The organism is Sporomusa acidovorans, assembly GCF_900101845.1.
GTDB lineage: Bacteria > Bacillota > Negativicutes > Sporomusales > Sporomusaceae > Sporomusa > Sporomusa acidovorans.
The window spans coordinates 57,442-114,746 of sequence record NZ_FNAM01000002.1 but is presented as its reverse complement, the minus strand read 5'-3'; the positions used below and the strand labels follow the sequence as shown (position 1 = coordinate 114,746).

General features: G+C 49.9%; 59 protein-coding genes (2 of these 59 only partly in view). 56 read left to right on the top strand and 3 right to left on the bottom strand.

Annotated features, from left to right (window positions below; translation table 11 throughout):
• The 5 genes from BLR65_RS02800 to BLR65_RS02780 all read left to right on the top strand — a co-directional run.
• On the top strand, positions 1–462 hold the 3' portion of the coding sequence (locus BLR65_RS02800; protein ID WP_093792266.1) for a TrmO family methyltransferase domain-containing protein. Its footprint begins 306 nt before the window's first position; only the last 462 of its 768 coding nucleotides appear in the window; the start codon falls outside the window, past its left edge; it ends in the stop codon at positions 460–462.
• A gap of 95 nt (positions 463–557) precedes the next feature.
• On the top strand, positions 558–1,403 hold the full coding sequence (gene modD / locus BLR65_RS02795) for a ModD protein (RefSeq protein WP_093792264.1): 846 nt from the start codon (positions 558–560) through the stop codon (positions 1,401–1,403).
• 124 nt (positions 1,404–1,527) lie between these two features.
• Positions 1,528–2,250 carry an energy transducer TonB gene (locus BLR65_RS02790; protein ID WP_093792262.1) on the top strand — a complete coding sequence of 241 codons (723 nt, stop codon included), beginning with the start codon at positions 1,528–1,530 and terminating at the stop codon, positions 2,248–2,250.
• Between the two features lie 21 nt (positions 2,251–2,271).
• A complete protein-coding gene (locus tag BLR65_RS02785) occupies positions 2,272–2,865 on the top strand; it encodes a MotA/TolQ/ExbB proton channel family protein (protein ID WP_143122478.1) in 594 nt (197 codons plus the stop codon).
• Positions 2,866–2,870: 5 nt separating this feature from the next.
• Positions 2,871–3,296, top strand: a complete 426-nt coding sequence (locus BLR65_RS02780; RefSeq protein WP_093792258.1) for an ExbD/TolR family protein — start codon at positions 2,871–2,873, stop codon at positions 3,294–3,296.
• A 70-nt stretch (positions 3,297–3,366) separates the two neighbouring features.
• Here BLR65_RS02780 and rnhA read toward each other — a convergent pair whose 3' ends face one another.
• Entirely contained in the window at positions 3,367–4,089 is a 723-nt protein-coding gene (gene rnhA / locus BLR65_RS02775; protein ID WP_093792256.1) for a ribonuclease HI, read from the bottom strand.
• A 404-nt stretch (positions 4,090–4,493) separates the two neighbouring features.
• On the opposite strand from rnhA, the gene BLR65_RS02770 reads away from it, so the two are divergent.
• The 17 genes from BLR65_RS02770 to BLR65_RS02690 all read left to right on the top strand — a co-directional run bounded on the left by BLR65_RS02770 (position 4,494) and on the right by BLR65_RS02690 (position 19,860).
• The gene (locus BLR65_RS02770; protein ID WP_169716810.1) at positions 4,494–5,414 is read left to right on the top strand and encodes a BadF/BadG/BcrA/BcrD ATPase family protein; all 921 of its coding nucleotides are present in this window, start codon (positions 4,494–4,496) and stop codon (positions 5,412–5,414) included.
• Between the two features lie 29 nt (positions 5,415–5,443).
• Positions 5,444–6,358 (top strand): N-acetylmuramic acid 6-phosphate etherase, encoded by a 915-nt coding sequence (gene murQ / locus BLR65_RS02765; protein WP_093792501.1) that lies wholly within the window; start codon positions 5,444–5,446, stop codon positions 6,356–6,358.
• The gene (locus BLR65_RS02760) at positions 6,355–6,660 is read left to right on the top strand and encodes a PTS sugar transporter subunit IIB (protein WP_093792252.1); all 306 of its coding nucleotides are present in this window, start codon (positions 6,355–6,357) and stop codon (positions 6,658–6,660) included. The genes murQ and BLR65_RS02760 overlap by 4 nt, the downstream gene beginning before the upstream one ends.
• A gap of 13 nt (positions 6,661–6,673) precedes the next feature.
• Positions 6,674–7,942, top strand: a complete 1,269-nt coding sequence (locus BLR65_RS02755) for a PTS sugar transporter subunit IIC (protein WP_093792250.1) — start codon at positions 6,674–6,676, stop codon at positions 7,940–7,942.
• Complete coding sequence (locus tag BLR65_RS02750) at positions 7,939–8,280, top strand: PTS lactose/cellobiose transporter subunit IIA (RefSeq protein WP_093792248.1); 342 nt, start codon at positions 7,939–7,941, stop codon at positions 8,278–8,280. Before BLR65_RS02755 ends, BLR65_RS02750 begins: the two co-directional genes overlap by 4 nt.
• A complete protein-coding gene (locus BLR65_RS02745) occupies positions 8,268–9,581 on the top strand; it encodes a 6-phospho-beta-glucosidase (RefSeq protein ID WP_093792246.1) in 1,314 nt (437 codons plus the stop codon). Before BLR65_RS02750 ends, BLR65_RS02745 begins: the two co-directional genes overlap by 13 nt.
• Positions 9,550–10,356, top strand: a complete 807-nt coding sequence (locus BLR65_RS02740; protein ID WP_093792244.1) for a carbohydrate deacetylase — start codon at positions 9,550–9,552, stop codon at positions 10,354–10,356. The genes BLR65_RS02745 and BLR65_RS02740 overlap by 32 nt, the downstream gene beginning before the upstream one ends.
• Positions 10,357–10,358: 2 nt before the next feature.
• Complete coding sequence (anmK, locus tag BLR65_RS02735) at positions 10,359–11,522, top strand: anhydro-N-acetylmuramic acid kinase AnmK (protein WP_093792242.1); 1,164 nt, start codon at positions 10,359–10,361, stop codon at positions 11,520–11,522.
• 10 nt (positions 11,523–11,532) lie between these two features.
• A complete protein-coding gene (locus BLR65_RS02730; protein ID WP_093792240.1) occupies positions 11,533–11,799 on the top strand; it encodes an HPr family phosphocarrier protein in 267 nt (88 codons plus the stop codon).
• Positions 11,800–11,831: 32 nt separating this feature from the next.
• Complete coding sequence (locus BLR65_RS02725; RefSeq protein ID WP_245692336.1) at positions 11,832–13,076, top strand: exo-beta-N-acetylmuramidase NamZ family protein; 1,245 nt, start codon at positions 11,832–11,834, stop codon at positions 13,074–13,076.
• A 61-nt stretch (positions 13,077–13,137) separates the two neighbouring features.
• Positions 13,138–13,830, top strand: a complete 693-nt coding sequence (locus tag BLR65_RS02720; RefSeq protein WP_093792238.1) for a Crp/Fnr family transcriptional regulator — start codon at positions 13,138–13,140, stop codon at positions 13,828–13,830.
• Positions 13,831–13,986: 156 nt separating this feature from the next.
• A complete protein-coding gene (gene asrA, locus BLR65_RS02715) occupies positions 13,987–15,009 on the top strand; it encodes an anaerobic sulfite reductase subunit AsrA (protein WP_093792236.1) in 1,023 nt (340 codons plus the stop codon).
• Positions 14,996–15,790 carry an anaerobic sulfite reductase subunit AsrB gene (gene asrB, locus BLR65_RS02710; RefSeq protein WP_093792234.1) on the top strand — a complete coding sequence of 265 codons (795 nt, stop codon included), beginning with the start codon at positions 14,996–14,998 and terminating at the stop codon, positions 15,788–15,790. Before asrA ends, asrB begins: the two co-directional genes overlap by 14 nt.
• A gap of 17 nt (positions 15,791–15,807) precedes the next feature.
• Positions 15,808–16,770 (top strand): sulfite reductase subunit C, encoded by a 963-nt coding sequence (gene asrC / locus BLR65_RS02705; protein ID WP_093792232.1) that lies wholly within the window; start codon positions 15,808–15,810, stop codon positions 16,768–16,770.
• Positions 16,757–17,311, top strand: coding sequence for an HD domain-containing protein (locus BLR65_RS02700; RefSeq protein ID WP_245692334.1), 555 nt, complete (start codon positions 16,757–16,759; stop codon positions 17,309–17,311). Before asrC ends, BLR65_RS02700 begins: the two co-directional genes overlap by 14 nt.
• A gap of 184 nt (positions 17,312–17,495) precedes the next feature.
• Complete coding sequence (locus BLR65_RS02695) at positions 17,496–19,166, top strand: ATP-binding protein (RefSeq protein ID WP_245692332.1); 1,671 nt, start codon at positions 17,496–17,498, stop codon at positions 19,164–19,166.
• Between the two features lies 1 nt (position 19,167).
• Positions 19,168–19,860 carry a response regulator transcription factor gene (locus BLR65_RS02690; protein WP_093792228.1) on the top strand — a complete coding sequence of 231 codons (693 nt, stop codon included), beginning with the start codon at positions 19,168–19,170 and terminating at the stop codon, positions 19,858–19,860.
• 153 nt (positions 19,861–20,013) lie between these two features.
• Here BLR65_RS02690 and BLR65_RS31295 read toward each other — a convergent pair whose 3' ends face one another.
• Complete coding sequence (locus tag BLR65_RS31295) at positions 20,014–20,148, bottom strand: hypothetical protein (RefSeq protein WP_281241479.1); 135 nt, start codon at positions 20,146–20,148, stop codon at positions 20,014–20,016.
• Positions 20,149–21,166: 1,018 nt separating this feature from the next.
• On the opposite strand from BLR65_RS31295, the gene BLR65_RS02680 reads away from it, so the two are divergent.
• From BLR65_RS02680 to BLR65_RS02645, 8 genes are all read left to right on the top strand, one after another.
• On the top strand, positions 21,167–23,386 hold the full coding sequence (locus BLR65_RS02680) for a molybdopterin-dependent oxidoreductase (protein WP_093792224.1): 2,220 nt from the start codon (positions 21,167–21,169) through the stop codon (positions 23,384–23,386).
• A gap of 18 nt (positions 23,387–23,404) precedes the next feature.
• Entirely contained in the window at positions 23,405–23,740 is a 336-nt protein-coding gene (locus tag BLR65_RS02675) for a 4Fe-4S dicluster domain-containing protein (RefSeq protein ID WP_093792222.1), read from the top strand.
• Positions 23,741–23,999: 259 nt separating this feature from the next.
• Positions 24,000–26,063: a sigma-54-dependent Fis family transcriptional regulator gene (locus BLR65_RS30355; protein WP_144036420.1), complete on the top strand. Its 2,064-nt coding sequence runs from the start codon at positions 24,000–24,002 to the stop codon at positions 26,061–26,063.
• 233 nt (positions 26,064–26,296) lie between these two features.
• Entirely contained in the window at positions 26,297–27,502 is a 1,206-nt protein-coding gene (locus BLR65_RS02665) for a methyl-accepting chemotaxis protein (protein WP_093792220.1), read from the top strand.
• A 263-nt stretch (positions 27,503–27,765) separates the two neighbouring features.
• Positions 27,766–28,320, top strand: a complete 555-nt coding sequence (locus BLR65_RS02660) for a 4Fe-4S dicluster domain-containing protein (RefSeq protein WP_093792218.1) — start codon at positions 27,766–27,768, stop codon at positions 28,318–28,320.
• Positions 28,310–29,107: a 4Fe-4S binding protein gene (locus BLR65_RS02655; RefSeq protein WP_169716811.1), complete on the top strand. Its 798-nt coding sequence runs from the start codon at positions 28,310–28,312 to the stop codon at positions 29,105–29,107. Before BLR65_RS02660 ends, BLR65_RS02655 begins: the two co-directional genes overlap by 11 nt.
• On the top strand, positions 29,079–29,612 hold the full coding sequence (locus tag BLR65_RS02650) for a cytochrome c3 family protein (RefSeq protein ID WP_169716812.1): 534 nt from the start codon (positions 29,079–29,081) through the stop codon (positions 29,610–29,612). The genes BLR65_RS02655 and BLR65_RS02650 overlap by 29 nt, the downstream gene beginning before the upstream one ends.
• 30 nt (positions 29,613–29,642) lie before the next feature.
• Positions 29,643–31,904, top strand: a complete 2,262-nt coding sequence (locus BLR65_RS02645) for a molybdopterin-dependent oxidoreductase (protein ID WP_093792212.1) — start codon at positions 29,643–29,645, stop codon at positions 31,902–31,904.
• Here BLR65_RS02645 and BLR65_RS02640 read toward each other — a convergent pair.
• Entirely contained in the window at positions 31,901–32,152 is a 252-nt protein-coding gene (locus tag BLR65_RS02640) for a chaperone NapD (RefSeq protein ID WP_093792210.1), read from the bottom strand. The two genes, BLR65_RS02645 and BLR65_RS02640, sit on opposite strands and share 4 nt — an antisense overlap.
• 632 nt (positions 32,153–32,784) lie before the next feature.
• Between BLR65_RS02640 and BLR65_RS02635 the strand changes: the two genes are divergently transcribed.
• The 26 genes from BLR65_RS02635 to nirJ2 form a co-directional block, all read left to right on the top strand.
• Positions 32,785–33,285, top strand: a complete 501-nt coding sequence (locus BLR65_RS02635) for a DUF4418 family protein (RefSeq protein ID WP_169716813.1) — start codon at positions 32,785–32,787, stop codon at positions 33,283–33,285.
• 164 nt (positions 33,286–33,449) lie between these two features.
• Positions 33,450–34,094: a cobalamin B12-binding domain-containing protein gene (locus BLR65_RS02630; protein ID WP_093792206.1), complete on the top strand. Its 645-nt coding sequence runs from the start codon at positions 33,450–33,452 to the stop codon at positions 34,092–34,094.
• Positions 34,091–35,128 carry a uroporphyrinogen decarboxylase family protein gene (locus BLR65_RS02625; RefSeq protein WP_093792204.1) on the top strand — a complete coding sequence of 346 codons (1,038 nt, stop codon included), beginning with the start codon at positions 34,091–34,093 and terminating at the stop codon, positions 35,126–35,128. Before BLR65_RS02630 ends, BLR65_RS02625 begins: the two co-directional genes overlap by 4 nt.
• Before the next feature lie 94 nt (positions 35,129–35,222).
• Entirely contained in the window at positions 35,223–36,521 is a 1,299-nt protein-coding gene (locus BLR65_RS02620) for an ATP-binding protein (protein WP_093792202.1), read from the top strand.
• 12 nt (positions 36,522–36,533) lie between these two features.
• The gene (locus BLR65_RS02615) at positions 36,534–37,922 is read left to right on the top strand and encodes a sigma-54-dependent transcriptional regulator (RefSeq protein WP_093792200.1); all 1,389 of its coding nucleotides are present in this window, start codon (positions 36,534–36,536) and stop codon (positions 37,920–37,922) included.
• Between the two features lie 244 nt (positions 37,923–38,166).
• Complete coding sequence (locus BLR65_RS02610; RefSeq protein WP_143122477.1) at positions 38,167–38,652, top strand: QcrA and Rieske domain-containing protein; 486 nt, start codon at positions 38,167–38,169, stop codon at positions 38,650–38,652.
• 2 nt (positions 38,653–38,654) lie between these two features.
• The gene (locus BLR65_RS02605) at positions 38,655–39,323 is read left to right on the top strand and encodes a cytochrome b N-terminal domain-containing protein (RefSeq protein WP_093792196.1); all 669 of its coding nucleotides are present in this window, start codon (positions 38,655–38,657) and stop codon (positions 39,321–39,323) included.
• A 19-nt stretch (positions 39,324–39,342) separates the two neighbouring features.
• On the top strand, positions 39,343–40,056 hold the full coding sequence (locus tag BLR65_RS02600) for a c-type cytochrome (RefSeq protein ID WP_093792194.1): 714 nt from the start codon (positions 39,343–39,345) through the stop codon (positions 40,054–40,056).
• Between the two features lie 166 nt (positions 40,057–40,222).
• Entirely contained in the window at positions 40,223–41,857 is a 1,635-nt protein-coding gene (nosZ, locus tag BLR65_RS02595; protein ID WP_093792193.1) for a clade III lactonase-type nitrous-oxide reductase, read from the top strand.
• 74 nt (positions 41,858–41,931) lie between these two features.
• A complete protein-coding gene (locus tag BLR65_RS02590; protein WP_169716814.1) occupies positions 41,932–42,594 on the top strand; it encodes a cytochrome b N-terminal domain-containing protein in 663 nt (220 codons plus the stop codon).
• 15 nt (positions 42,595–42,609) lie between these two features.
• Positions 42,610–43,182: a cytochrome b family protein gene (locus BLR65_RS02585; RefSeq protein WP_093792189.1), complete on the top strand. Its 573-nt coding sequence runs from the start codon at positions 42,610–42,612 to the stop codon at positions 43,180–43,182.
• A gap of 71 nt (positions 43,183–43,253) precedes the next feature.
• The gene (locus tag BLR65_RS02580) at positions 43,254–44,465 is read left to right on the top strand and encodes an ABC transporter permease (protein WP_093792187.1); all 1,212 of its coding nucleotides are present in this window, start codon (positions 43,254–43,256) and stop codon (positions 44,463–44,465) included.
• A 3-nt stretch (positions 44,466–44,468) separates the two neighbouring features.
• Positions 44,469–45,161, top strand: a complete 693-nt coding sequence (locus BLR65_RS02575) for an ABC transporter ATP-binding protein (protein WP_093792185.1) — start codon at positions 44,469–44,471, stop codon at positions 45,159–45,161.
• A complete protein-coding gene (locus BLR65_RS02570; RefSeq protein ID WP_143122476.1) occupies positions 45,158–45,580 on the top strand; it encodes a hypothetical protein in 423 nt (140 codons plus the stop codon). The genes BLR65_RS02575 and BLR65_RS02570 overlap by 4 nt, the downstream gene beginning before the upstream one ends.
• Positions 45,581–45,604: 24 nt before the next feature.
• The gene (locus tag BLR65_RS02565; RefSeq protein ID WP_093792181.1) at positions 45,605–46,771 is read left to right on the top strand and encodes a WD40/YVTN/BNR-like repeat-containing protein; all 1,167 of its coding nucleotides are present in this window, start codon (positions 45,605–45,607) and stop codon (positions 46,769–46,771) included.
• A gap of 28 nt (positions 46,772–46,799) precedes the next feature.
• Positions 46,800–47,933, top strand: coding sequence for an ABC transporter permease (locus BLR65_RS02560; protein WP_093792179.1), 1,134 nt, complete (start codon positions 46,800–46,802; stop codon positions 47,931–47,933).
• Positions 47,934–48,001: 68 nt separating this feature from the next.
• Positions 48,002–48,712, top strand: a complete 711-nt coding sequence (locus tag BLR65_RS02555; protein WP_093792177.1) for an ABC transporter ATP-binding protein — start codon at positions 48,002–48,004, stop codon at positions 48,710–48,712.
• A 20-nt stretch (positions 48,713–48,732) separates the two neighbouring features.
• On the top strand, positions 48,733–49,890 hold the full coding sequence (locus tag BLR65_RS02550; RefSeq protein ID WP_169716815.1) for an FtsX-like permease family protein: 1,158 nt from the start codon (positions 48,733–48,735) through the stop codon (positions 49,888–49,890).
• A gap of 17 nt (positions 49,891–49,907) precedes the next feature.
• Positions 49,908–51,119 carry an ABC transporter permease gene (locus tag BLR65_RS02545; RefSeq protein ID WP_093792173.1) on the top strand — a complete coding sequence of 404 codons (1,212 nt, stop codon included), beginning with the start codon at positions 49,908–49,910 and terminating at the stop codon, positions 51,117–51,119.
• Between the two features lie 502 nt (positions 51,120–51,621).
• The gene (locus tag BLR65_RS29420; protein WP_176772669.1) at positions 51,622–51,762 is read left to right on the top strand and encodes a hypothetical protein; all 141 of its coding nucleotides are present in this window, start codon (positions 51,622–51,624) and stop codon (positions 51,760–51,762) included.
• A 2-nt stretch (positions 51,763–51,764) separates the two neighbouring features.
• Positions 51,765–52,388, top strand: a complete 624-nt coding sequence (locus tag BLR65_RS02540) for an ABC transporter ATP-binding protein (RefSeq protein WP_169716816.1) — start codon at positions 51,765–51,767, stop codon at positions 52,386–52,388.
• Positions 52,360–53,037 carry a heme exporter protein CcmB gene (locus BLR65_RS02535; RefSeq protein ID WP_093792169.1) on the top strand — a complete coding sequence of 226 codons (678 nt, stop codon included), beginning with the start codon at positions 52,360–52,362 and terminating at the stop codon, positions 53,035–53,037. Before BLR65_RS02540 ends, BLR65_RS02535 begins: the two co-directional genes overlap by 29 nt.
• Before the next feature lie 14 nt (positions 53,038–53,051).
• Positions 53,052–53,732, top strand: a complete 681-nt coding sequence (locus tag BLR65_RS02530) for a cytochrome c biogenesis protein (protein ID WP_245692330.1) — start codon at positions 53,052–53,054, stop codon at positions 53,730–53,732.
• A complete protein-coding gene (locus BLR65_RS02525) occupies positions 53,729–54,103 on the top strand; it encodes a cytochrome c maturation protein CcmE domain-containing protein (protein WP_093792167.1) in 375 nt (124 codons plus the stop codon). Before BLR65_RS02530 ends, BLR65_RS02525 begins: the two co-directional genes overlap by 4 nt.
• On the top strand, positions 54,064–56,271 hold the full coding sequence (ccsA, locus tag BLR65_RS02520) for a cytochrome c biogenesis protein CcsA (protein ID WP_143122475.1): 2,208 nt from the start codon (positions 54,064–54,066) through the stop codon (positions 56,269–56,271). Before BLR65_RS02525 ends, ccsA begins: the two co-directional genes overlap by 40 nt.
• An 85-nt stretch (positions 56,272–56,356) precedes the next feature.
• Positions 56,357–57,305: the 5' portion of a putative heme d1 biosynthesis radical SAM protein NirJ2 gene (nirJ2, locus tag BLR65_RS02515; protein WP_093792163.1), read on the top strand. 35 nt of this gene lie beyond the right edge of the window; the window shows 949 of its 984 coding nt (coding positions 1–949); the start codon lies at positions 56,357–56,359; its stop codon lies off the right edge, out of view.

The window sequence follows — 57,305 nt, the reverse complement described above, 5'->3', positions numbered from 1 at the left end:
GGCCTGGATGCGGCACAAGGTACACCGGTGCTGGATATAAAACCGTATTTCGAAGCCGATATCGTTTTTTCACCGAAAACACCGCATATGCGGCTTCATTCGCGGCAGGAAGTATTCTACAAACAGGCATTGCGTCATCATGGCGAGGCGTGCCCCGGTCTGGAACTGGGAGTGAAGATGGCTGTATTGGCAGAGGAACGCCTGGGACAGCTTCAGGCTCCTGACGTAACCCTCATGCTACAAGGAGATGCCTGTCTGGCCGATGTTTTGCAAGGATTGACCCGAGCGCGGTTGGCTAACCCCACCCGGTTTACTTACAACGGCAAGGCGGAACAAACGGAAGTCACCTGGACAAAAAACGGCAGTATTATGCAATTTACTGTACGCCCAGGCTTAACCCCAGCGGACATAAAGGAGAAGAACGCGGAAAAATTATTTATCATAACAACATTCTCTGCATGATACTTACAAAAAATATAGAAAGAAACAGCGGAATGCCAGGGAATCATCAGCATTAGCGACGAATTACCATAAAATTTAAATAGGATGGTGTGCGAATGATTTATATAACAGATGAAATGTTGGACCGCTTAATCAAAGAAGATGTACCCTATATCGATTTAACGAGTACAGTAATGGGGATCGACGGGAAAAAGGGAATCATTGAATTCCGGGTAAGAGAGGCGGGCGTGGTTGCCTGTACGGAAGAAGCAGCAAAGATATTACAAAAATTAGATATTAGTGTCCGGCAATGCATTCCTTCGGGCACGTCTGTCAGTGAAGGCACGGTAATTTTATCAGGGGAAGGCATGTCGCAGGCTTTGCATATGGCCTGGAAAGTTTGTCTGAATATACTTGAATACTGCTGTGGCATTGCTACTCATGCCAAGAAACTGGTTGATAGTGCGAATAAGATAGATGCTAATGTGGCCGTAGTGGCAACACGCAAATCTTTTCCCGGAACGAAAGAATTAATTAGTAAGGCTGCTTTAGCCGGTGGTGTGTTGCCGCATAGATTAGGCTTATCAGAAACGATCCTGGTTTTCAAGCAGCATATGTGTTTTTTGGGCGGGATAGATTCGCTTGTAAACAGGCTGCCTGATCTGAAAAGAAAGTGTCACGAGAAAAAAATTATCGTTGAGGTTGACAGTATTGAGGAAGCCAGGAAAATGGCTGAAGCAGGCGTCGACGGGATTCAGTTTGACAAAACCCCCTGTAGTGATCTTGCTAAATACGTAAAGATAATCAAACAAATCAATAGTAATATAACGCTAATTGCCGCCGGCGGAATTACTATTAATAATATCGAGCAGTATGCAGGAACAGGGGTAGATGTGATTGCCACTTCGAGCCTTTTTCACGGCAAGCCGCTTGATATTGGTGCAAAAATGAGCAGGTGTTAGCCGAATTGGGCCAGATGTTCAATCTACCGGGATTTGGTTTTGTGGGCGCTTAAGCGTTGCAATACCGATTAGCAGGCTGGTATAAAGAGAATTGCCGACAATATTTATTTTCGCGGAGGCTGCAATGAAGTTTGCTAACAAAATAACCTATACCAAGGCAACCGGCATATCCTTGCTTCTTCATGGTACATTGATGATCTGTCTGCTTATTTGGAGACCCTTTGCACCGGTTGACAAACCAACGGAAATCGCTGCTGTGGAAGTGGATATCGTTCCTGCCGGTATAGTGGACAGGGGGGATGCGGCGCCTATGCCGGCAGGTCCGGACAGTCCGGTGACGCAGGTTCATGTTGGCAGGCCGCACGTCAGCTCGGCGCAAACTGTTACCCAGCAATTGCTGCCGCCAGCCATGCCGGGGGAAGTGAATGAAACCTCGGTGGCTAAGGAAGTTGCCAGAGGGGTTGCTATTCCGGCAGCCGATACGGTTCCGGCTGCCGGGATGGCGGGTGAAGTGGAAGCCACGGCGGCAGCAGTCGGCGAGGTCAGTGGGGCGAATGGCGGAACGGGCACACAGACAGACGCAAGTTGTCAATACAGTCCTAAACCTATTTATCCTAAGGCGGCCAAAAAGGCCGGCTGGGAAGGAACCGTTTTGGTACGTGTCCTTATCGACACCGACGGTTTGGTAGCTGCGGCCGCGGTACGGGAGGGCAGCGGCTGCGACATTCTGGATGAAGCAGCCATGGTTTCGGCGAAAAAATGGCGGTTTACGCCCGCCCAAAAAGGCGGGGTTGCGGTAACCAGCTTTTATGACATAAGAGTCCGGTTTCGTCTTGTTGATGCGTAATGGAAAGAGAGTTGATAGAGTTTGTACGAACTGTTAAAAGGCGGCTGGATTATGTTTCCCCTGGGTATTTGTTCGATAGTAGCGATAACTGTTATTATTGAACGATTCTTTTTCTTTCGGCGTATCCAGGCGACGGCATTAGCTGAGAAAGTCTTGAAGATGGTTGAAGGGCAACACATGGACGAAGCGCAAGCGATTGCCGGACAATCTTCTTTGCCGCTTATTAAAGTGTTAGCAGCTGGAATAAATAACCGCCTCCATCCGGCAAAAGCGATGGAGGCGGCGGGAATCACCGAGATGTCTGCTATGCGGCGTGGTCTGCCGGTGTTGGACACCATTGTTACCTTATCACCACTGCTCGGGCTGCTGGGAACCATTATCGGCATGATTAATTCCTTCCAAATCATGGCCGTATCCGGGATAGGGCAGCCACACGCCGTTACCGGCGGGGTGGCGGAAGCATTGATTGCTACCGCCACCGGCATTACCGTAGCGGTCATTGCCTTGATTCCCTATAATTACTTTCTCGCCCGGATTGAGCGGGAAACGGAAAAGATCGAACACTATGCCACCCGGCTGGAAATTGCGCTTACCACGCCGCCGGTGAAGGAGTGACTGCCATGAAGTTTCCGCGAAAGCCGCTGAAAAGAGCACGCATTGAGATCATTCCCATGATTGATACCATGTTTTTTTTGCTGGTATTCTTTATGATGGCGACTTTAACGATGACCAACCAGTACAATCTGCCGGTAAACCTGCCGCACGCGACCGGGACCCAGGACAAACAGCAGCAGGTGATTACCCTGACTTTGACGAAAGACGGCAGTCTTTTCTATGACCAAGAGCTGGTCGGCAGTCCGGCGGACGCAGTCCTGCGGCTTGTCAAGCAGCATAAGGGCGACAAACAAACCGCGGTAATTATCAACGCTGACCGCAGTGTGGAACATGGACAGGTGGTGGAACTGATGGATGCCATCCGGCAAAGCGGAATTACCAGGATTGCTGTAGCCGTCAGCCCTGCAGCACAGGCAACTACGGCAAAATAATGGCTAAGGCACCGACGGCTTTTGCCAGCGCAGCCAAAAGACTTGGCATAAACCAAGTCTTTTTTCATACTCATTTGCCCGCTTTCCAGCCAATTTTTTTGGCTTCGTTCGTTGCCGCGCCAACCGCTAATTCATCACAGCGCTCATTCAGCGGGTTGCCATGGTGCCCTTTCACCCATTTCCACATAACTTTATGAAAACAATTCAGCCGGTCAAGCTCTTGCCATAGCTCTTTGTTAAGGACAGGTGTGCCGGCTTTTGTTATCCAGCCGTTGCGCTTCCATTTTTCCACCCAGCCGTCGGCAAGGCCCCTGCGCAAATATTGGCTGTCGGTATGGAGAATGATCGTGGCCGGCTGGTCAAAATAAGAGAGCGCCGTAATGGCGGCCTTCATTTCCATCCGGTTGTTGGTTGTTGACGGTTCCGAGCCGGTAAGCTCCTTAACCGACTTACCTTGCTGAATAATTGCGGCATAGCCGCCGGGCCCGCCGGGATTTTTCAGGCAGGAACCGTCTGTATAAACAATAATACTGTCAACAGGATAATTGGTTGGTTCCGGGGGCGTATCCGGAAATAAGGCGGTTTTCAACGGTTTTGAGTTTCCTGATTTAGAGGCTAGGCAAGGTTTGGTTTGCAACGCAGAGCCGGCCAGGTATTCTTTAGCCTCACTCTCGATGGCAAAGCCCTTATAAACAGCGCCGGGGTAGCCATCAACCTGTTGTTTGCATTCATCCCATGAACGGTAAATTCCGGGAATCCGGCCGTTTTTTACAACATAGAAACGTTTAGCCATATGATCTCCTTCCAAATGGTTATACTATTATTTATTATATGTGGAAAACAATACGCTGTCCAAATAAATGAGTACCTATTAGGGAAAAAACGGTTTTTGCTGAACTAATAAAGTTTCCAGCTACTGTCAAATGAGCTGGGAACTTTATTGATTTTTATTCTTCAACCTGCGGCCCGGGTGGGGTAGCAGTCAGGCATTTTGAATTCTGATACCTGGGTTAGTTGTTATGTAAATGGTTACTGTCTGATGTATAAACCGGGCGGGAGAAAGTCTGGACGGTAAAATTCTGTGCTGGAGAAATTTTCAACCTGGCCGGCTGGACTTTTCCGGACAAAATAAAAGGAAAGGGGGTTGCCTGTGTCAAATATTGCTGAATAAGTAAACGGTTATATTGGGTGATGTTGATGCAATGGGTGATTGGTATAGATGGTGGAGGCACCAAGACTGTGGGCTGGGCGGCAGATCTCACCGGCAGGATTTTAGGGCAGGCGGAAAAAGGATCAGGCAATTACCATACAACCGGGCTGCCTAATTTTAAGGCAGTTATTGCCGGTATTGTCGATGAACTTGCCGGTAGCTGCCGGTTAAGGAAAGATGATTTGCAAGTCATCAGCCTGGGCTTGGCCGGCGCTGACCGGCTAAAAGACAAGCAAATCATTACCCAGGCGCTCTCTGAACTCGGGCTATCCTGCCGTTATTTAGTCAACAGTGACGCCAAAATTGCCATGGTAGCAGGCTTAGGAAAGGCGGAAGGCATTGTTTTGATTGCCGGGACCGGTTCCATTGCCTATGGGCTTAACCGCCAGGGCGAAGTGTTTCGGGCCGGTGGCTGGGGGCAGCTTGCCAGTGACGAGGGCAGCGGTTATGCCATTGGCCGGCAGGCATTGGTGCGGGGGATTCGTGCCGCCGAGGGCCGTGATAAAACTACCGGATTACTACCAATGATTATGGAATATTGGGGCCTGGCTAGCTGGAATGAAATGATTGGCTATATCAATGCCCCTGCCATCACCAAAGCGGCTATTGCAGCGCTGGCGCCACTGGTAGCCGTGGCTGCCGAAAGACAGGATGAAGTGGCCCAGGAAATATTATGGCAGGCGGGAGATGAGCTTGCTTGTTTGGTGGAGTCAGTCATCAAGCGGGGGTTTCATCAACAAGGAAGCATTCCGGTGTGTATTTATGGGGGGATTATCAGCAACATACCGCTGGTTCGCCGCCAAGTAGAAGCAGCATTAGCGGGGAAGGCAGTCATTGTCGTTCCCCAGACTAAACCGGTGGCAGGGGCAGTGCGGTTTGCTCTTAACTCAATTTCAGGCAGTTGCTAATTTTTTTGCTGGGAGCGATAACATTGCAGGTGGAAATAGACGGACTGTTGACGGAAGCAGTAAACGCGCAAACAACGAATATTGACCAACTGGACACAAGCCAATTGCTTGCCGTTATTAATCAAGAAGACAAAACGGTTGCCGGTGCGGTGGAGCAAGAGATACCTCATATTGCCGCGGCGGTTGATACCATAACGACAGCCATCCGCTCCGGCGGACGGCTCATTTATCTGGGAGCAGGCACCAGCGGGCGGCTGGGAGTGCTGGACGCCGCCGAGTGTCCGCCTACTTTCGGTGTTCGACCCGGTCTGGTAGTCGGCTTGATTGCCGGGGGTGAACAGGCTTTGGTAACGGCGGTAGAAGGGGCCGAAGATCAATATGACGGTGCTGTTGAGCAATTACGGACAGTCTGCCTGACGGCCGGGGATGTCGTTGTGGGGCTTGCTGCCAGCGGCCGGACGCCCTATGTGATTGGCGGCTTGGAGTATGCCAATACAGTTGGTGCCTTTACCGTCGCCATCAGTTGTACACCGGGGTCGGCAGTGGCCAAAGCGGCTAAACTGGCGATTACCCCGCTGGTAGGGCCGGAGGTCATTACCGGTTCTACCCGGATGAAGGCCGGAACCGCTCAGAAGTTAATACTCAATATGCTGACTACGGCCACCATGATTCGTCTCGGCAAAGTGTACGGCAATTTAATGGTCGATGTTCAGCCAACAAATGCAAAACTTATTGAAAGGGCGAAACGCATTGTCGCCCAGGTGACAGGGGTAAGCCGCGAGCAGGCGGGAGAGGTGCTGGTGCAGGCCGGGCAAAACCCAAAAACAGCCATTGTCATGATCAAGCGGCAGTGTACTGCCGAGCAGGCTTCACGCTATCTTACGGCAGCCGGCGGCTTTATCCGCAAGGCGGTCACAATTCAGGAAAGGGAGATAACAGAATGAAAATATTATTGGTATGTTCAGGCGGCATGTCCAGTGCGATTGTTGTTAAGGCCATCGAAAAGGAGGCCGTTAAAGTCGGTCTTACTGTTACGGTTAAGTCGGTAGGCAGCGGTGAGTTTGGCGAAGAAATAAAAAATGGCTGGGATATCGCGCTGGTCGCGCCCCAGGTACGTCACCGGCTGGCCTTTTTCCAGGAGGCAGCCGCCGATTACCATGTCCCGGTAACAACGGTTACACCCCAGGGTTACAATCCGCTGGGTGGTGCGATTATTCTTGCTGATATCAAGAAGGTATTGGGTTAGACAGGAGAAATAAATGGAAAAATTGTTTGGACTGCTGGATAAATACCTGATCCCCTTCATGACAACGCTCTCCGAGCAACGGCACCTGCGGGCCGTGCGCGATGGTATTATCTCAACCATACCATTAATTATTGTCGGCAGTTTCTTTTTGATCCTGGCTTTTCCCCCGGTCCCTTCCCTGGCGGCTGCCGTTAAACCCTATGCCGGCCAGATTCTTATACCGTTCCGGCTGACGATGGGGCTGATGGCGCTGTATGCCTGCCACAGCATCGGCTATTATTTGGCAAGATCGTATAAATTGGACGGTGTGTCGGGCGGTGTGCTGGCGATGGCCGCCTTTGTGCTGACAAGTGTCCCTGTGGACTATCCGGATAAGGGACAAGCGCTTTTGCTGGAGAACCTGGGGGGCGGCAGCATGTTTGTCGCGATCATTATGGCGGTTTTCGCCGTCGAAGTGCTGCGATTTGCCAAATCAAAAAAAATCACCATCAGGATGCCGGAGGGAGTGCCCGATTCTGTCGCCAAATCCTTTGAGGCGCTTATCCCGGCGGCTATCATCATTCCGGCAGTCTGGATAATCCGCGATTTTCTGGGCTTTGATATTCACCATTTTGTGCTGCAGTTATTCCAACCGCTGGTGCTGGCAGGCAATACGCTGGCCGGTATATTAGTTCCCATTTTAATCATAACCTTGCTATGGGCTACCGGTATTCACGGTGATTCCGTGGTTGGCAGTGTCGCGCGGCCGGTCTGGCTGGTGCTGCTTGACCAGAATATTGCGGCGGCGGCCGCCGGTCAGCCGATACCCAATATGGCGCCGGAGCCTTTTTTCCAATGGTTTGTCTGGATCGGCGGATCGGGAGCCACTCTTGGCCTGGTGCTGATCATGTTATTTTCGAAGGCGCCGTATCTGAAAAGTATGAGCCGGGCAACCTTGCTGCCGGGAATCTGTAATATTAATGAACCAGTCATCTTTGGCGTGCCGGTGATGTTGAACCCGCTGTTATTTGTACCGTTTGTCGTGAGTCCGGTGTTGATCGCGCTGCTTACTTATTTTGCCATGGATATCGGGTTGGTAGGTAAGCCTTATATCCTTGTGCCCTGGACACTGCCGGCGCCGATCGGCGCCTATTTGGCAACAGGCGGCGACTGGCGGGCAATCGTGCTGGTACTTGTCAATATCGCCATTACCGCCATCATATATTATCCGTTCCTTAAGGCCTATGAGCGCAAATTGATACGCGAAGGAGCCGCCGGGGACCTGGAGGAGGAGATGCAATGACCGAAGAAGTAATTTTTACGATTATTTTACACGCCGGCAACGCGCGGGCGGAAGCGTATGATGCGCTGCGGGCCGCACAGGCGGGGGATTTTGCCAAGGCGGCCGAGCATTTACAGCAGGCGGAGGCAGAAGTCGGTGCCGCCCACCGGGCGCAGGCCGATATGATTCAGCAGGAGGCCCAGGGCAATAAGGTGGATATAACCTTGCTGTTTGTTCACGCTCAGGACCACCTGATGACCGCATTATCAGAAAAGAATCTGATTGAGAATATGGTTGAAATGCATAAGACGATTAAACAGCTTGCAAATAAATTGGAGGCGGCGCAATGCCAGGATTAAAAGTAGTAGTTATCGGCGGCGGCAGCAGTTATACCCCGGAATTAATCGACGGTTTTATCCGGCGCGCGGCAGAACTGCCGACGGCGGAAATCTGTCTTGTTGACATTCCCGACGGGCAGAAAAAGGTGAGAATTGTCGCCGACTTAGCCCGGCGAATGGTGGACAAAGCAGGGCTGGCGACTGAGATCACGATATCCTTTGACCGCCAAGCAGCATTGAGCGGCGCCGACTTTGTGGTGACCCAATTCCGCGTCGGCGGACTGGATGCCCGGGCCCGCGATGAACGGTTCCCTTTGCCATACGGAGTTCTTGGCCAGGAAACTACCGGGCCGGGCGGGTTTGCCAAAGCGCTGCGCACCATGCCGGTTATCTTGGCTATTTGCCGGGACATGGCCGCGTGCTGCCCTGATGCCTGGCTAATCAACTTTACCAATCCGGCAGGGCTGATTACCGAAACTGTGTTGAAGCACAGCCGGATAAAATGTATCGGTTTATGTAATGTGCCGATCCATATGAAAATGAATATTGCCAAATTGCTGGAGGCCGATCCCCACGATATTTTTATTGATTTTGCCGGGCTCAACCACCTGGTATGGGGCCGCACCGTATGGCATAAAGGCATTGATGTAACCGCCGGGGTTTTGGATAAAATGCTGGACGGGGCGGCGCTTACGATGAAAAATATCCCGAATCTTAAGTGGGACGGCGATTTTCTAAAATCACTGGGCATGCTGCCCTGTCCGTACCACCGGTATTACTATATGACCGATGACATGCTTGCCGAAGAGCAGGCGGCCGCGGCGCCGGGCGGCGGCGGCACGCGGGCTGAGGTGGTCAAGAAGGTTGAGGAAAGGCTGTTTCAATTGTATCAAGATCCTCAATTGGCGGAGAAACCGGCCGAACTCGAAAAACGCGGCGGCGCCTACTATTCGGACGCGGCAGTATCCTTAATCAGCGCTATTTTTAATGATAAGCGGGAAATCCATACGGTAAACACCTCCAACCGGGGAGCCATTAGCGATTTGCCGGACGACTGTGTGATTGAAACTAATTGTGTGATTGGCAAAAACGGTGCTCTGCCGTTAACGGTAGGGAAACTGCCGCCGGAACTTGCCGGACTGGTACAGCATGTTAAAGCCTATGAAATTTTGGCCGTTGAGGCCGGCGTGCGGGGGGACCGCGGTAAGGCGCTGCAGGCGCTGGCCAACCACCCGCTGGTACCGTCGGTCGGGGTTGCCAAACAACTGTTGGCTGACCTGCTGAAGATCAATGCGGTGTATCTGCCGCAATTCAGGGATTAGCCTAAGTGAGGGGATAGCTATGTTGAATTTGATTATCAATGCCGACGACCTGGGGCTGACACCCGGTTGCAGCAAGGGGATTATGCAGGCGTTAACCGCAGGCATCGTTACAGATACGACTTTGATGGTGAATACTGATTTTACGGAAGACGCCTTGGCGCAGCTCAAACAGCAGGGCATCACCCGGGTGGGGCTTCATCTCAATCTTACCATGGGCCGGCCGCTTCTCGCCGCTGATCAGGTTCCCAGCCTGGTTGACGCGCAGGGACGTTTTCGGCGCCGGGTTGCCGAAGCTGTGCCGCTGATGAACATGGCTGATGCGAAACGCGAACTGAGCGCCCAGGTGGATAAATTTTTAGCAACAGGACTGGGACTGACTCACCTTGACAGCCATCATCATGCGCATACATATCCAGGCATTCTCGAGATCGCAATCGAGTTGGCGCAGCAATTGCAGGTGCCGCTGCGCCAGGGCAATGACGCCGTGAGGCAAAAGATAACCCAGGCCGGCCTGGCAACCACGGATGCGATTGCTCTGAACTTTTATGAACAGGGGACAACGCTCGATAACCTGCAACACATTATCCACAGCCACCCGACGGGAACGCTGGAAATTATGTGCCACCCGGCTAAACCGGATCAACTGCTTTATGAGATTAGCTCCTACAACCATTGGCGTGAACAGGAACTGACGGTTTTAACCTCACGTGAAATTCGGGCTTTTCTAACGAACAGCGGCGTCCGGCTGGTGGGGTTTGACGCTTTGCAGGCGTGAAGATGCAGCGCTTGTTGCAAGTGGCCGAAAAACGGGAGCGGCTGGTAGCCGGGCTCATGTCAGGAACTTCCCTTAACGGGATTGATGTGGCCTTAGTCAGGATTACAGGCAGCGGGGTACATTCGCAAATCAAACAGATCGCGTTTAAGACAGTGGGCTATGAACCGGCAGTCCGCCGCTCTATACGGGAAGCCTGCCGGCCGGCCGCCTCCAATGCGGCAATAATTTGTTCGCTGAACTTTGTTTTGGGAGAACTATTTGCCGAAGCTGTGGCCGAAATATGTAAAGATTCCGGTATAACCCCGGCTGAGCTTGATCTGATCGGCTCGCACGGACAGACGATTTGGCATCAGCCGGGGAAAAGTACGTTCCAGATCGGTGAGGCGGCCGTTATTGCCGAGCGTACCGGCGTTGTCACGGTGGCTGATTTCAGGGTGCGGGATGTTGCCGCCGGCGGCCAGGGCGCGCCGCTGGTGCCGTATACGGAATATCTGTTGTACCGCCATCCGCTGAAAACCCGCCTGTTGCAAAATATTGGCGGCATTGCCAATGTAACGGTGCTGCCGGCAGGCGGCGGGGCGGCGACAGTAACTGCCTTTGACACCGGCCCCGGCAATATGATGATCGATTATGCCGTAAACCGGCTGACGAACGGCGAACAACAATATGACAAGGGCGGGGAGTGGGCCGGCCGGGGCGGCGTAAACAAGCCGATGTTAGCCGAATTAATGGCACACCCCTATCTGAGTTGCATCCCGCCCAAGACGACCGGACGGGAAGTATTCGGCGACGCCTATACGGCAGAACTAGTTAATCGCTATATTGCCCAGGGCGTAGCGGCCGCCGATATCCTGGCGACACTTACCTGTTTTACCGCCCGCAGTATGGCTGATGCTTACCGGCGCTTTATTCTGCCGCAGGTCCATGTTGATGAAGTGATCGTCAGCGGTGGCGGTGTTCACAACCGGACGCTGCTGACCCTGCTGCGCCGTGAACTGCCGGACATCCCGCTTTTGTCACAAGAGGAACTGGGCTTTTCCAGTGACGCCAAGGAGGCGGTTGCCTTTGCCATGCTGGCCAACGAGGCCATCAGCGGCCACGCCAATAATCTGCCGGCTGTGACCGGCGCCCGGGCGCCGGTCATTATGGGAAAAATTTCATTGTAAGGAGACAAGCATGCTGGAACAAACTGTAACTGTAGTAAATAAAGTGGGCTTACACGCACGGCCTGCCGCCCTGCTGGTCAAAACCGCCGGCGAGTTTGCCTGTGAAGTGGCATTGGTCAAAGATAATAAGACCTTTAATGCCAAGAGCATTCTGGCCATTATGAGTGCGGCCATCAAGCAGGGTGATCAAATTGTCGTCAGGGTAAATGGCGACGGCGAGGATCAGGCATTGGACGCGATGGTGGCCCTGATCCATTCTGGGCTGGGGGAAAAATAGTCAACAAACAGACGCGACAGGGAGGAAAGCAGTTGAAGACCAAATATTTTGGCTTTGTAATCATGTTCGTGATGGCAGTATTGCTTGGCGGGGTTGCCACCGGCTGTGCCAATTCTACCGATCGCGACAAGCAAAAGGTAAAATTGGGTATTGATCAGATTGATGAGCACCTAAACATTTTTGCCGGTAAACGTGTGGGGCTTATCACCAATGCCACCGGCATGAACAGTCAGTTTCAAAGTTCGATTGATGTCTTGCAGGCTAAAACCCAGCTTGTCGTCCTGTTTTCCCCGGAACACGGTATTCGCGGGGCAGTCCCCGCCGGTGATAAAGTGAGCGGTCAAACCGACGGCAAGACCGGGCTGCCGGTCTACAGCCTGTATGGTGCTACGAAAAAACCGACGTCGGATATGCTGGAAAACCTGGATATCCTGGCTTTTGACATCCAGGATGTCGGCGCCCGGGCGTATACCTATATCTATACCATGGCTTATGCGATGCAAGCCGCCAAAGAAAATGGCAAGACCTTCGTGGTTTTTGACCGCCCCAATCCGGTGGGAGGCATGGAAGTGGAAGGCGGCCTGATTAAACCCGGCTTTGAATCGTTTATCGGGCTGTACCCCATTCCCATCCGGCACGGCATGACGGTTGGCGAACTGGCCGGCTTATTTAACAAGGAATTCGGCATCGGCTGTGATTTGGTGGTTATCAAGATGAAGGGCTGGCACCGTGACCTGTATTTTGATGAAACAGGACTGCCCTGGGTGATGACTTCGCCCAATATTCCCACACCGGATACGGCCCTGGTCTATCCTGGAACCGGCATTTTTGGCGGGACAAATATTTCTGAAGGTGTGGGGACGACCAGGCCCTTTGATTTTGTCGGCGCTCCCTGGCTTGATGCGGAAAATCTGGCTAATCGCATGAATGCCATGAAGCTTCCGGGCGTAGTATTTCGTCCGGCGCACTATCTTCCCCGTTTCGGCAATTTTGCCGGTGAGACGTGTAATGGCGTGCAACTGCATATCACTGACCGCAAGGCCTTTCGGCCTGTGCGCACAGGCTTAAGCTTGCTATTTACCGTACAGGAACTGAGCGACGGGCAGTTCGCCTACAACTTTAACGGGAAAGGCGCACCCATGATTGATTTGATTACCGGCGATGACGGCTTGCGGCTTGGCCGGCAAACGCTGGCTGAGCTACTGGCCGATTGGGACCAGGAGGCCAAACAGTTTAAAGAGATGTCCAAGGCGTATTATCTATATCCAACGCACTGAAGATTTTGCAGGCACAATACACCACCCGCCTGCGCCTGCAAACTGATTGATGGTGATTCAAATGAAAGTAAATAACAGGGAAGCGTGTTCACTTGTTGCGGTATTTCAACAGGCAAGCCCTGATTCACGCAAGACATTGGCCTCTGTTGGCTCGCTGCGCCATTTGACCAAAGGAGAGCATTTATTTTTGGCCAGGGAACCGGTTACGATGCTGTATATTGTGATTAGCGGGCTTGTCACCCTCTATACTATTGACTCGCAGGGCGAGAAAAAGGTTATCTTCATGTTGGACAAGGGGAAAATGATTAATGAAGTGATTTTGCAAGGCAATACCGACTCCATGAATTGCGAAGTATTTGAGGATGCGGAAATTCTTTGTTTTGACCGGGCGGATTTTCTGCAGGTCATGGAACAGGATTTTGCCCTGACTAAGGGCGTTTTGGATTCGCTGGCCATGAAAGTGAGGCGCCTTTACCGTCAATTAAAAAACACGCCCAATTCCGTACGCGGCGACAAGCGCGTTGCCGCCAAACTGTGGAAGCTGTCCAGGGATTACGGGACTGCCTGCGAACAAGGCACTAAGATCAATGTGGATGTAAGTATTACCTACCTGGCGGAGATGCTGGGTTCCAGGCGTGAAACCGTTTCGCGCCAGTTAAAAGCTCTGGCCGGGAAAAGTCTCATTCAAATCGATGACGGCCATATCCTGATTCCTGACCGTGATAAACTTTCAGCCTATTTTAAGCTGCCGTGATTTCCATCACAGCGGCTTTTTTGCTTTTGTAATACAATGGTTAAAAAATACACAAATCTGGCAACCGTTTTGTACTATAGGAATTCCAATAAAGATTTTCTTTCAGGCATGGGGTTAGTAACCTCTATATATCAAGTAAAAAGGAGAGGTGTAAGCATGGGGTATTGCTTGGATAAGGCAGGGTTTGACCAGGTATTGCAGGAGTTGTCCCGCGAATATACGGTTTATGCTCCGAAAGTATTCAAAGATGGGGGCAGTTTTTCCGATACGGACCGTATCCGCTACGGAGAAATTCAGACAATTGATGAGGTCGTTTTTGACCGCAAAGCGGAGTTTTCCTGGAAAGAAGTACTGCTGCCCTTATCGCAAACATTGTTTTTCTTTACGGAAGATCATATAAAAGAAGCCGATCTGCCGAAAAAAGGAGCCGTTATTTTGCTGCGCAGCTGTGACTTGCAGGCGGTGAAACGGCTGGATGCCATTTACCTGGAAAACGGCGGCAGGGATTACTATTATCAACAGCTGCGGGACAGAGTAAAATTTTTGCTGATAGGCTGCCGGCATTCCTTTGATAATTGTTTCTGCGTCGATATGGGGACAAACCGGAGCGATACGTATGATGCCTACCTGGAACTTAAAGACGGCAGGGTCTATGTGGACAATCGCACTGCTGCGTGGGAAGCGACCTTTGCCGCCCGCAGCCTGGAGGCAGCGGCGGTAACTCCCGCTTATGTAACGGAAAATACCAAGCATGTCCAGCTGCCTGATCAGCTGACGCCGGCTATTCTTTACTCGACCATCTGGGACGAATACGATAGCCGCTGCATCAACTGCGGCCGCTGCAATTTTGTTTGTCCTACCTGCACCTGCTTTACCATGCAGGATATATTCTATACCGATAACGGCAAAGTCGGCGAACGGCGCCGGGTATGGGCATCCTGCATGGTGGACGGTTTTACGGATGTCGCGGGCGGCGGCAGTTACCGGCAAAAAAACGGCCAGCGAATGCGTTTCAAGGTGCTGCATAAGGTGTATGACTACAAAAAACGCAATGGCTATCCTATGTGTGTCGGCTGCGGACGCTGTGATGATATCTGTCCGGAATATATATCCTTTACTGCCGCCGTCAACAAGCTTACTGCTGCCTGTAAGGAGGTGTCCGGCAATGCTGGCAAATGAGTATTTGCCGTTTCTGACTGAAATTAAGGAAGTTATTAAGCATACAGATATTGAATATACCTTTCGGCTTACTTTTGCGGGAGACGTAAAACCCGGACAGTTTTTTGAGGTTTCGCTTCCCAAATATGGTGAAGCACCGATTTCGGTCAGCGGAATCGGCAACGGGACGGTTGATTTGACCATCCGCCGGGTGGGTAAGGTGACCAACGAAATTTTCGAGCACTTTGTCGGGGATAAACTGTTTATGCGCGGTCCGTACGGCAATGGCTTTGATATCGGCAACTACCAGGGAAAAGAGCTCGTCGTGGTTGCCGGTGGCACAGGCCTTTCCCCGGTAAAGGGGGTAATAGACTATTTTGCCGGCCATAGGGATGAAACCAAAGGAATGACTCTGGTTGCGGGTTTTAAGACACCGCGGGATATTTTGTTTCTTGAGGATTTTGACCGGTGGCAACAGCGGCTGAATGTCATTTTGACGGTTGATTGTGCGGCGGAGGGGAGTGCCTGCCGCACAGGTTTGGTTACCCAGTATATTCCGCAGCTAAAGCTGAACAAGATTGAAGAGGCGGCCGCTATTGTGGTCGGGCCTCCCCTGATGATGAAGTTTGCTACCCAGGAACTGCTTAAACGAGGGTTTCAGGAGGAAAACATGTGGATCTCGCTGGAACGGAAAATGTGCTGTGGTATCGGCAAATGCGGTCATTGTAAAATTGACGATACGTATGTTTGCCTGGACGGGCCTGTATTCAACTATAAAAAAGGTTGTCAGTTGATTGACTAGAGCAGGGGGGGATTTACATGGATATCAACACGAAAAAGCTGAAGAAAAACGCGTTTCGGGTGACAAAGCACAGAGGCTTGACCGCTTCCAGAGTCCGTGTTCCCGGCGGGCACCTTGAGGCAAAATATCTGGGAATGATTCAGGATATTGCTGAAATTTACGGCAATGGCCTTGTTCACATGACAACCAGGCAGGGCTTTGAGATTCCGGGCATCCGGTTTGCGGATATTCCCAAAGTGAATGAAATGTTGCAGCCAATTATTGACGGCCTGGGTATCAACCAAAAGGTTTCCGGTCAGGGTTATCCCGCTGCCGGTACTAGAAACATTACGGCCTGTGTGGGAAATCAGGTTTGCCCGTATGCCTGCTATGATACGTCCGGTTTTGCCCAAAGGATTGAAAAAGCGATTTTCCCTAATGACTTGCATGTTAAGGTGGCCCTTACCGGTTGTCCGAATGACTGTGCCAAAGTCAGAATGCATGATTTCGGCATTATGGGGATGACCATGCCACAGTATGACAAAGAGCGTTGTGTCAGTTGCGGCGCCTGTGTGAAAGCGTGCAGCAAAAAATCGGTTGGCGCGCTAGGCACGGTCAATTATAAGGTTGTCAAGGATGCCGGGAAATGCATCGGCTGCGGAGAATGCGTTTTGCATTGCCCGACAGGCGCCTGGACGCGCAGTCATGAAAAATATTACCGGTTAACCCTGTTCGGCAGAACAGGAAAGAAAAATCCCCGTTTAGGCGAAGATTTTATCAAATGGGCGGATGAGGCCAGTATCATAAAAATTATTGGCAATACGTATGCCTATGTGGAAAAATATATTGATCGGTCTGCTCCCGGCGGCAAAGAGCATATTGGTTATATTGTGGACCGGACCGGCTTTGAGGAATTTAAGAAATGGGCATTGCAGGATGTTGAACTGCCTGTACAGGCTGAAGTGTATACACCGCTTTACTGGCAAGGTGTCACCTACTAGCCTTACAAAAATTTTAGAAGATAAGGAGCGTGAAAAAATGCCGGCAGGTTATCAGCAAGACTATATTCATGAACTTAAAGGGTATTTTGGCCAAGACGCCAGAAGAATAGCGCATGCTTTGAAGGTATTGGCCTATGCGGAAAAAATAATGAGCGAACAGCCGTTAACCGACTGTGACCGGAAGATCGTGACAATTGCCGCCATCTTGCATGACATTGGCATCAAAAATGCGGAAATCAAATATGGCTCGGCCCAGCCGCGCTACCAGGAGCTGGAGGGTCCGGGGGTCGCCGCGCAAATGATGAAAAAATACCAGGAACCGGCTGAGATTAGGGAGCGGGTTTGTTACATCATTGGCGGACATCATACCGCGGAGAAAAATGACGGACTGGATTTTCAAATTATCTGGGAAGCCGATTTATTGGTGAATATCGCTGAGGAAGGATGGGCCAAGGATAAAGACAGAGTAAAAAGAATCATAGCCAAACACTTTAAAACTGCTGCCGGCATTGATATTGCCAACAGGACGTACCTTGCATAGCAGAGAAAATCTTTATTGGATACTATAGCAATGGCTATGGATTGAGGATCATCTTAAGCGAAATCATAGGCAAGAGCCCATAAACGGATTGGCTCTTGCCTGTTGTTTTGTACTGCTGATAGAGGAATTTATCACTTTTAACAGAATATTCTCGGAAAGTGGTATTTGAATTGGGAGTAGAATTATGGTTTTTAAAAACAGTCTTACTGTCAAGTTTATGGTGGGTATTGCCGTTATTACCATTGTGCTCATGTCAATTAACCTCCTTTGGAATATCCGGCAGTATAACTCCCAGGCCGAGTCCGAAATGAAAGAAAAGGCCGCCGTTATTGCCCAGCAGTTGGTGGCTACCAGGGCGTTTATTGCTCTTAAACAGGATACGATTAACATGAACGCCAATGGCGGTTATGAATTCAAACATTTGAATCCCGCTGCCGTTGGCAAGGGAATCGGTGAAATATTTAATGGTTATTCGGGCTATAAATTTAAGCAAATCAGGCCGCAGGTGCGCGATCCTTATAATGCTCCCGATAATTTTGAACTCGAAGCCATGAAACAATTGGCTGCCGATAAAAACCTCAAAGAACTCTGGGGTTATGATGAGATTGACGGCAAGCGGGTATTCCGCTATTTGGTGCCGCTATATTATGACGAATCCTGTTTGTCCTGCCATGGCAAACCTGCCGGCGTCAAGGATATTTCGGGCTATGACAAGGAAGGTTTCTCCGCAGGCGAATTTGCCGGCAGTATTAGTGTTGTATTTCCTATGGCGCGTTTTGAAGCCGCCCAGCGCACCAATGTCAGCAGCCAGGTTGTTTTTATCCTGTTTATGGTCTTTGTGAGTATCGGCCTGACTTATCTAATGATGGAGCATATCATTATTATGCCAATCCGTGAGTTGACAAGCAAAGTGGTGGAATTAGGACGGGGAAATTTATCGGCTCAGGTCACAGAGATTCAAACCTATGACGAAATGCGCAGTTTGGCGGAGGAGTTTAATACGATGGCCAGTAAACTTCATGAGCTTTACAATAATCTTGAGGGAAAAGTAGCAGAGCGGACAGCGCTTTTATCTAAAGCCAATCGGCGGCTCTTAGAGCAAGGCAATAAGCTTCAGGCCATGAATGCCAAACTGACGGAAGCCGACCGCCTCAAATCTGAATTTCTGGCCGTTATGAGTCACGAGCTTCGGACGCCGCTGACCGCCATTATTGCATTTGCCGAAATTCTTTTGGCTGAGGGAGATACGCTTAGCAGCCTGCAACGGGAGTATTTGCAGGACATCTTTGAAAGCGGACACCAATTACTCAGTCAGATCAATGATATTCTTAACATGTCCAAAATTGAAGCAGGACTTGTAAAACTGAACTATAATCAGGTTAATATCAGCGAAGTGCTGGATCATCTGAGGCATAGTATTTCGCCGCTCCTAAGCAAGAAGGGACTGGCATTTGCTGTTGATATTCCGGCAGATATTCCCGGTATTGTCGCTGATCGCGAAAAAGTCACGCATATTTTCCGCAATTTAATTGGTAATGCAATTAAATTTACGCCTGCCGGCGGGGCCATTCGTATTACGGCCACTCTGGCGGATGATCAGCAAAACCTGCCGGCGGTTGTCGTCAAAATACAAGATACCGGTATTGGCATCAGCCGGGAGGATCAAAAACATATTTTTGATAAGTTCCGTCAGGTTGATAGTGCCGAATCCAGGGAGTATCCGGGCAGTGGTCTAGGGCTGGCCCTGGCCCGCAATCTGGTGGAGATGCACGGAGGTCGGATCTGGGTGGAAAGTGAAGTCGGCCGGGGCAGTACGTTTACCTTTGTTTTACCGGTCATTGCGAAGGGGTGTTAGGATGTCGGGCGAGAAAATTTTGGTTGTCGATGATGATGCGAAAATCGTTAAGATTGTGAAGCATTGCCTGGAAAGGGAGAATTTTTTAGTGGTCTCGGCTGTGGATGGCGAGAATGCGCTGACTGTCGCCAAAAAAGAGCAGCCTGATTTAGTAATTCTTGATTTAATGCTGCCCAAACTCAATGGCCTGGATGTTTGTAAAATATTGACTGCGGAATATGGTGTTCCAATTATTATTTTATCGGCCAAGGGCGATGAGTTGGACCGGATCGTAGGCTTTAGACTAGGAGTAGATGATTATTTAACAAAACCGTTTAGTCCGATTGAACTGGTACTCAGGGTACAGGCCGTCATCCGCCGGGTACAAGGCTGGCGGATGAATCAGGCCAGCCAGGCGCTTACGTATGGATCGCTTTCTATTGACCCCGGGACCAGGGAGGTTACAGTTAACGGCACAGCCGTTAATCTCACCAGTAAGGAATTCGAATTGCTTTGGCTGCTGGCTAGTAATCCTCAGCAGGTTTTCACCAGAATGCAGCTTTTGAATAAAATATGGCACAGCGATTACGAAGGCGATGAAAACACGGTGACCGTTCATGTCCGGCGATTGCGGGAGAAAATTGAGCCCACGCCATCAGCTCCCACATATATTAAGACCGTATGGGGAGTGGGCTATAAGTTCGTAGGGGAGTAGTTTTTAGGGAACTTCATAGGGATTTTGCAGACAGGCCCTAAGCCGCCAATTTTAGTTGGCGGCTTTTTTAATGTATCAGTTAATGGGTTTTGTCTGTATATTCACCATATCATACACTAGAAATTATAAATTAGGTGCAATTATGACAGGTCCTTATAAAACAAGGGGTGTCAAGGTCAAAGCCCGGCGCAGGCGGCCGTCATACAACGCTCCGCCGCTGGCGCTTAACCTCCGCTTATGCAAAACGGCCGCCCGCGCCTCAGTACGGTGTACGTCCGGCTTGAGCAAGGAGAGGGTGACCCCAGCAACCCTGGTAACTCCCGTACCCCTCTGGCCTTTGCCGGAAAAAGCGTTCCGCAGGAGAAAAGCCGGGCGGTATTCCGTAAAAAAATCCGTACTGTTTGAGCGTAGCGAGTTTACGGATTTTAGGAATACCGCCCGGCTTTTCAGCTTTTTGAGGCTTCGGGCCTAGACTTTTTGTTACTTTTGGGGCAATGCCAAAAGTAACCCCCCTCCCCTTGTATTACGGGATTATTTGACGTGCGCAAAGCCAAAAGGACCGCGCCAACGATTTTTCTTATGGTGTGCATGCGGCGAAGCCAAACAATATTTATGGGTTAAAGTTTCCTGCCGGTAAGCGCCAAGGTTCCAGGCTGTTAATCACGGTGATTGCCTATTGAGTCTACAAATTAAACGAATATTTCCACAGACGATACTTTTCAGTGAAAAATATAGAAATCGTTTTTGGTAGCCCCCCTATTTTGCTGGGGATCGCAGGTATCACTAATTGGCATAGATTTTGCAAAGATAATAGTTGGACATAATGGAGGATAAAAAATTTACATGGGGTGACGAGAGAAAAGTGACGATTAATGTCAGGTATAGGGTCTTTATCCTTCGTCAATAAGCCAAAAAGGAGGGATGTATGGATGTGCTTTAGACCACCAGGAGCAGCAAAGGCCGTAAAATGCCCCGCATGCGGATGTTTTAATCCTCCGACTTTAAAGAAATGCAAGAAATGTGGAGGGGATATGCCATCACCGGATGCAGCAAGAAAGAGCACTTGATAACTTCTTTGACTAACATATCACATTTGCCGGTATTTCTCGCATTAATTGGTGATTGAACTGTAGACTTCCGGTTAGGTAAGGCGGCTTGTTGTAAAACTGGGGACCATCAAATCACTGGAAGTCTGTAGAAACATCGATATAAAGGCAGGTGACAGAAGTAGAGAAGGGTAAGGGTATGGCTTATTTAAGCTCATGGTAGTGGTAAGAAAATATGAGTTATTAAGGAGGTATTAAGTATGTCTGGAAAGGTTCAATGGAAAGAGGGCGAGTACACAGTAACACGTACTTGCCAGTGGACAGCCCCCGGATGCCATGACGGCTGTCAAGTGCTTTATTACACCAAGGGAAATAAATTGGTTAAGGTCGAAGGTGATCCCGAAAGTAAATATAATTTCGGCAGACTTTGTATGCGATGCTTATCTTTACCAGAGTTAGTCAATGAACCGAATCGAGTAAAATGGCCGATGAAGCGGGCCGGGGAGCGCGGCGAAAATAAATGGACGCGGATTACCTGGGATGAAGCTTTCGATATGATTGAAGATAAAGTACGTACCATCTGGAAAGATTATGGACCGGAGTCGATTGTCACTGCCATCGGAACGGGGCGCAACACTTGGTCAATCGTACCCAAGCTAACCTATGATGGATTTAAAAGTCCAAACTTTTCTATGGGCTTTTTACCGGGCGACTCCTGCTATCTTCCCCGGGCAGCAGCCATGGGAACAATGATCGGCGATTTCTTTATCATTGATGCTTCGCAGTTGGACGAACGTCGCTATGACAATCCTGAGTGGAAACTTCCCGAGGTCGTTATGATCTGGGGCAACAACCCGCTCATTAGTAATGGTGATGGCTTCCTGGGCCACTGGATTGTGGATATGATGAAACGTGGCACCAAGTTGATTGTTGTCGATCCATATCTTACCTGGCTGGCATCCAAGGCTGATGTTTGGCTGCAGCTACGCCCCGGTTCGGATGCCGCTCTTGGTTTGGCAATGCTCAATGTCATGATTAGCGAAGGCCTTTATGATAAAGAATTTGTAGATAAATGGACCTACGGTTTTGATAAATTAGCTGCGCGGGCTGCGGAATATGACCTGCAAAAAGTAGAAAATATTACTTGGGTTCCTAAAGAAAAGATCGCCGCTGCGGCCCGTTTGTTCGCTAACGCAAAGCCTGCCTCGATTCAGTGGGGTTTGGCAGTTGATACGCAGGTTGCGGGCGTATCCGTCGCTAATTCCATTTGCGCCATGGTCGCCATTACCGGCAACCTCGATGTTCCCGGTGGTCAGCATATTATCCGTCCAGCTTTTGGCGTATCTAAGCTTGCCCATGTATCCTCTGACTGGGGTTGGGCGGAAATGCCGGAAGAAATGCGGCAAAAACGTCTTGGTGTTCAGGAATACCCATTATTCAAGTATGGCCTTGCTGCTACGGCACGTGGCGATTCCGTCCTGGAGACAATTGAAACAGGTAGGCCATACCCAATCCAAATGTACTGGATGGAATCTACCAACACTTTTGCTTGTTGTGGCGGGGAAGCAAAACGCGTTTATGCTGCTTTAAAGAAAGTACCATTCAATGTCGTGGTTGATCCTGTTTTGACTCCAAGTGCGGTTGCCTTTGCTGATTTGGTACTGCCTGCTGCCATGAACGTGGAACGCGATTCATTGAGAAACTGGTGGACGCCGCTGCGTTCCATTTCGAAGGTTACCCAATATGAAGAATGTAAAACTGACGAAGAAATCGCCTTAGCACTTGGCAAGCGCCTTAATCCGGAAAAGTGGCCTTGGGAAAATGTTGAGGCAATGATTAACCATGCACTTGAACCCGCCGGTATTACCTTTAAAGAACTAGAATCCAAAGTTCAAATCTGGCCCGAAGTTCATTACAAGAAATATGAGAAAGGTCTTTTGCGTGAAGACGGGGAACCGGGATTTAACACCGATACCGGTATGGTTAATCTTTATCAGGATATTTTTGTTGAGTGGGGCTTGGATCCGCTTCCTTACCATGAAGAACCGCCCTATGGTCCGATTTCTACGCCGGAATTGATGAAGGAGTATCCTTTAATTCTAACCACTGGTAGAAGGCCATGGGAATTCTTCCATTCTGAACATCGTCAGAGCGGAACTTTACGTGAGTTCCACCCTGATCCTTTATTAACTATTAATCCGGAGACCGCTGCTAAGCTTGGAATTAAAGATGGCGACTGGGTATGGATCGAGAACAAGAACGGTAGAGTAAAACAGGTTGCTACACTTGATCCCGGGATTGACCCTAGAGTTGTTCATGGTGAACACGCCTGGTGGTTCCCGGAAAAAGAAGCCGCCGAACCGACACTTTATGGTGTGTTTGAATCCAATATTAATGTCCTGACAACGCAATGTACAACCGGTCCGACAGGCTACGGCGCACCATTGAAAAACACAATTTGCAAGGTCTATAAAGCTTAATTTCGGAGGTGTAGAAAAATGTCGCGTAAGGGTTTACTAATTGATTATGAATACTGTACTGGCTGTCACAGCTGTGAGGTAGCCTGCAAAATGGAAAAACAGCTTCCTCATGGCCAACACGGTATCCAGTTAGCACATAACGGACCTTGGAAAGTCAATCCTGACCAATGGGAAAATACGTATGTACCGATTCCTACGCAACTTTGTGACTTGTGCGCTGATAGAGTCGCCACCGGGAAAAAACCGTCCTGCGTCCAGCATTGCCAGGCGTCGGTTATCGAGTATGGCGAAGTGGAAGAATTGACAGCAAAAATGAATAGTCGGAGTAAGCGACAAATATTGTTTGCTTTCTAGTAAACGAACGTTTATTGTTTTACGACTAAATAAGTTATTGCCAAGACGGGCCTCTTTATACTAAGAGGCCCGTCTTGGACTAACATTTAAAGATTAAGGAGAGTGTTTCGATTTATTTTTTATATATCATAAGAATTGTTGAAGTACGAAAATGTGGCTAGTTGTGCTATTTTGAAATTTTTTCGCTTTTGGTCAGGTTCTTTTGTATAATAAAAGTGGTAAGAAAAGGATTCTGTACTTGAAGGGGTGATTGAATAACATGAAACCATTGGAGCAAATATTAAGTCCGGCAATTATGACTAAAGAAGGCTTAGATCAAAATATGAGTGAACAATATACACTCTTGTCGGAGAAGATTAACAGGTTCAAAATGGATATTGTCATTAACCAGCATACGCATTATCCAATGGATGTTGTACGCCCGGAAATCATTGATTCATGGATCCGTTCTTATAACTATGGTCTTGATTTATTTCACATTTTTTGTCCAGCGATTGATCCGGATGCTCTTAGTCAAATAAACTTAAAAAAACGGCAGTTAATGAGAGTGGCAGCTCCTTATCTCCATCAGTTGGATAGCGTTTTTTCAAGAACCAGGTGTTTTGTCATGCTGACAGACGAACAAGGTGTTATCCTGCAAGTAGTAGGCCGCAACACCAAGATTTCCAGGGCATATAATCTGGAGCCCGGAGTTATTTGGAACGAAAGGTCTATAGGTACTTGTTCTCATGGACTGAGCATTCTCTATACCATGCCTATTCAAATTTGGGGACCCGAACACTACAATCGGAGCTTCGATCAAAGTACGGGGTCATCGGCGCCAATCTTTGACGCGTTTGGGAATTTGGCGGGAACGCTAACGATTGGCAGTGACGAAAATTTTCATCAAAATATCCATACGCTTGGTATGGTTGTTTCTATGGCATGGGCTATTCAAAACGAATATCAGTGTGCTTTAAAAGATGAAGTATTAAGTGCTATCTGCGAAGCTGATGATGAGGCAGTCATTATTATTAATAATAACAGTGTTATCATACAGGTCAATGAAAAAGCCCAAAAGATGCTTAATTGTTCACAATCAGAATTGTCGGGTCAGCCGTTGGCAACTATTGTGGGTGACCAGCCTCTGATCAAGTCGGTTATGGATAACGGGGAATCGCTATATCATACGGAACTGCGGATTAGGGGAAATAAGAGGATAAACCTTTGTTCGGCGCAGCCAATTCAGGATAAGTTCGGCAATAAGTATGGCTGTGTAATTCGGTTAAGAGCCATTAACGGGGTTGGGAAAACATTACACCCATACCCAGTGCAGCAAATAGGATCACTAGCGGCATTTGATAATATCATTGGGAGTTCCGACCGGGTGGAAAGAATCATTGAGCGGGCCAAGCATATTGCCGCAACCGATGTAAATATTCTGATTCAAGGGGAAAGCGGGACTGGTAAAGAAGTATTTGCGCAAGCCATTCACCACAGCAGCCGGCCGGCAGGGCAGCTTGTTGCCGTAAACTGTGCTGCGATCCCCCGGAGCCTGATTGAAAGCGAATTATTTGGTTACGAAAGTGGAGCGTTTACCGGCGCTGAACGAAATGGCAAACGGGGAAAAATTGAAATGGCTCACGGCGGTACCCTGTTCTTGGACGAAATTGGCGATATGCCGTTGGAAGTTCAGCCGGTGCTTCTGCGGGTGCTTGAGGAAAAACAGGTTACGCGTCTTGGCAGTAATCAGCATATCCCGGTAGATTTTAGATTAATTGCCGCCACCAATAAAGATCTTTTGCAACTAGTAAATAAAAATGAATTCCGTCAGGATCTTTATTATCGATTATCTGTTTTTAAACTTTCTCTGCCGCCCTTAAGAGAAAGAGAGTCTGATATTATTGAACTGGCCCAGCACTTTATTAGTACTACTGCTGCAAAATTGCAGATACCTGCCCCATCCCTGAGTGATGCGGCGAAAATGGAGTTATTGGAGTATGCTTGGCCGGGTAATGTCAGACAATTACAGAATGTGATACTTTATGCGGTTCACATGTCTAAAGACGGAGTGATTTGGCCGGAAGACCTTCCTGATGAGATCAATGCTTCCGCAAAAAGTCAAAATCGTGAGGAACATGGTGCAAAAGTAAACCCACTCGCGAAAAGAAGGAATCTTTCTATTCAAGAAATTGAAAAATTGGCAATTACTCAGTCTCTGTACCAAACGGGTAATAATGTCTGTGAAACAGCTAAGTTATTAGGATTGGCGAAATCTACCTTGTATAAAAAAATTAAGAAATATAATCTCTTGGATATCAGACCAGACAAACATATTAAATAATAATTAACTGCCATTCGTTTTGATTTTGCGGAACATAGGGGCTTGGCGATTATGCCAAGCCCTATGTTTATGCAGTACGTCTTGTCCGGTTGACTATAATTGGATAGGCAGGCGATTTAAGAAAAACGTAATATTTTTCGACAAGGTTTTCCGGCAATATCGTACAAATATATCAATGTTTGAGCAAAATCGATTTGGGGGGATTATTATGAATAAGTTATAAGGTATATGATTTGGGAATTGTTGCCCTGGATGAGATGCTCAAGACACGGATCGAAGGGTACGAGAAGATCCGTTCAGCAGCCATCGCTGTTGCTGTAGCTGTATTTTTGCTGGTGCTTTATCTTTTACGGGCTTTCTATCTTTCGGTCAAAGATACGGTAGCCAAACTGGCATATACGGCAACTTTGGTCGCGGACGGAGATCTGACCGCACGGGTTGAACTTCAGACACACGATGAGCTGTCCCTGGTAGGTAAGGCGTTTAATAAAATGACACAGTCGCTTCATGAAATTGTGAATACTGTGTACCAGACTGTTGATCAGATGTCCGGCGCATCCAGGGAGATCGCCGCAGCAACGGCGGAGACAAGTGAAAGCATCGGCGCGGTTGCCGAAAGTATCCAGCAAGTGGCTTTGGATGCGGAGAACGGTGGCCAGTCGCTTGGCGAGGCGTCCCGGGTTTTGTCAAGCCTTGCTGCTCTTGTGCAAACGGCGAAGGAACAAGCTGTTGCAACAGCGGCTGAAGCGGACGCAACCCTGCAGGCGGCGGCTAAAGGAAGGACAACATCCGAGGAGGCCATGGCCAGGATGGCGGACATTAAAGCAAAAATGCTGGAAACCGAAGGCTTAATGAATTCCCTGAACGATTATTTAACGCAGATTCGCCTGATTAACGAAATGATTACCGATATTGCTCACCAAACAAATTTGTTGGCCTTAAACGCGGCAATTGAGGCAGCACGGGCCGGCGTGCATGGCCGTGGTTTTGCCGTAGTAGCGGAAGAAGTGAGAAAGTTAGCCGAGCAATCGAATCAAGGCGCAAGCGAAGTAACGGCTATTATTGCCAAAATTGCCCAAGGGACGGCGGCCGCTGTCTTGGCCGCACAGCAAAGCAGAGCGGAAGTGGAGTCGGGAGTAAATGCCGTTAATCAAGTGGGACAGGCACTGGCGGATATTGTTGCAGCCGCTCGCCGCACACAAGACAATGTACATGCTATTGTCAGAAATACGGACGAGGAAGTGGTGGCGTCCGCAAAGATCGTCAAGCTTACGGAATCAATCGCAACCGGAATTACCAATACGGCCAAACAGAGCCAAGCGGTATCTGCGGCAACTGAAGAGACCAATGCCACAATGGAGACAATTGTTATCAAGACAAAGGAGACCGGTAAAACAGCCCAGCAGCTGCAGCAGGTTGTGAGCGGTTTTAAGATATAAGGATGAATTTACAAAGCTGCCGGTTGGCGGCTTTTTTTTTTCCAGTCAGAAAGTATAACTTTCGACTGGATAAGTACAACCTGTGGCTAGCGCTTTCGCCAAAGGCTCGGTGTTAGTAGGGTTTTCTAATCATTTAAGTTGATGTCGAATTTAAGTTTGCCGGACAGGCTTTGAAGAAATGTAATACTTTTGTAAGAATTACTTAATAATTCTGTTATCATCTTTCGGTATGATGAAAAAGAGATGAATCAGGGAGGCGTTTTATGGAAAGGGGTGTCAAGGTAGCTTTGTTTGTCGGTGGTGTTTTGTCGTTGTTGCTGTCCGGCTTTACGGATAATAAGCAGAAGAATGCCTTGCTGCGGCCGCCGGGGGCACTGCAAGAACCTGAATTTTTGGCAACTTGTCTCCGCTGTGGCAAATGTGCCCAGGTCTGCCCGCAGCGGGCGATTAGAATCGGGCAGGGCACTAACGGACTGGCCATTGGTACACCCTATCTCGTACCGCGGGAGGCAGCCTGCGATTTATGCCTAACTTGTACTACTGTCTGCTCCAGCGGTGCCCTGCGGCCGGTCGAAAAAGCAAATGTACGGATGGGACTGGCGGAAATCGACCATGATGCTTGTCTGGCCTGGCTGGGTGATGAATGTAAGATCTGTTATACCAGTTGCCCGTTTTATGACCAGGCCATCAAACTGGAAGATCATAAACGCCCGCTGGTTGACCAGGCGGTTTGTGTCGGCTGTGGCATCTGCGAACATGTATGTATTGCCGAACCGGCGGCAATCACAGTACAGGCGGGAAACGCCGATGAAGGTTAGAAGTGCACGGCGGACGGTTCAACTTTTAGCCTTCTTGTTGCTGTTATTGCCGTTTGTTTGGCCTGCCAACCGGCTGTGGTTCGGAACTTATTTATCCTCACAGGCAGCAGGGATTGCCCTTACTGATCCCTTGTCAGCGATTGAGGTTATACTGGCCGGCAGGCTGATTTGGTGGCCGCTTATCGGGTCGGTCATACCGCTCGTGATTACAGCGCTGCTGCTGGGAAGGGTGTTTTGCAGTTGGATCTGCCCGTTAAACACGGTTTTGGAATGGGCGGCTGTCATTAAGGCTCCCAAAGTTCGCGGGACAAGAAACGGCTGGCTGCCGTTTGGCATATTGGCCCTGTTTTTATTGGCCGCTGTGCTAACAAGCTTACCGCTGTTTACTATCCTCTCGCCCATTGGCATTTTGTCCAGAGCAATTGCCGTTGGCGCCGGGCTGGAATTCCTTTTCATAGTGGCGCTTGTCGCCCTGGAATGGCTTTATGACCGCAAAGCATGGTGCCGTAATTTATGCCCGGTTGGGGCGTTATACGGCCTGCTGGGAAAATGGCGGCCGGTGTCAATTGGTATCGACCATTCCCGGTGTTTGCGTTGCCAGCAATGCAGCAACGCCTGCAGCATGCGGGTCGCTGTCGGCAGTGGCAAGCTTCTCGATCAACTGACCTGCACGAATTGTGGTGACTGCGTGGATGCCTGTGCGGCAAAAGCGGTCTCTTTTACATGGAAAAACAAACAGAAGGGAGGTGCCGTACAGCGTGAATCTATGGAGGGTATTACGAGGTAAAGAAAAATTGACAGGACGGCATATCGGCGTAATTGGCGCTATCATTGTTTTTTTGCTCATCTCTGCCGGCTGGTCGGCGGCTTACACATCCCGTCCCGAGTTTTGCGGTACTTGTCACGAAATGGATTCTATGTATCAGTCCTGGCAAATGTCTGCCCATAAAAATGTTGGCTGCGAGGATTGTCATGGCGAACCGGGAGCACTCGGGCTCATAAAGACCAAAGCCAAGGGAATGCGGGAAGTCTATGTGCATGTTACCAGTGACAAGATTGAGCCCAAGGCAAATGAGCGTGACATCAATTGCTACAGCTGCCATCAGGATAAGGTAAAACTCAATGCCGATAAGGCGCTGGCAGCAAAGGATCCGCATACCGTCAAACACTTTGATAATGGCATGACCTGTGTTACCTGTCATAGCGGCCTGGTCCATGATACCAAGCTCAACAATGCAGTACCCAGCCGCGATAGTTGCGCCAGATGCCATTTGGATGCCATGCGGAAATAACACTAATATTTTACCGGGAGGTCAATTTTCATGAAGTTTTCTCGCCGGGATTTTTTAAAGGCTATAGCCGTTAGCACAGCTTTAGCAGGTTCTGGCTGTTCGTTTGGCTCTGGCAGCCGGGGGGCGCAGGGGACAACCCCGCAGCACGACGCGGAAAAATGGGTCAAGGGGGTTTGCCGTTACTGCGGTGTAGGCTGCGGGGTGTTGGCAGGCGTCAGCAAAGGAAAAATAGTTGCTGTCAAGGGTGATCCGGATAATCCTGTTAATAAAGGCCGGCTGTGTGTTAAAGGGATACTTTTGCCCAAAATTATGGATACCAAAGACCGGTTGCTTCATCCCATGGTCAAAAAAGACGGTCAGTTTGTCAAAGTTTCGTGGGATGAGGCACTTAATCTTATTGTCGCAAAATTTAAGGACGCCATTGCGCAATTTGGCCCGGATTCAGTTGGGTTTTACGGTTCCGGCCAGAATATCGCGGAAGAAGCTTATGTCGCCAATAAGCTATTTAAGGGCGCGATTGGTACCAATAATATTGATGGGAATCCCCGTACCTGTATGGCCAGTGCGGTAGCGGGGTATGTAAGCACCTTTGGCGAGGACGAGCCAATGGGAACCTATGCCGATATCGAAGAGGCCGATGTTTTTTTCATTATCGGCGCCAATATGGCCGAAGCTCACCCGGTTTTGTTTTCCAGGCTGGTTGATCGCAAAAACAGTAACCCGAATGTTAAGATTATTGTCGTCGATCCCCGGCGTACGCGCACGGCCGATATAGCCGATATGTTCCTGCAGTTTGTGCCGGGAACCGATTTAGCGCTGCTAAACAGCATGGCGTATGTCATTATTGAAGATAATTTGGTTGACAGGGATTTTGTTAGTCAACACACAAACTTTATGCAAGGTGAGAAAAAACTGACCTTTGATGAATTTAAGGCCTTTCTCGCCGATTATACGCCGGAAAAGGTAAGCCCGCTTGTTGGGTTGCCTGCGGAACAAATCCGCGAAGTGGCCCGCTTGTTTGCGGCCAAGGACCGGAACACGATGTCAATGTGGACCATGGGTCTCAATCAGCGGATTCGGGGCACCTGGGCCAATAATCTGGTTCATAATCTGCATCTTCTTACCGGCAAGATTTGCCGTCCGGGCAATACGCCGTTTTCGCTGACCGGTCAGCCGAGTGCCTGTGGCAGTATCCGGGAAGTCGGGGCATTATCCCATTTGCTGCCGGCCCATCGGGTGGTAGCTAATCCCAAACACCGTGAGGAAATCGCCAAAATATGGGGAATAGATCCCGCTAGAATGAGTGCTAAGCCGGGCTATCATACCATCGAAATGTTCCGGGCGGCGGCCAGCGGTGCGCTCAAGGTGTTATGGGTTGTTTGTACCAATCCCGGACAATCTATTCCTAATCTTAAGCTTTACCGTGAGGGGATGGAAAAGACGTTTATGATTGTTTCCGAGACTTACCATCCGACGCGAACCAGTGAACTGGCTGATGTTGTTCTGCCGGCGGCGCTGTGGATGGAGAAGGAAGGTGTGTATGGCAACGGGGAACGCCGTACGCAGCATCTTGCCAAGGCAGTGGAACCGCCGGGTGAGGCCAAACCGGACGTTTGGGCTCTCTTAGAAGTAGCCAAGCGGCTGGGGTTTGGCGATCTGTTTCCGTTTAAAACAAATGATGAAATCTGGGAAGAATACCGTAAATGTGCTAGCGGCACGAAAATGGAGTTGTCGACCTATGACAGGCTGAAAAAAGAACGGGGCCTGACCTGGCCGGTGCATGATCCAAACGGCCCGGATACTTATATCCGCTATGCCGCCCCCTATGATCCGTACGTTAAGGAAGGCATTCAGTTTTACGGCAAGCCTGACGGCCGGGCGGTTATCTTTGCCAGGCCTCATGCCAACCCGCAGGAAATGCCAGATGCCGACTATCCTTTCTATTTGTCTACCGGACGCGTTCTCGAACACTGGCATACCGCCACGATGACGATGAATGTGCCGGAACTCAAGCGGGCTATGCCGGAAATGTATGTGGAAATAAATCAGGCTGATGCCGAAAAAATCGGGGTAAAAGATGGCGAACTGGTGACAATAACATCCCGCCGCGGGCAATGCCGGCTGAAGGCTAAAATTAACGGCCGTGGTCAACCACGGCCGGGGATGGTATATGTGCCATTCCATGACACGGAAATGTCCAGAATGATTAACTTTGTAACAATTGACGCCTTTGACGATGTTTCCAAACAGCCGGAATATAAAATATGTGCCGTACAGTTGGCAAAGGCCTAGTTGACTTCATCTTCTTGTTCGTCTGCTGTCGTTATGTATGTGGGGAAAACACCGAGTACGCCGGGGATGGTTTCCAGGGTGCGGGCGACCTCGCTTATCTGTTGCAGCGAGGCCGCTTCCACAACAATGATAATTTCTTGTTGTGGCGTAACCGAATGAACGGTAACTCCTTCTATGTCTGACAAGGCTTTTGCTACTGCGCTGACGGCATCTGTCCTTGGTTGAATAAGCATACCTGAAATAGCCATGGAATTGTATACCTCCTTAAGATTGCAGCCTTTCTTCAGTTAAGTATAGAACGCTCTTTCCGGAGACGCAATGGGCCATATCTTACGAAAGTATTACAAATGAGCTCGAAAGGGATTCCGTGATCTTTGTCACGGAATCCCTTTTTGATGTAAAAAAAAGAGACAAGCGTCCCAGGTTCTCAAAAAAGAAGACAATCAATTAATTTTATTGGCCACATTCTAAGTATAGCCGAAAAATGTGAAGGAAATATGAAGCTTGGGAAAAAAACGAAGATTTTTCCAGTGGACGGAATGTTGAGGCGACTGCGACAAGATTGACCCATTTAGGGACAGGCATGTCCCTGTTTTCTATAAAACAAGGCGTGTCAAGGTCAAAGCCCGGTGCAGGCGACCATTATACAACGCTGTGCCGCTGGCGCTTAACCTCCGCTTATGCATAACGGCCGCCTGCGCCTCAGTACCGTTTACGGTTGTAAGGACCGCACTAGCGGTTTTTCGGTGACTATAACCTTTCTGATAATAAGTAAGAACGACTAGCGCCCTGAAGAACTTGGCACAAGTATTGCATATAGAATAGTTGAGCCTTCACGGGAATCACCCTTTCAAAAATCATGGAACAGGAGGAGCGTATAATGTCTAAAGAGTATAAGCAACGGAATCTACGTTTGAATCACGGTTTGGGCTGGTTGGCCCTCGTTTTTTCGCTTGCCTTGTTTACCACCCCTATTCTGTTTCCCATTTGCCAGGGATTAATGGAAACCAAGGCCGGGATGCCAATTCCCATGAAATGCCATTGGTCTTACCGGATAGAGACTGTTCTCGCTATGTTAGGTATTGGACTTTCCGGATTGTATTTTTGGGTGAAAAACGCCGAAGTCAAAAAGTACTTTGGCCTAGGGTTTCTGATTATCGGGCTTCTGGTGATTTTCGTGCCTACGAATCTGATCATTGGTGTTTGTAACAGCGCTAAAATGCCCTGCCGCGCCACAACATCATGGATGTGGACCTGGGGTGGCTTGCTTGTTCTTACCGGACTCAGTATGATCGTGTATTGGCATCAACAGTCGCAGGCGGAAAAGCGTTTGCCGGGAGCGGAAACCGGAGGCGGAATGCCGCCTGGGCGGGAGGTATGACCTCCTGCCAAACTTTACGCAGCCATTCTGATCAAGACTTCTTTGTCCCGCCTTTGCTGGAAGGCGCCGGGGCTTTATTTTTCTTGTATTTACCAAATCAACGATTTAGAATAAAGGTAAGAGGGTGGGACAAGCTGAGACCAACAAGGAAAAAGGTGAGATGAATGGCAACGCTGGATACATTGATTACTGCTGTAGTCGAAGGGAAAAACAAGCTGGCGGTGAAAACAGCCGAAGAACTGGTTCAGGCGGGAATGCCGGTTCAAATCATTATTCAGGATGGGTTGACGGCGGCACTGACATCACTGGATTTAAAGTGCACCTCGGAAGAATTCAACTTGCTGGAACTTATTTTGGCCGGCCGGGCCATGGTGGATGTCATGGACAAAGTGGTGGGACGCCGCCTTCCCGAATCAAGCGAAGCCTCTCTTACCGGGCCGACGGTGGTGCTGGGGACGATCAAGGGCGACATCCACGACTTAGGCAAGCACATTGTCAATATTGTATTAAAGGCGGCAGGCTATCGGGTTGTTGATCTTGGCAAGGATGTGGAACCGGCTCTCTTGGTGCATACGGCAACGGTAGAGAAAGCCAGTTTCATTTTGGTATCCAGTCTGATTACCGTTTCCATTCCTTACATTCGGCAGATCAGAGAATTATGTCGAAAGGCTGGTATTTCTGTTAAAATCATGGCCGGGGGGGCTGCGCTGCAACAGGCCCGGGCAGAGGATTTAGAGGTTGATTATGTGGCCATGGACGTCTTTGACGGGCTTCGTTATTTAAATAGGGAGACGGGGAGGAAAATATGAATAGTCTGGAGCGTTTTCTTGCCGCCGCATCCTTTTCGCCGGCAGACAGGATTCCGTCGGCGCCGCAAGTGTACGGTTTGGCCGCCGTCATGGCCGGCGTGACCATATATCAGTATATTCATTGTGGTAAAGTAATGGCTGATTGTCAATGGGCGGCCCAACAAACTCTGGGTTATGATGCTCTTTTCGTTTATGGCGGGAATGCGGTGGAAGCCGAAGCCCTGGGGTGCTCTCTGGCTTATCCGTCCCATTATTATCCCCACATCGTAAAACCGGTTCTGGAGTCCTGGCAGGATTGGGGCAAGCTAAAGCCGGTACCGAATTGCCAGGCGGGCATTTTTTCTGTCCTGCAACAAGCGTGTGGAATTTTACGCCAAAGGGCTGAAGATAATATTCCGGTTATCGGAATTGTGACCGGTCCGGTCACTTTGGCCGGGCAAATCCTGGGCATTGAAAAACTGCTTTTTACCCTTGCCGATGAACCGGAAGGCTTTTTGCGCCTGTTGAAAAGAACAACCGAGGCGTCTTTGCAGTTTGCCCGACTCTTGTTGCGGGCAGGCGCTCACATAATTATGCTGAATGACCCCTCGGCATCGCCCAATCTGATTCCTAAAAATATGTATGCCGAAATGGTTCTGCCTTTTCAGCAAGCCATCCTGCAAGAGCTGCGGAGTTTGAAGCCGTTTTTGCTTTGGCTGCAAATTGTGGGATATACCTGGGGAATCCTGCCGGGCATGGCCCAAGCAGGGGCCGATTTGCTGACAGTAGATTATCAGGTGGATTTGGCGGAGGCTCGGACGCTGGCTCCCGCTGCCGCTTTGGCAGGAAATTTGAAACCGCTTTCTTTTGTTATGGACGGCCCGGAATTTATCGCTCAAGAAATAGGGGCGCTGTGTAAAAAGATGGGCCATGATCCAGGAAAAAATGGCTGGATTCTTAGCTCCGGCTGCGAGATACCACCGGAATCACGGGTGGAAAATATTCGGATGTTAGTGGAGAAACCAGCGGGAGAGAAACCGAATAAACCGATTTAAACCAAGAATTTGTAGTGCATATTCCGTATCTATGCGAACGATTCATGGTTGAGATTAAATGTAGGATCCTGGAAGAAAAAAAGGGGGGAGCGGTTTGGCACAACCAGTGTCGCAGGAACAAATCGTTAAATCGCTCATCAAACTCAACAATTTGCTGGGGTTTTTACCGCAGGATCTGTCGGCCAGCCTATCTGCCATCCAAGGCGAGATCAAAAAGTTATTAAACCCTGATCGTCTATGCGTTTCCATAGCTGAATTCGGTAACATAGGGGAAGAAGTTTCGGTCTGTCCTTGCAAGTCGGGGAACCGGTGCAACTGTCCGGTACGATCGATGGAATTTCGGAAGTGCCAGGTGGTACGGGATGTTTTGCCTGTGGTTGTGCGGGATACGGACAAAGAGGAGGGCTGTCCAAATTGTGGAATAGCTCTGGAGTTTCACTCCTACACCTGTTTGCCTATCGTGGCCGGCAAGAAGATCCTGGGCGTCCTATCCTCAAGCAGCTTTGAAGCAGACTTTTATGACCGGGAAGCTCTGGAAATTCTTCTTGTCATGGCGAACTTGATGGGGGTAGCCATTCAGCGGGATTATTTGATACGCCACCTTGAAGCGGAAAAGCAGGAGTTACGCTGCGCCAATACGGAAATGCACCAGATGGCCAGGGATTTGGCCAACATGCTCGAAGAGTTGAAAACCACCCAGACCCAGTTGATTCAGTCGGAGAAACTGGCGATGGCGGGTCGTTTGACGGCAGATTTGGCCCATGAGATCAATAATCCCGCCGGGGTAATTGTATCCCGGGCTGAGTGTATGTTATTGGAAAAAGAAGGATTGTCGGCCGAACAGCAGGAAGACTTGGAGATTATTATCAAGCACGCTAAAAAAATAGGGACAATCGTACGTTCCATGCTATCCTTTGCCCGGCCAGCGTTAAAAGGAAAAACATGGGTTGATTTACGGCAATTGTTGGAAGAGGTTATATCCTTTGTCGCCAAGCAACTGAGTAAAAATAATATCCGGATCAAAACAGAATTTGCCGGCAACGTCAAAATTTCAGCCAATGCGGATCAATTGCAGCAAGTATTCCTGAACTTGATCAACAATGCCAAAGACGTTATGCCCGAGGGGGGAACCTTGACAATTCGCACTGGCAGGTATAACGCCCAATGGCTAAAAGTTGAGATTCAGGATACAGGCTGCGGCATTCCCGAAAATCTCCAGGATCAGATTTTTGAACCATTTTTTACGACAAAGGAACGGGGCCGGGGGACGGGGTTGGGACTGTCGATCAGTTATAGCATCATCCAGCAGCATGGCGGACAGATCCAGGTATTTAGTGAAAAAGGGCAGGGAAGCACTTTTGCCGTTCTTTTACCGAGCAAATCGAAACTCTAGGGGATAATTGCGATGGATTCCATTCTGATTATTGACGATGAACCGGAAATGGCCCGGGGTTGTGCCCGGCTGCTAAAGCCGCTGGGATTGGAATGTTTAACTGCTTTTGATGGGGAGCAGGGTGTACAGATCATCAAAGAAAAGAAGCCGGCCGTCGTGTTGACCGACTTGAGCATGCCTGAATTCAGCGGTATGGACGTATTGACGGCTGTACAGGATTATGATCCCGGCATTCTCGTTTTGATCGTTACCGGCTATGCTACCATTCCTGCCGCCGTTGCGGCGATTCAGGGAGGGGCCTTTGATTTTATTGCCAAGCCTTTTTCCGGGGAACAATTGCGGGTTGTGGTAAAACGGGCGTTGACACAAAAGCGGTTAACTGAGGAAAACCGGCGGCTTCGCTGCCAGGTAGAAGCTTTGACCCGCTCGGAACAGGTGATCGGCAACAGTCCGGCCCTGATGAAACTGTTCAAAATGGTCAAAAAGGTGGCGCCCACCGACCTGAATGTACTCATTTTGGGCGAGAGCGGAACCGGCAAGGAGGTTTTTGCCAGGAGTCTGCATGAAAATAGTCTCCGCTGTTCCCAGCCTTTTATTCCTGTAGACTGCGCGGCTATGCCTCATGACCTGTTGGAAAGTGAACTGTTTGGATATGAAAAAGGGGCCTTTACCGGCGCGGTTCAAGCCAAGCCAGGGCTCTTGGAAATGGCCCATGGCGGTACACTCTTTCTGGATGAGTTGGGAGAATTGGATCTTCACCTGCAGGCAAAACTTTTGCGGGTGTTGGAGGAACGTTCTTTCCGCAGGCTGGGAGGAACCCGGTTTATCCAGGTGGATATCCGGATTCTGTCAGCCACGAACCGGGATCTGCCAACAGCTATCCAGGAAAAACGTTTCCGGGAGGATTTATACTATCGCTTGAATGTGATTACCATGACTTTGCCGCCCTTACGGGAGCGTACCGGCGACATACCCTTATTGACCCATCATTTCCTCGCCCGGTTCAATGAAAAATCTTCCAAAAAAATCAGCGGCTTTTCCCGAGAAGCTATGCACGCTTTGGAAAGCTATTCTTGGCCCGGCAATGTTCGGGAATTAAAAAATATGATCGTGCGGGCTGCTGTCCTGGCTGAAGGGGAGTACATTACGCTTATGGATCTGCCCGGTCCTATTAGTCAGGGAACGAGCGACCCTGGTTTGAACAGGGTGCAGGGGGCGGAGGAGTTGTTGTCTGTTCCCTTTCTTGACGCCAAGGCCCAGATGGTGGAAGCCTTTGAACGAAGCTATTTGCAAGCCTTGCTGGAACGGTACCGGTCCAATGTAAGCAGAGCAGCCGCGGCGGCTGGCATCGACCGCAAAACGATCCAACGCATGATGAAGAAATATAATCTGGTAAAATAGAAACAATACCTCGGATTTCATAAACATGGGACACAAATGCCTCATTTGAGGCAATCGTGTCCCATTTCACATTTTTTCAGGAGCTGCTGCAGGAGGCCCAGTCGCTCTGGAAAAGGCCTGAAAATTCAGAGGAATGCGACCGGCGGCGGCCGGTGTTTTTTTTTCGTGCCTATTGGCATAATATTTGCATTTAACTAAAAGTGAACTGCAGAACTATTTCCATTTTTGAAAGGAGGGCATTTTGTTGACATCACCAGCAATGGGAAAAGTATTATCCAGGCGAAAATTTTTCGCCAACGGGATCATGGCCGTTATCGGTGTTTTTGCCGCGGGGTTGGGGATTCCTCTTGCCGGTTTCGCTATTTCTCCCATCACCAAAAAAGGGGAAGAAACCTGGATTTCCATCGCCGATGTAGATCAGCTCAAGGACGGCGAACCCTTGCAAGTAGCCTACAGTTATACCCGCAAAGACGGCTGGAGAACCGTGGAGGCAAATAAAACTGCTTTTATCCTGCGAAAAGCAGACGGCACGCCAATCGTGCTTTCCAACATCTGCACTCACTTGGGTTGCGCTGTCGCATGGGATGCGCCGGCCAAACAATTTGTTTGCCCCTGCCATGGGGGAGCGTTTGATGCGGAAGGCAAGGTGACGGGCGGGCCTCCTCCCAAACCGTTGCCCCAATTGGTCGCCAAGGTTGAACAAAACAAGATCTATGTAAGGGAGGCGTAAAATTGGGACGCATTTACCGATTCCTTGATGAGCGCCTGAACCTTAGTCCGTTAATCGGAGCGGTAGCGGATCATCCGATACCTGATCACGTTAATGTCTTTAAAAGCCCCTCGGCTTTTGTCTACTGCTTCGGCGGAGTCAGCTTTCTTCTGATTGTTCTTGAGGTTCTCACCGGTATGTTTCTGATGCTTTATTATGTTCCGTCCCCGGATCATGCTTATCAAAGCGTGAATTACATTCAAAACGAAGTGCTGTTCGGTAATCTGGTCCGGGGAATTCACCGGGTTGGTGCCAGCGCCACCGTATTAATGGTTTTCCTGCATATGTTGCGGGTTTATTTCACCGGTTCATACAAAAATCCCCGGGAACTGAACTGGATAGCCGGGCTTGTCCTCTTTACCGCTATCATGGGATTTGGCTTTACCGGTTATCTCCTGCCTTGGGATCAAAAAGCGTACTGGGCCACGGCAGTTGGCGTGAATGTGGCCGCTTCTGTTCCCCTTGTAGGCGATTTCCTGGCAAGCGTTCTGCGCGGCGGCTCGGAGGTGGGAACCTTGACTTTATCCCGTTTTTTTGCCATCCATGTCATGTTCTTGCCGGCTTTCCTGATTATCTTCCTGGCCGTTCATTTCTTCATGCTGCGCCGCCAGGGCATTTCCCGACCGCTTTAATCAAAAAGGAGGACGCGTAATGAACCCCATACATACACTACAGCCTTCCGGCAGGCAGGAGGAGTTGCGGTACGACTTTTATCCCCATCATTTATTTGTGGAAGCCGTCGTGTCCCTTTTTGTTCTCCTTGCCGTCGTGAGCATTTCCTTCCTTTGGCAAGTTCCTCTGGAAGATATGGCAGACCCTAGTGACACCAGCTACGTGCCCAGGCCGGAGTGGTACTTTTTGTTTCTCTTTCAATTACTCAAGTATTTTGAAGGCTCTTTGGCAGTGGTAGGAATCGTCATTGTACCGACAATTGTTTTGGCAGCCTTGGTGGCACTGCCTTTTCTGGACAAAGGCGACGCCACCGGTTTAAGAAAGCGGCCCAAGGTGGTTGCCGCCGGCATTCTCGGCGTCTTTTCCGTCGTAGTGCTAACCGGGCTGGCGTTGGTAGAAGATGTCCGGCATGCACCGGCCAAAATGGATTTGCCGCCCATCACCGAAATGCAAGTGGCGGAAGGCAAGCGGTTATTTGAGACCTTCTGCCTGCAGTGTCATCAGATGAACGGCAAGGGCGGTTTTATGGCCGGCGATCTGAGTCAAATCGGCGCCCGCCGCAGTCGTGCCAATATTGAGCAGATCATTCTGGAACCGACTACCGTAAGTCAGACAAGCATGATGTCTGTTATTCCTCTCAGCGACGATGAACGCCATGCTGTTTCCGCCTACCTGTCGCAAAAGAAAAAATAAGTTGTCGCCAATTACCATAACGTTTTTACTGAAAAGGGGGTGATTACAGGCAGGAAATATAGGGACTCCCAAAATCTGCAGGAAAGGAGGGCGGGGAAAGGGGGAACAGATTACGAGACAAAAGTGTTCCGGTTGTTCTCAACAGAAAAAGGAGGACATAATTCACATGAAAAAAAATATGTGGAAAACCGCAGCCGGTTTACTGGCCATTGCGGCCGTACTTGCTACATTAGCAGGATGTTCCGGTGGAGGCTCAAAACCAACGGACAGTAAATCTCAGGCAGGCGGGTCCACCGGCGATGCGGGTAATTTCGGCCCAAGCTCCGGGAATTTAACCGCCAAAGACCAATATATTGCGTTTGCTTCCGGCGGGGTTTCGGGAGCCATGCAGGTTATCGGCGTACCCAGTTTGCAGACCCTTAAACTGATTCCTGTCGGGGTGGATACCCACGAACCTGTCTTTTCCGGTTCCAACAAACCGGGTACCAACGGAACTCCTGACGGTAAATACGTTTATTTAAACGACAAAGGTGATTCGTCGGTGGGAATCGTGGATATTTCCACTCAGGAGCTTATCCGTAAGATCAATATTCCCGCTCCTTTTGGGCCGCACCACATCGCCCTTACTCCTGACGGAAAAACTCTTTTCGCCACAGGCGAATTGTCCGGTAAAATGGCCAAGATTGACATAGCCAGCGGTAAAGTGGAGGTAATTGACGTCTCCGATGGCCAGGAATCGGCCCCGGACTATCCTGTGGTGACCCATGACGGCAAGTATTGCCTGGCCACTGATTACTATCGTTCCGGCGTCCATGTTATTGAAGTGGACAGCTTTAAACGGGTCAATTTTATTCCCGCCGGAAAAAACCCACACGGGATGGATTTGACCATCGACGGTAAATACGCTTTGGTTGCCGGTAAACTTTCCGGTAACATTCCGGTCATTGATATTGCCAAGATGGAAGTCATCAAAAACATTGATCTGACTGCGCCTGTGTCCGGTTTCAACAAGAGTCCGGCTCCCGGACCGCTGCACACGGTAGTTACCAATGATGGCAAATGGGCCTACGCCACCTTATTCGTGGATAACGCTCTTGCCAAAATCGACCTGGAAAAGATGGAGATGGTCAAAAAGATTCCCGTCCATTTCCGTCCCGGTCATCTGCAAATTACTCCTGACAGTAAATACGTGACTGTTTACAATAAATTTTCCACCGGGTTGTTTGCCGGCGCTATTTCAAACCAAGACCCCACCAACGTGGAATTGATTGATTTGGCTACCGATCAACTGATCGGGCGGGCGCCTACCGTTCCCGAACCGCATAACGCCAAAATTATAACGGCGGACGCAGTAAAAGGGTATCTGCATGCCGAGCTGCCGCCAGGAGGCCATGGCTCACTCTGGCCGCTTCACCGCGACCCGAGTGTAAAGGCTCAGCTTATTCCTGAAGATACGGGGGTTCCCGGCATTACCAGAACAGACGAAGGAGTGGTCGAGGTTCGCCTTCAAGAGTTCAGTTATGGCTTCAAACCGGAAACGGTTACTGTCAAAAAGGGTGATCGCGTGCGTTTCATCCTAACTAACATTGATAAGGCTACAGGTCTGACTAATGATCCGGCTCCTGTCCATGGTTTCATCATAAATGAGTACGGCTTGCAAACCAACTGGGGGGTGCCGCAAGGAAAGTCGGTAGTCTTTGAATTTCCAGCCGATAAGGCCGGTAAATTTGCTATGTTCTGCTCCTACTTCTGTGGACCGCTGCATCTCGAAATGCGCGGCTGGTTCATCGTAGAGGAATGAGGTTGATCGCCCGTTCGGTTGCAAGAGGGGGATTCCCCCCTTTTTTGCAACGGGCGAGAAGGAGGAATTCTGTAGTGACGGTATTGGGATTCGGGCAAAAAATTTATGGTTGGCTGGACGAGCGGCTGGGTTTGCAATCTTTTGCCACTCAATTTTTCAAGCCGGTGCCCAATTGGGTCAATTGGCTTTATTGTTTCGGCGGGATTACGTTTACGGTATTTTTGTTCCAAGTATTGTCCGGCGCGTACATGAGCATGTTTTTCGATCCTTCGCCCCTGGGAGCATGGAACAGCATTGAATTCATTGAAGCAGAAGCCCGCATGGGCCATTTCGCCCGGGCCCTCCATCGCTGGGGAGCACTGCTGATGGTATTGTTTATGAGTTTTCACATGCTGCGCATTATCTGTCATGGTGCCTATAGGCCCCCGCGGGAGCTGAACTGGGTGACAGGAATTGTTCTCTTGCTCTTAACCATGGCTTTTGTAGTCACCGGCTATCTCTTGCCTTGGGATTTCCGGGCCTATTGGATCGCGCTTACCATTTTGAACTGGCTTGATCAATTACCTCTATTCGCCGGGGCTCTCAGATGGCTCTTGTTCATGGAAACTGTTAACGGCATTGTGCCGGTGGGACGCTGGTTCGCCATTCATGTATTTGTCCTGCCCCTGCTCAGCGGCTGTTTCCTGGCTGGTCATTTTTTTATGGTACGCCGGCAAGGTGTCGCCAAACCAATGTGAGGAGGACAGAAAAACATGGTAAAACAAAACCCGGACCCTCTAAAATCAAGCCCTTTTTGGCCCAAACATGCCATCTTCCATGCTATTGCGATTGGCGTTACTGCTTTAGTACTTCTCTGTCTGTCCCTGTTCGGCCTGCAAAAGCAGGATCCTGCTGATCCGGTTTTTACTTCCCCGGTTCCCCAGCCTGATTGGCTTTTCATGATGCTCTTCCAAGTCACCCGTTACTTCCGGGATCGTATGGAGATAATCGGCGTATTCTGGCTGCCTGTAACTATCACGGTGGGACTTATCCTGCTGCCGTTTATGGATTGGGGGACTACTCGCAAACTGTGGCTAAAGAGAAGTATTATTGCGGTCAGCCTGAGCATCTTTCTGGCATTGACGGTTTTTTCGTTTCACACATGCAGCACTACTCCTCTGTGGGGTTGTAATGCCTGCCACAAAAAAGGCTTCGGCAATACCTTTGCCAGTGCCCCGGAAAAAATTAACGAGTTCTACCTGATTTATGACAACAAATGGCTGGCGGTTCATTACCAGTATCCTCAATATTTTTGGATGATGGATGCCGATCCTCCCGCCTGGTAAACTCCAAGAACCAACAGGCCAAGCCTTAATACCGGGAAAAATAATAAATTGAAGGAAAAGGTTGTTGAGCAATGCTACGGAAAACCTTTTATCTTGCCAAACAAGGTTTTAAACGGAAAAAATTCCGCACCTGGATCATGATCATGAGTATTGCCCTGGCATGCAGCACACTTTTTTTGGCAGCGGTACTGTCCAAAGGGATTCAATATACCATTGAGACTGCCCGGGAACGCCTCGGCGCCGATCTGGTTGTGGTTCCGAGCGAGGCCAGGCAAGAGGCCGAATCGGCCATTATCTCCGGAAATCCTACCGCCTTTTACATGCCCCGGGTGCTGGAAAACCAGGTTGGCAGGATCCGGGGGGTCAAGTTGACCAGCCCGCAAGTGTATCTGCGCAGCCTGGATGCTCCCTGTTGCGTGGCTCAGGTGGCTTTGGTGGGTATTGATTCCCAAAGGGATTTTACCGTTACGCCCTGGCTTTTACAAAAAAGCGGGGAACCATTAAAAGATAATCAAATTATCGTGGGCGCCAAGGTAATCTCGGCTGTAGTCGGCATCCCCAGTCAGGCCATCGGCATGCGCCTGGTATTCATGGGAAAGCCTTTTTCCGTGGCGAGTATTTTGGAACCCACCGGGCTGGGGACCGATTACACCGTCTTTATCAATATGAACGTTGCGTATCAGATGATTCAGGACTCGCCGCTTTATCCGGTTCCGGTGCAAAAAGATCAGATCTCCACGATCATGATAAAACTGGAGGATGGCTTTGACCCGGAAACTGTTGCCCAGGATATCCGGCAGTCCATTCCAGGTGTGGAACCATTGACCGCCGGGCAGTTAACCCGTTCGCTTAGCCGGCAATTACAGGGATTAGCCGATATTGTGTATGTCATCGGCTTGGCCCTGACCTTACTGGCTGTCATCCTGGTAGGTATTCTTTTTACCCTTTCGGTACGCCAACGTATGCGGGAATTTGGACTTTTTGGCGCTATGGGGGCCAGCCGGAACATGATCTTTCGGCTCATTCTCCTGGAGGCAATTCTTATTGCGGGGACCGGCGGCTTAATGGGCGTGACTATTGGTTATCTCGCTGTTTATTTTGGCCGTGATATCCTTACTGCCTTCATCGGTAATTTATATACCTGGCCGGGCAATCCGTACTTTTTGGCAGTGGCGGCGGTCGCGCTGACGGGTTCCCTGCTGGCCGGGGTCATAGGCGGGCTGTACGCTGCCTTCTCAATCAGCCGTCTTGAACCATATGACGCCATTCGAAGGGGGAATTAGCGGATGATCCGTGTGGAAGCCGTTATAAAACAGTACCAAGACCTCACCGTACTTGACAGGATCGACTGGCAAATCAACGAGGGAGAATTTATGGTTTTAACCGGCCGGTCAGGGGGCGGGAAAACGACTTTGCTCAGCATTATCGGCGGTTTGACAAAGCCTGATGCCGGCAGGGTCCTGATCGGCGGAACAGATATTTGGCAGCTTCCTGAACCGCAGTTGGCCAGGTTGCGGAATCAAAGGCTGGGATTTGTGTTTCAGTTTCCCAGTCTGGTGCCTACCTTGCGAATCCTTGACAATATCTTGTTGCCTATTGCCTTTGGCGATAGGAATCCGCTGCCGCAAGACAGAGATTATGCCATGGAATTATTGACAATGGTCGGGATGGCCGATAAAAGCAATAATTATCCGTTTCAGCTTTCCGGCGGACAACAGCGCCGGGTGGCGGTTGCCCGCGCTCTGATTAACAGACCTGCCATCATACTGACCGATGAGCCGACCGGCGACCTTGATGAAAAAACAGAAGCAGAGGTTATGGAACTGTTTCAAAGGATCAATCGCCAGGGTGTTACGGTTATCATGGTTACCCATGCTTTAAAGTACATTGGTGTCGGTCAGGCATATACGATAAAAAACTGTAAACTGGTTCCTTTCGCAGCGGAAGAATTCCGGACAAAAGCGATGCACCACCTGTGAGAAGGAAGGAAGGCGGCGATATGGTAAAAAAGACGGTTTTGAGCGCATTGGCGCTGCTGGTCTTCCTCGGGCTGGCGGCAGGCGGGGGATTCTACTATTACGAAAACATCAACCCCCCGGACTTAACTCCGGGGCAAGTGATTGAACAGTATTTTGCGGCAGTACAAAAGGGCGATTATCAAAAGGCCTACCAGATGGTGAGCCGCCAGCATTACCATGACTCTTTTAATCAATTTATCGACCGGGTCAGTATGTACTCGCCGGAGATGACGCTGCAAGTGCAGGGAGAAACAATTGACAACAACAAAGCCGTAGTCAACCTGCACATTTTCATTCCGTTGGAATTTGGTCCTTACAGTTCAAATACCAGCATGGATTTGATCCGGGAAAAGCGAGAGTGGAAAATTGTCTGCCCGTAACGAAGGGATAGGAGAGAAAACCTCATGGGAAGAAGAATTGTAACTGTTTTTCTGGTCGCAGGATTGTTGCTGATGCATGCCGCCACCGGGTGGGCGGGTGAAGATGTTTGGCATAAGCTCGCGCTTGACAAGACGCATGTGATATCTATAGTCAGTGATCCGGTGCGCCCGTCCACTCTTTATGCCGCCACTTCCCGGGGCGTGCTGAAAAGTTCCGACAACGGGGCCGGCTGGTCGCCGCTTAATCAGGGTTTGCCTGGGGAACAACCGCCCAGTTGTGTGGCTGTCAATCCTTTCAACAGCAAGGTGCTGTATGCGGGATATGACGGATTGGGCATTTTTCAAAGCATGGACGGTGGCGTTACCTGGCAGGCCATCAATGAAGGGTTGCCCAATTTGTATGTACGCTGCATCACCGTCAGTCCCAAGGATTCAAATCTGATTTACGCCGGTATTCAAGGGGGCGTGGTTCTGAGTACCAATGGCGGCAAAGCATGGCATATGTCATCCGGGTTTAGAAGGGCCACAAACGTTAACACCATCGTTATTGACCCGAAAAATCCTCAGTATCTGTTTGCCGGTACAGGCGGTTCAGGCGTATTTAAAAGCGGCAACGGGGGCGTTTCCTGGAAAGATATTAACCAGGGGTTAAGCAGTCTGAGTATTTTAACCCTTTATATTGACCCGGAAAATCCGGATCGGGTGCTGGCCGGGTCCTATCATCCGGCTACGCCGACCGATCTGTATGTAGGCGAAGCGGTGGGCGGGGTTTATCAGACTGTGGATGGAGGGCGTACTTGGCATGGGACCAACCTGGTGGGTGTGACCGTATTTTCGTTGGCCGGCAACCCGCAACACCCCGGTGTACTCTATGCCGGCGCCTGGGGGGGAGCCTTCCGCAGCGTTGACGGGGGAGAAAACTGGACTGATATCAATGCCGGTTTAGACAATGCTTTTGTGCACAAAGTACATATCGTGCCTGATCGGATGCCTACTGTTCTGGCCGGTACTACGTATGGAATATTGTCTTATACCGACACCCAGGTATTAGATTTGCTGAAAGGGCAAAGGAGTACGCCCTGGCTCATTTACGGCCTGGCTGGGGTGGGATGTCTATTGACTTTAATCGGCATTGGGTTATGGCGTAAGAAAAAAAGAAAGTCAGCCGACGGCAATCAGTCTGTTTGGTAACAAAAAGAGCCGAAAGGCGGGAAACAGCATGTGGCATTTGCTTCTGGAAAACGTACGAGGGCGTGTTTCTTATAACTTTATTATTGTGTTCGCCGTAACCCTGGCTGTGACTACGGTGTTGCTGACCCTGTTCGTATCCCGCAGTATCCAGCTAGGCGTTCAGCATAACAGCCAATTGCTGGGGCCGGATATGGCCCTGGTACAGCCAGGCACCAAGGCAAGCGGCCACATTTATGTCGCCAAGGGACCGCCTGCTCAGGGAAAGCTCCCAATGGCTATTATCAAACAGCTTCAATCATTCCCGGAAGTTGAAAAAATTTCCGTCCAGTCCTGTTTAGGCGCCATTCCTTTGGGAACTGCCCATATCCGGGTTATTGGCTTTGATCCCGGCACAGACTTCATGGTTCAGCCTTGGCTGCAGAAAACAAAGCATAAGGACTCGCCCGCAACCGATGAAGCGTTGCTGGGCAGCAATGTGGAACCGGGAAAGAGCGGTGACATCCATATTGGCGGCAAAAATTATAAGCCTGCCGGCCGGCTGGCCGAAACCGGTTCCTTCATGGACCAGACAATTTTCGTGCCTTTATTAATGGACAAACTGGAGGAAGTATCCTGGATTTTGGTTCAGTTGAAACCAGGCACATCTTTAGACATCATGGCCAATAAACTTGAGACTAACCTCCCCAATACAGAGGTTCTTACCCGTACAGAGATGTTAAAAACGATAAATGATCAATTGCACGGACTGCTGGCCGGAAGGGGATTCAGTGCGGCGGCGTTGTTTGTCATTGCCGGCTCTATGTTGACCATGGGTGCCGTGTTTAGCTTGATGATGTATGAACGCAGGCGGGAGTTTGGGCTTCTACAAGCCATGGGAGCCAAAAGAACGTTTATATTGCGTCTGATTTTAGGTGAGGCCCTGGTTCTTTGTTGCCTTGGAATTCTGACCGGCGTGGTCTTGGCAGTTATCATTCTCCTGTTGTCTCTGGCGGGCATGGTTCCCTTGTTGACTTTGACTTTGTCTCCGGAACCCGGCTATATTTTGGCGAGGATTCTGGGAACTTCTCTCGTTGCTTTAATAATCGGGGTTTTGGCCGCCCTGTATCCGGCTCTTTCAACCATTCGGCTGGAACCTTATGAAGCCATTCGCAGCGGTGAATAGAAGCTTTGCTGTTTTGCACAATAGCCGGCAAACAAAGGCGGTGATGCAATTTGGAGAGGAGAAGTCGCTTGATTATAATCGAAAAAGTAAGCCAATGCTTTATGACGCCCGGAGGGACGATTGAAGTCTTGGACGGAGTCGACGGAATGATACAGCCTGGCGAGTTTCTGGTGATTGCCGGTTGTTCGGGAGAAGGAAAAAGCACCTTGCTCCATATTCTCGGCGGCCTGCTCAAACCCAGCCAGGGAAAAATATGGGTGGAGGGTCGCGATATCTACTCTTTGGATGATCGCAGCCGGGCAAAATTACGGGCGGAACAATTCGGGTTTATTTTCCAAAACCCTAGTTTGCTGCCGGCGCTTAACATACTTGACAATATATTGCTGCCTGTGGCGCTCACAGGCCGGCGGGTGGGAAGTCAGGACCGCGAAAGGGCGCTGAAGCTGTTGCAACAGACTGGCTTAAAAGAAAAAGCGAGTCTGTTCCCGGCTCAGTTGTCCGGGGGACAGCAGCGGCGGGCCGGCCTGGCCAGGGCATTGATGTTGGAGCCGCCTTATATTTTTGCTGATGAGCCTACGGCGGATCTGGATAAAGAAACCGAACAACACATGCTTGGCCTGCTGTCAGAGTTGAACAAAGCAGGGACTACCATCATCCTGGTTACGCATGCTGCCGGACAGCTTGCCTTGGCAACCCGGGCCTTAGAACTCAAGGGTAAAACGTTACACCCGCGGGGTTCCGCCGGGGTTCCGCCGACAGGCAGCGCTGCAGAAGGTTAATCTTTACAGGAGGAATGCCCATGTTGCGGCTGATTTGGGCTGCGCTGAGAGCCAGAAAAACCCATTATGGCGTTATTCTGGCGGCAGTTTTCTTTTCGGCAGCCACCATTGCGACTGCCTGGCTTGTCAGTCAGACCATAAGCGCTGGTGTTGTGAGGGACCGGGAGAGAATGGGCCCTGATGTCATCATCGTTTCCCAGGGTGCCGCTTATCCCGAGGGCCAGCTGGATTATGCCATTCCCCGGGAAACGGTATTTCCGTTGCTTCAAGTTTACACTGGCGACCCTAAAATTTTGGATGGCATTGCCGCTATAACACCTCAACTGTTTGCCAAAGAGCTTCAGGCGGGCAATCAGCGGCTGAAGCTGGTTGGCTTTGATCCAGCCAGTGACTTTATCGTAACTCCCTGGCTGCGAACCGGACGAAACCCACAACGGTTCTGGAACCGGAATCATGTGATTCTGGGGTGCAATGCCAATAAGGCCTTGGGAGAACCGGGCGAGATGGTTACAATTGAGCAACGGACTTTTCGCAATGGCGGGGTCCTGGATAAAACGGGAACAGACATGGACAATACCGTTTATCTGGACTTGGGGGTAGCCCGGGAATTCCGTCCCCTGTCACCGGCAGATGCAGTTTCCTGGTTGTTGCTGCGTGGTGAAAATAGCGGCTACCTCCGTGAATTGACTGCTGATCTGAACATTCGTTTTCAACCCTTACAAGCTGTTGGCAAAGGGGAATTTACCGGAGCCGTCGGCGGCAGTTTAAGGCAGCTGTCCCAAGGTACGCTCTTTACCCTGGTTATTATTTTCGTGATGACCGCCACTTTGCTGTTAACCGGAACACTCTTCATTATTAATGTCTGGGAGCGGATGCGGGAGTGGGGTATTATGCTGTCATTAGGCGCCACCAAAGCAGAACTGATTAAGCTGACTGCTCTGGAAGGGCTGCTTTTGGCCTTGGGGGGAGGAACCCCGGGGTTAATTGCCGGCATACTCCTGGCAAACCATTTCGCCAGTTTCCAGCAATTACCGGAATTGAATTTTCCGAGCGCAGCCTGGATTGGGGGAGGGACATTGGCGTTAGTTTGTATCCTGTGTCTTTTGCTGGCGCTGATTCCCGCTTGGCTGGTCCTGCGCTTTGAGCCGGCGTTACTGATGCAAAAAGGATACAAGTAGGAGTGGAGGCTGGTCGTATGCTGAGAAATATAGCGGTGCTGGCTTGCAAAGGTTTGAGGGGCAAACCGCTGATCAGTCTGGTGATTTTGTTTTCGGTTTTCTTGTCCTCTCATGCCGTCTATCTGGCAATGCTTGTCACCACCGGGCTTGGCGACACGTTGAACATCGTTCAGCGGCGAAGCGGAGCCGACTTGTTTGTGCTGCCGGCCGGAACCAAACAATTGGCAGAAGAATGTTTTTGGCTCGGATTGCCGACTACCTTCTATATGGATGCCCAAGTTGAGGAGAAAGTGGCGCGCCTTCCCGGCGTGATGACCACTTCGCCTCAGATTCTCCTGGAATATATTGATTCCGGGCAGAACATTCCGGCAATGCCTATTATTGGGTACAAGCCCGAAACCGACTTTGTGGTTGCCCCCTGGCTGGCAGTCCATAAAGAGATCACCGTGACCCGCTCAAGTCTGATCATGGGAGCCAAACTAGCCAAGGAAATATCGATTACCGATCTGCCCCGGGAAGGAAGCATTCAAAATTTTTACGGGATGCCTTTTAAAGTAGTCGGCACCTTGGAAGCATCGGGTACCGGATTGGATGCGGCTGTGTTTATGCCGATGGAAACGGCGTACAAAATCGTAAGGGATTCCCCTCTGTACCCGGCGAAATTTCCCACCAATATGATTTCACTAGTGGCAGTTAAAACCCGTCCGGAAGTGAATCCGGATGCTCTGGCGGCGCAAATTTTTGCCGAGATTTCGGGAGTGGAGGTTATGTCAGGCATTGATGTCAATCGTAATCTGGCTCAGCATTTGTACCGGATTGCCGGAATTTTGTATTTGGGAGCCGGACAAGTGGGAATAATCACTCTGGCGCTGGCAGGGATACTGTTCCATTTTTTGCTCAAACATCGACGGCGGGAGCTGGGGGTGTTACAAGCTTTGGGCGCGTCGGGGGAAACCCTGACCGGGCTGTTTGTGTGGGAGGTTGTTTTACTGCTGGGATTGGGGAGTGTGCTTGGTGCGGGGACAGGCCTATTGCTTGCAACCGTCGGCCGACCCTGGCTGGCAATCCTGACCGGGCCCATGTTCGCCTGGCCTGCCTGGTCAACGATGGCCGGCGTGGTTCTTGCCATTTGGCTGGGCTATATCCTGGTGGGGGTAGCAGGCGGTTTGCTGCTCGGCAGAAGCCTCCGGCAGGCGGATCCTTTTTTTACTCTGCAAAGAATGGACTAATCTTCTAAAAGTGGGAGTTAAAGAGCGGCTAAGTCCCTGGATAAGGGCGAGTTAATTTTGCAGGAGAAAGGAAAAAGTGTTTTACTGAAGAATAAAAAGATGATAGAAGTGATTGATTGGAATTATAGAAACTGGTAGAAAAGCATCTTTTGGGCGAACCGTTTGCCTTATAATTATTGAATATTTTGGAGAATTTTTGTTGAATAAGATGGGTTGCTAGGCTACCTATAGGGAATTGAAACAATTAATCAGCCGCCAGGCTTGGAACTGGCGGCTTTGTTGCTAGGATACCTATAAGGAGGTGAAACCCCTACAGTCATGTTGACTACTGAAGTCAGCCACAGGGAAGACGCCAAGGGATGTCAGGCTGTGTAAAGTATCAAATTATTCACCAGTCGCTCATTTCGAAGAACGGTACTGGCGGAGGTGAAGAGGACAAAAAAGAAAAATGTAATAGATTTGTAATATTTGCTTAATATCGCTGTAATCACCTTTCGGTATAATGGTCGAAAGAAATGAAGCATCGGCGCCTTTTTATGATAAGCAGCGCTGGCATTATACCGGTATAACAGGAGACTTTCGTTTAGTGAAAGTCATTTCTTTACATAAGGACAAAAGTAACAGTGGCTTGCTGGGGGAATGACATTGCAGGAAGTTGTTGTAGAACTTATTCGCGTTTCCAAAAAATATGGCCGCCGGCAATTATTTGCTGATATCAATCAGCTCATTTGCCCGGGAGAGTGCATCGGGGTAACAGGGCCCAACGGTTCCGGCAAATCTACGCTGATTAAGGTAATCGCCGGTTTGCTTAGACCAAGCACAGGTGAAGTAAACGTACGGATGGCTGGCAAGGAGCTTGCCGCTGATCAACGAATGTCCTGTTTTGGCCTGATATCACCGGAATTGATATTTTATAATGCGATGACCGGCTATGAAAATCTTAAGTTCCTGGCGCGGGCCCGCGGCTGGGAGTTATCTGACGAACAATTACAGAATTGTCTTGAAACAGTGGGCTTAAACGGGCGCCGGCATGAACGAATCAGCACCTATTCAACCGGAATGCGCCAACGGTTAAAGTTTGCGCTGCTAGAAGCGCTAAGACCTCCTGTTTGGCTGTTGGATGAACCCTCCTCCAATCTTGACGAGGAAGGTAAACAACTGGTAAAACGGCTGGTAGATAAGGCTTTGGCGCGGCAGACGGCAGTTGTCATAGCCACCAACGACCTTGAGGAGGTTCGCGATGCAAGACAGAAAATTGCCTTGGCATAGTGTGATGGGGGCGATGGTTCATAAGGATGCGCTGTGTGAACTGCGATCCAAGTATGCGTTTAGCGCTCTGGCAATGTTTGCCCTGACTACGCTGGCCAGTATCAGCATGAGCTTGGCCGGTGCGGCGGTTAGTTCCGCCCTGGCTGCTGCCCTGTTATGGATTATCCTGTTCTTTTGTGCGATGGCCGGTTTATCCCGGATATTTGTACAGGAGCAGGAAGCGGGAACCCTGTTTACCCTCCGGCTGTACGCCGGCGCCCAAGCGGTATATTGGGGGAAAACGATATTCAATGGATTATTGTTAATCGCGTTAACTGTACTTGTCCTACCGTTGTTTATCATATTGCTTAATTTTTCCGTATCCTTGTGGCCGGAACTTGGGCTTGTGCTGGTTTTGGGTGACATCGGCATTGCCACCGTGTCTACACTGACTGCGCTTATGATTTGCCGGGCAGGGGGCAAGGGTTCGCTGTATACGGTTATTACGTTTCCACTGCTGCTGCCGCAATTTCTGATGGTGATTGCGGCTACTATCCGGGTATTTGACGGTATCCTGCCCGGAATACAGGATTTCGTGTTTATGGCAGGTTATGATATTGCGGTTTTATTTGCAACATCCATTCTTTTCGATTATCTTTGGTACGACTGAAAGGGGGCTTTCCGGTGAAACGCAGTTATCTAAGTATCTGGGGTATTGGCATTTGGACGGTTGGCGTCATTTACGCCGTACTTACGATTATACCACCGGCCGAGGGACTGGGGAATTTGGTCCGCATTGCCTTTTTCCATATCCCGGTGGCGTGGGTTTCGGTGTTGGCCTTTTTATTGTCCGCTGTTTGGGCGTTTCAGTATCTGCGTACCCGCCAGCCGGAGCACGACTGGAAAAGTTCGGCGGCCGCATCCCTGGGCTTTGTTTTTTGTATTCTGGCAACAGTGAGTGGCGCCATCTTCGCAAAACTGACGTGGGGTGCGTACTGGAACTGGGATCCGCGGCAAACTACGATTTTTATATTGCTTTTGATTTACGGAGCGTATTTGGCGTTGCGTTCCGCCATTGAAGATAAGGAACAGAAGGCCCGCATTGCCGCGGTATATTCGCTTTGTTCCTTTATCACCGTACCTTTTTTGGTGTTTATTATTCCGCGTTATTATTTTTCGCTGCACCCTGCACCGGTCATCAATAGTGCCGCTAAGGTCGATATGGACTGGGGTATGCTAATCATATTGATTGCTGCCTTGATTGCCTGTACGGCTATTTTCTGGTGGCTATTAAGCTGCCGGGTTCATTCCCAATGTCAGTACGAAGCCGCGCTGCTTGACGGGGAGGAGGGCTTGAAACAATGAAGAGGCGGCATATCGTTGGACTGGTGGTCATCGTGGCGTTTATCGCCTATAGCTTTATTGCCTTTCAATCTTCATTAACGCCGTATGTCAGTTTCGCCCAGGCTAAATCCTCAACCGGAGCGGTTCAGGTGCGCGGAGTGCTTGCCAATGAAAAAATAACGGTGACGGAGAACGGCAAGACGATTATGTTTTTACTAAGAGACGAAGCCGGTGAAGAAGTGCCGGTCATCTATCAGGGAACGAAACCGGAAGGGCTGAGTCAGGCCACTAGCATTGTGGCTGTGGGTAAATTCCAAAACGGTCAGTTTACGGCCGAAAAATTGTTGATTAAGTGTCCATCGAAATATCAGGGGAGCGTGAAACCTTCATGATTGGCTATGCCGCAATATTTATGGCTTTGGTGACAACAGGCATTGCGACGTTTTGTTATTTGAACGCCCATATGGCCTCCTCGACCCGCCGCTCAGCACCGCGGTTATCAGGTAGCCGGGACAAGGGGCTGTTTTACTATCGGTTGTCCGCTTTGTTTATCGTGATTACAGCCTTGTATCTGTTTTATATTATTGTAAACGATCAATTTCAGTTTGCTTACGTATTCGGCTACTCTTCGCGAGACCTTAGCCTGATTTATAAGCTGTCGGCCTTTTGGGCCGGACAGGAAGGGTCTTTTTTGTTATGGGCGCTGTTCCATGTCGGTTTCGGTTTGGTGTTAGCCAGAAAAAAACAGCCTTGCGCCATGGCGGTATATGCCGGCATACAAATCATGCTGCTGTCCATTTTGCTGGTTAAAAGCCCGTTTATGATGCTGGCAGAGCCCCGGGCGGACGGATTTGGCCTTAATCCGCTATTGCAGGACCCCTGGATGGTGGTTCATCCGCCGGTGCTGTTTCTTGGCTATGCGGGACTGGCTGTGCCTTTTGCCTGCGCTATTGACGGTATTATGACAGGACGCCATAAAAACTGGGTTAGCCAGGCGCTGCCCTGGGCGCTGTTTGCCTGGGCGGCTTTAGGGGCCGGTATATTTTTGGGCGGTTTCTGGGCCTATAAAGTGCTGGGTTGGGGCGGTTACTGGGGCTGGGATCCGGTTGAAAATTCTTCCCTGGTTCCCTGGCTGGCTACCGGCGCGATGGTTCACCTGTTATTATTGGCGCGTGTCAGGTTAGCCGCTGTCAAACCGGCCGGTTTTGCCGCGCTGTTTACGTTTGTGCTGGTGATGTATGGCACCTTCCTTACACGCAGCGGCATGTTAAGCGATTTTTCAGTTCATTCCTATAGTGATGAAGGGGTAGGCGGAATATTGGCCAGTTTTGTGCTGCTTACGGCGGTAAGCGCTCTGAGTATCCTGATTATTCGCTGGCCCAGCCTGCCTGAGGGAGAGTTGTATCCGGCTGTTAAAAGCCGGGAATTCTTTCTGGCAGCCACGGCTATTATCTTTACGGCATTAGGAATTATCGTACTTGTCGGCATGTCGACCCCGCTTGTGGGCATGCTGCTGGGCAATCCGCAAAATGTCAGCACCGCTTTTTACAATACAACGACGCTGCCGCTCACCGCCGCTTTGGTCTTGCTGCTGGCGGTTGGCTCGTTAGTCGGCTGGGGCGAAGACAGCAGCCGGTTATTTGCCCGTTACCGGTGGATCGCGGGAATTGCCGTTATCGCCGTGGGGCTTGCGGCTGCGGGCGGAATCCGTCAGCTAATTGCCCTGGTGACGGTCGGCCTGGCTGCGGCAATTGTTGTCGTCAGTATAGTAGCAGTAAGAAATAAGAAAATGAGCCATGGTGCCGGACTGACTCATATTGGCCTGGCGATTACGCTGATCGGCATTCTCTTTTCGTCACTGGCGAGCCAATCTGTTTATGTAAGTTTCCAACAGGGAGAAAGCCAGGAGGTTTTTGGAACCAACTTTACCTATACGGGAACACGGTTAGATCCTGAAGGGCAAGGATTTTACCAGAGCTTTTCCTTGGCCGGGGAAGCCAATACGGTTTTAGAGCCGTATACCAAGCTGAACAAGGAAGGCCGCCCGGCCGCCCGGGAACCCGGAATCTACCGTATGGCGGCTGCCGATATTTACTTAGCGCCAGCTATGCAGCAGGAGGAAATTTCTTCTAAGGAAATGACCTTGCATAAAGAAGAACAAAAGCAGGAGGCCGGTTTGACGGTCAAGTTCATCCGCTACGGCATGAGCGGCAACGGTACCGGTGGCGACGTTCGCGTCTATGCGCTGCTGGCGGTTACTAAGGACGGCAATACGGAAGAAGCCAGGCCTGAATTACTATCACGCAACGGGCAAATGATACCGGCACCTTTTAAAGTATTCGGGCAATACGAACTCCGCCTTACCGCGGTAAGCATGAAAGACGGAACGGCAACGGTTGGTATAAAGGATTTAACCGCGCCGCCGGAGCAGCCGCGGATCGATGTGGAAATCAGCCGCAAGCCGCTCATTAACCTTGTTTGGCTGGGAACTGTTTTTATTACGGTCGGCACGATATGGGCGGGTGTTAATCATATAGAAAAAAGGGGGAAATTCACATGATTGGCTGCACGAAACTACTTTGTGGTACCGCTACCGTTTCTGGCATTGCTGCCTGTTATTTAGCAGACTGGAGGGGAGCAAGGCAATGATTATCTCCTGGAATACGACGCAGGCCTGCAACATTAATTGTATTCACTGCTACCGTGATGCCGGCATGAAACGCAATGACGAACTGGATACCGCTGAAGGCAAAAAACTTCTCTGGGAAATAGCGAAGGCCGGGTTTAAAATTATGATTTTCAGTGGCGGTGAGCCATTGCTCAGGCCTGACATTTATCAATTAATCAGTTTCGCCCGCAGCTTAGGAATGCGGCCGGTACTGGGGACTAACGGTATTCTGATCACTCCTAAGGTGGCCGGTAAGTTAAAGGAAGCCGGTCTGGCCTGCGCCGGCATCAGCCTGGACAGTAAGGATAAGGCTCAGCATGACAGGTTTCGCGGTGCCGACGGCGCCTGGGATAAAACCTTACAAGGCATGGCGGCCTGCCGTGCCGCCGGGCTGCCTTTTCAGATTCATACGACCGTTACCAGCCGTAACCGGGACGAAATTACTGTTCTTACCGATTTTGCCGTTGAGCTGGGGGCGATGGCCCATCATATATTTTTTCTGGTGCCTGCCGGACGCGGTAAGGATATCGAAGCGACTACCCTTAAGACGGCTGACTATGAGGCGTTATTGGAACGCATCCTTGCTAAACAGGCTGAGGTCCCTATCGAGATTAAGCCGACTTGTGCACCGCAATTCATGCGGATTGCCAAGCAAAAAAAGATTCCAATGCGGTTTTCCAAAGGCTGCCTGGCCGGAACAGCCTATTGTGTGATATTGCCCAACGGCGATGTACAGCCTTGCCCGTATTTGCCGCTAAAAGCGGGGAATGTGCGGCACAAAGCCTTTCATTTGCTATGGCAAGAAAGTCCGCTTTTTCATAAATTCCGGTATGAACCGCTGACAGGCGGCTGCAGCCGCTGCGGCTACGATGACGTTTGCGGCGGCTGCCGGGCCAGAGCGTATTATTACTCGGACGGCAATTATT

What these genes read in the sequence shown, in the direction of transcription:
- BLR65_RS02615 (WP_093792200.1), top strand. Translation starts at nt 36,534, where the DNA reads ATGGATTCCATTCTGATTATTGACGATGAACCGGAAATGGCCCGGGGT.
- asrA (WP_093792236.1), top strand. Translation starts at nt 13,987, where the DNA reads ATGGGGTATTGCTTGGATAAGGCAGGGTTTGACCAGGTATTGCAGGAG.
- anmK (WP_093792242.1), top strand. Translation starts at nt 10,359, where the DNA reads ATGCAGCGCTTGTTGCAAGTGGCCGAAAAACGGGAGCGGCTGGTAGCC.
- BLR65_RS02760 (WP_093792252.1), top strand. Translation starts at nt 6,355, where the DNA reads ATGAAAATATTATTGGTATGTTCAGGCGGCATGTCCAGTGCGATTGTT.
- nosZ (WP_093792193.1), top strand. Translation starts at nt 40,223, where the DNA reads ATGAAAAAAAATATGTGGAAAACCGCAGCCGGTTTACTGGCCATTGCG.
- asrB (WP_093792234.1), top strand. Translation starts at nt 14,996, where the DNA reads ATGCTGGCAAATGAGTATTTGCCGTTTCTGACTGAAATTAAGGAAGTT.
- BLR65_RS02575 (WP_093792185.1), top strand. Translation starts at nt 44,469, where the DNA reads ATGATCCGTGTGGAAGCCGTTATAAAACAGTACCAAGACCTCACCGTA.
- BLR65_RS02790 (WP_093792262.1), top strand. Translation starts at nt 1,528, where the DNA reads ATGAAGTTTGCTAACAAAATAACCTATACCAAGGCAACCGGCATATCC.
- BLR65_RS02525 (WP_093792167.1), top strand. Translation starts at nt 53,729, where the DNA reads ATGAAGAGGCGGCATATCGTTGGACTGGTGGTCATCGTGGCGTTTATC.
- BLR65_RS02550 (WP_169716815.1), top strand. Translation starts at nt 48,733, where the DNA reads ATGTTGCGGCTGATTTGGGCTGCGCTGAGAGCCAGAAAAACCCATTAT.
- BLR65_RS29420 (WP_176772669.1), top strand. Translation starts at nt 51,622, where the DNA reads ATGGTCGAAAGAAATGAAGCATCGGCGCCTTTTTATGATAAGCAGCGC.
- BLR65_RS02655 (WP_169716811.1), top strand. Translation starts at nt 28,310, where the DNA reads ATGAAGGTTAGAAGTGCACGGCGGACGGTTCAACTTTTAGCCTTCTTG.
- BLR65_RS02560 (WP_093792179.1), top strand. Translation starts at nt 46,800, where the DNA reads ATGTGGCATTTGCTTCTGGAAAACGTACGAGGGCGTGTTTCTTATAAC.
- BLR65_RS02755 (WP_093792250.1), top strand. Translation starts at nt 6,674, where the DNA reads ATGGAAAAATTGTTTGGACTGCTGGATAAATACCTGATCCCCTTCATG.
- BLR65_RS02545 (WP_093792173.1), top strand. Translation starts at nt 49,908, where the DNA reads ATGCTGAGAAATATAGCGGTGCTGGCTTGCAAAGGTTTGAGGGGCAAA.
- BLR65_RS02565 (WP_093792181.1), top strand. Translation starts at nt 45,605, where the DNA reads ATGGGAAGAAGAATTGTAACTGTTTTTCTGGTCGCAGGATTGTTGCTG.
- BLR65_RS02695 (WP_245692332.1), top strand. Translation starts at nt 17,496, where the DNA reads ATGGTTTTTAAAAACAGTCTTACTGTCAAGTTTATGGTGGGTATTGCC.
- rnhA (WP_093792256.1), bottom strand. Translation starts at nt 4,089, where the DNA reads ATGGCTAAACGTTTCTATGTTGTAAAAAACGGCCGGATTCCCGGAATT.
- BLR65_RS02780 (WP_093792258.1), top strand. Translation starts at nt 2,871, where the DNA reads ATGAAGTTTCCGCGAAAGCCGCTGAAAAGAGCACGCATTGAGATCATT.
- BLR65_RS02770 (WP_169716810.1), top strand. Translation starts at nt 4,494, where the DNA reads ATGCAATGGGTGATTGGTATAGATGGTGGAGGCACCAAGACTGTGGGC.
- BLR65_RS02635 (WP_169716813.1), top strand. Translation starts at nt 32,785, where the DNA reads ATGTCTAAAGAGTATAAGCAACGGAATCTACGTTTGAATCACGGTTTG.
- BLR65_RS02720 (WP_093792238.1), top strand. Translation starts at nt 13,138, where the DNA reads ATGAAAGTAAATAACAGGGAAGCGTGTTCACTTGTTGCGGTATTTCAA.
- asrC (WP_093792232.1), top strand. Translation starts at nt 15,808, where the DNA reads ATGGATATCAACACGAAAAAGCTGAAGAAAAACGCGTTTCGGGTGACA.
- BLR65_RS02640 (WP_093792210.1), bottom strand. Translation starts at nt 32,152, where the DNA reads ATGGCTATTTCAGGTATGCTTATTCAACCAAGGACAGATGCCGTCAGC.
- BLR65_RS02625 (WP_093792204.1), top strand. Translation starts at nt 34,091, where the DNA reads ATGAATAGTCTGGAGCGTTTTCTTGCCGCCGCATCCTTTTCGCCGGCA.
- BLR65_RS02745 (WP_093792246.1), top strand. Translation starts at nt 8,268, where the DNA reads ATGCCAGGATTAAAAGTAGTAGTTATCGGCGGCGGCAGCAGTTATACC.
- BLR65_RS02630 (WP_093792206.1), top strand. Translation starts at nt 33,450, where the DNA reads ATGGCAACGCTGGATACATTGATTACTGCTGTAGTCGAAGGGAAAAAC.
- BLR65_RS02675 (WP_093792222.1), top strand. Translation starts at nt 23,405, where the DNA reads ATGTCGCGTAAGGGTTTACTAATTGATTATGAATACTGTACTGGCTGT.
- BLR65_RS02580 (WP_093792187.1), top strand. Translation starts at nt 43,254, where the DNA reads ATGCTACGGAAAACCTTTTATCTTGCCAAACAAGGTTTTAAACGGAAA.
- modD (WP_093792264.1), top strand. Translation starts at nt 558, where the DNA reads ATGATTTATATAACAGATGAAATGTTGGACCGCTTAATCAAAGAAGAT.
- BLR65_RS02660 (WP_093792218.1), top strand. Translation starts at nt 27,766, where the DNA reads ATGGAAAGGGGTGTCAAGGTAGCTTTGTTTGTCGGTGGTGTTTTGTCG.
- BLR65_RS02645 (WP_093792212.1), top strand. Translation starts at nt 29,643, where the DNA reads ATGAAGTTTTCTCGCCGGGATTTTTTAAAGGCTATAGCCGTTAGCACA.
- BLR65_RS02730 (WP_093792240.1), top strand. Translation starts at nt 11,533, where the DNA reads ATGCTGGAACAAACTGTAACTGTAGTAAATAAAGTGGGCTTACACGCA.
- BLR65_RS02740 (WP_093792244.1), top strand. Translation starts at nt 9,550, where the DNA reads ATGCGGTGTATCTGCCGCAATTCAGGGATTAGCCTAAGTGAGGGGATA.
- BLR65_RS02535 (WP_093792169.1), top strand. Translation starts at nt 52,360, where the DNA reads ATGCAAGACAGAAAATTGCCTTGGCATAGTGTGATGGGGGCGATGGTT.
- BLR65_RS30355 (WP_144036420.1), top strand. Translation starts at nt 24,000, where the DNA reads ATGAAACCATTGGAGCAAATATTAAGTCCGGCAATTATGACTAAAGAA.
- BLR65_RS02600 (WP_093792194.1), top strand. Translation starts at nt 39,343, where the DNA reads ATGAACCCCATACATACACTACAGCCTTCCGGCAGGCAGGAGGAGTTG.
- BLR65_RS02750 (WP_093792248.1), top strand. Translation starts at nt 7,939, where the DNA reads ATGACCGAAGAAGTAATTTTTACGATTATTTTACACGCCGGCAACGCG.
- BLR65_RS02585 (WP_093792189.1), top strand. Translation starts at nt 42,610, where the DNA reads ATGGTAAAACAAAACCCGGACCCTCTAAAATCAAGCCCTTTTTGGCCC.
- BLR65_RS02680 (WP_093792224.1), top strand. Translation starts at nt 21,167, where the DNA reads ATGTCTGGAAAGGTTCAATGGAAAGAGGGCGAGTACACAGTAACACGT.
- BLR65_RS02690 (WP_093792228.1), top strand. Translation starts at nt 19,168, where the DNA reads ATGTCGGGCGAGAAAATTTTGGTTGTCGATGATGATGCGAAAATCGTT.